Origin of the sequence: Sphingomonas sp. SORGH_AS_0950 (genome assembly GCF_030818415.1) — a bacterium.
In the GTDB taxonomy this organism is placed as follows: Bacteria; Pseudomonadota; Alphaproteobacteria; order Sphingomonadales; family Sphingomonadaceae; genus Sphingomonas.
In genome coordinates this window covers 290,858-348,528 of the sequence record NZ_JAUTAE010000001.1, presented here as the reverse complement: position 1 = coordinate 348,528, position 57,671 = coordinate 290,858, and the positions used below count along the sequence as shown (strand labels likewise).

Annotated in this window: 43 protein-coding genes (2 of these 43 running past the window's edge); 11 read left to right on the top strand and 32 right to left on the bottom strand. The window is 66.2% G+C overall.

The annotated features are described in order from the left end of the window. A protein-coding gene (locus QE385_RS01410) for an ABC transporter ATP-binding protein (protein ID WP_307098337.1) crosses the window boundary here: on the top strand, nucleotides 1-650 show its end. The gene continues 1,141 nt to the left of window position 1, outside the view; 650 of the gene's 1,791 nt are visible here — the last part of the coding sequence; its start codon lies beyond the left edge, outside the window; its stop codon occupies nucleotides 648-650. A gap of 47 nt (nucleotides 651-697) precedes the next feature. Here QE385_RS01410 and QE385_RS01405 read toward each other — a convergent pair whose 3' ends face one another. Both QE385_RS01405 and QE385_RS01400 read right to left on the bottom strand, forming a co-directional pair. Next, nucleotides 698-1,396, bottom strand: a complete 699-nt coding sequence (locus QE385_RS01405) for a cupin domain-containing protein (protein WP_307098335.1) — start codon at nucleotides 1,394-1,396, stop codon at nucleotides 698-700. 2 nt (nucleotides 1,397-1,398) lie between these two features. Further along, nucleotides 1,399-2,061 carry a haloacid dehalogenase type II gene (locus QE385_RS01400; RefSeq protein WP_307098333.1) on the bottom strand — a complete coding sequence of 221 codons (663 nt, stop codon included), beginning with the start codon at nucleotides 2,059-2,061 and terminating at the stop codon, nucleotides 1,399-1,401. Between the two features lie 336 nt (nucleotides 2,062-2,397). Here QE385_RS01400 and QE385_RS01395 point away from each other — a divergent pair, with 336 nt between their 5' ends. The 4 genes from QE385_RS01395 to QE385_RS01380 are packed head-to-tail and all read left to right on the top strand — an operon-like array spanning nucleotide 2,398 to nucleotide 6,589. Next, complete coding sequence (locus tag QE385_RS01395) at nucleotides 2,398-3,825, top strand: aldehyde dehydrogenase family protein (protein WP_307098331.1); 1,428 nt, start codon at nucleotides 2,398-2,400, stop codon at nucleotides 3,823-3,825. Nucleotides 3,826-3,832: 7 nt separating this feature from the next. Then, nucleotides 3,833-3,976 (top strand): hypothetical protein, encoded by a 144-nt coding sequence (locus QE385_RS01390; protein WP_307098329.1) that lies wholly within the window; start codon nucleotides 3,833-3,835, stop codon nucleotides 3,974-3,976. A gap of 41 nt (nucleotides 3,977-4,017) precedes the next feature. After that, nucleotides 4,018-5,226: a DUF1624 domain-containing protein gene (locus QE385_RS01385; RefSeq protein ID WP_307098327.1), complete on the top strand. Its 1,209-nt coding sequence runs from the start codon at nucleotides 4,018-4,020 to the stop codon at nucleotides 5,224-5,226. Between the two features lie 37 nt (nucleotides 5,227-5,263). Further along, the gene (locus QE385_RS01380) at nucleotides 5,264-6,589 is read left to right on the top strand and encodes an FAD-binding oxidoreductase (protein WP_307098325.1); all 1,326 of its coding nucleotides are present in this window, start codon (nucleotides 5,264-5,266) and stop codon (nucleotides 6,587-6,589) included. 261 nt (nucleotides 6,590-6,850) lie between these two features. On the opposite strand, the gene QE385_RS01375 is transcribed toward QE385_RS01380, so the two are convergent. The 23 genes from QE385_RS01375 to QE385_RS01265 all read right to left on the bottom strand — a co-directional run bounded on the left by QE385_RS01375 (nucleotide 6,851) and on the right by QE385_RS01265 (nucleotide 41,213). Next, complete coding sequence (locus QE385_RS01375; protein ID WP_307098323.1) at nucleotides 6,851-8,482, bottom strand: glycoside hydrolase family 32 protein; 1,632 nt, start codon at nucleotides 8,480-8,482, stop codon at nucleotides 6,851-6,853. Nucleotides 8,483-8,608: 126 nt separating this feature from the next. Continuing rightward, a complete protein-coding gene (locus QE385_RS01370) occupies nucleotides 8,609-11,413 on the bottom strand; it encodes a TonB-dependent receptor (RefSeq protein WP_307098321.1) in 2,805 nt (934 codons plus the stop codon). Nucleotides 11,414-11,518: 105 nt separating this feature from the next. Further along, a complete protein-coding gene (locus QE385_RS01365) occupies nucleotides 11,519-13,018 on the bottom strand; it encodes a glycoside hydrolase family 32 protein (protein ID WP_307098319.1) in 1,500 nt (499 codons plus the stop codon). Further along, nucleotides 13,015-14,391 (bottom strand): sugar porter family MFS transporter, encoded by a 1,377-nt coding sequence (locus tag QE385_RS01360; RefSeq protein ID WP_307098318.1) that lies wholly within the window; start codon nucleotides 14,389-14,391, stop codon nucleotides 13,015-13,017. Before QE385_RS01360 ends, QE385_RS01365 begins: the two co-directional genes overlap by 4 nt. After that, entirely contained in the window at nucleotides 14,384-15,346 is a 963-nt protein-coding gene (locus QE385_RS01355; RefSeq protein WP_307098316.1) for an ROK family protein, read from the bottom strand. Before QE385_RS01355 ends, QE385_RS01360 begins: the two co-directional genes overlap by 8 nt. A gap of 213 nt (nucleotides 15,347-15,559) precedes the next feature. Further along, complete coding sequence (locus QE385_RS01350; protein WP_307098314.1) at nucleotides 15,560-16,645, bottom strand: ROK family transcriptional regulator; 1,086 nt, start codon at nucleotides 16,643-16,645, stop codon at nucleotides 15,560-15,562. Between the two features lie 167 nt (nucleotides 16,646-16,812). Further along, complete coding sequence (locus QE385_RS01345; RefSeq protein ID WP_307104506.1) at nucleotides 16,813-17,271, bottom strand: LacI family DNA-binding transcriptional regulator; 459 nt, start codon at nucleotides 17,269-17,271, stop codon at nucleotides 16,813-16,815. Nucleotides 17,272-17,721: 450 nt separating this feature from the next. Continuing rightward, complete coding sequence (locus tag QE385_RS01340) at nucleotides 17,722-18,807, bottom strand: YdcF family protein (protein ID WP_307104504.1); 1,086 nt, start codon at nucleotides 18,805-18,807, stop codon at nucleotides 17,722-17,724. 5 nt (nucleotides 18,808-18,812) lie between these two features. Next, nucleotides 18,813-21,332 carry a TonB-dependent receptor gene (locus QE385_RS01335; protein WP_307098312.1) on the bottom strand — a complete coding sequence of 840 codons (2,520 nt, stop codon included), beginning with the start codon at nucleotides 21,330-21,332 and terminating at the stop codon, nucleotides 18,813-18,815. Nucleotides 21,333-21,423: 91 nt separating this feature from the next. Further along, the gene (locus tag QE385_RS01330) at nucleotides 21,424-23,448 is read right to left on the bottom strand and encodes a glycoside hydrolase domain-containing protein (RefSeq protein ID WP_307098310.1); all 2,025 of its coding nucleotides are present in this window, start codon (nucleotides 23,446-23,448) and stop codon (nucleotides 21,424-21,426) included. A 275-nt stretch (nucleotides 23,449-23,723) separates the two neighbouring features. Continuing rightward, nucleotides 23,724-24,218, bottom strand: coding sequence for a hypothetical protein (locus QE385_RS01325; protein ID WP_307098308.1), 495 nt, complete (start codon nucleotides 24,216-24,218; stop codon nucleotides 23,724-23,726). Between the two features lie 110 nt (nucleotides 24,219-24,328). After that, nucleotides 24,329-24,676: a co-chaperone YbbN gene (locus QE385_RS01320; RefSeq protein ID WP_307098306.1), complete on the bottom strand. Its 348-nt coding sequence runs from the start codon at nucleotides 24,674-24,676 to the stop codon at nucleotides 24,329-24,331. Nucleotides 24,677-24,728: 52 nt separating this feature from the next. After that, nucleotides 24,729-26,144 (bottom strand): metallopeptidase TldD-related protein, encoded by a 1,416-nt coding sequence (locus QE385_RS01315; RefSeq protein WP_307098304.1) that lies wholly within the window; start codon nucleotides 26,142-26,144, stop codon nucleotides 24,729-24,731. A 26-nt stretch (nucleotides 26,145-26,170) separates the two neighbouring features. Continuing rightward, nucleotides 26,171-27,523, bottom strand: coding sequence for a TldD/PmbA family protein (locus tag QE385_RS01310; RefSeq protein ID WP_307098302.1), 1,353 nt, complete (start codon nucleotides 27,521-27,523; stop codon nucleotides 26,171-26,173). Next, on the bottom strand, nucleotides 27,520-29,304 hold the full coding sequence (locus QE385_RS01305) for an ABC transporter ATP-binding protein/permease (protein WP_307098300.1): 1,785 nt from the start codon (nucleotides 29,302-29,304) through the stop codon (nucleotides 27,520-27,522). Before QE385_RS01305 ends, QE385_RS01310 begins: the two co-directional genes overlap by 4 nt. Nucleotides 29,305-29,321: 17 nt before the next feature. Further along, the gene (locus QE385_RS01300; RefSeq protein ID WP_307098297.1) at nucleotides 29,322-31,640 is read right to left on the bottom strand and encodes a TonB-dependent siderophore receptor; all 2,319 of its coding nucleotides are present in this window, start codon (nucleotides 31,638-31,640) and stop codon (nucleotides 29,322-29,324) included. Between the two features lie 278 nt (nucleotides 31,641-31,918). Further along, a complete protein-coding gene (locus QE385_RS01295; RefSeq protein ID WP_307098295.1) occupies nucleotides 31,919-32,884 on the bottom strand; it encodes a LysR family transcriptional regulator in 966 nt (321 codons plus the stop codon). 211 nt (nucleotides 32,885-33,095) lie between these two features. Then, nucleotides 33,096-33,824, bottom strand: a complete 729-nt coding sequence (locus tag QE385_RS01290) for a GntR family transcriptional regulator (RefSeq protein ID WP_307098293.1) — start codon at nucleotides 33,822-33,824, stop codon at nucleotides 33,096-33,098. Between the two features lie 2 nt (nucleotides 33,825-33,826). Then, entirely contained in the window at nucleotides 33,827-34,720 is an 894-nt protein-coding gene (locus QE385_RS01285; RefSeq protein ID WP_307104503.1) for an N-acetylmuramic acid 6-phosphate etherase, read from the bottom strand. Then, the gene (locus QE385_RS01280) at nucleotides 34,720-36,282 is read right to left on the bottom strand and encodes a sodium:solute symporter (protein ID WP_307098291.1); all 1,563 of its coding nucleotides are present in this window, start codon (nucleotides 36,280-36,282) and stop codon (nucleotides 34,720-34,722) included. The genes QE385_RS01285 and QE385_RS01280 overlap by 1 nt, the downstream gene beginning before the upstream one ends. A gap of 117 nt (nucleotides 36,283-36,399) precedes the next feature. After that, nucleotides 36,400-39,066 (bottom strand): TonB-dependent siderophore receptor, encoded by a 2,667-nt coding sequence (locus QE385_RS01275; protein WP_307098290.1) that lies wholly within the window; start codon nucleotides 39,064-39,066, stop codon nucleotides 36,400-36,402. Between the two features lie 189 nt (nucleotides 39,067-39,255). Further along, nucleotides 39,256-40,374: an anhydro-N-acetylmuramic acid kinase gene (locus QE385_RS01270; protein ID WP_307098288.1), complete on the bottom strand. Its 1,119-nt coding sequence runs from the start codon at nucleotides 40,372-40,374 to the stop codon at nucleotides 39,256-39,258. After that, nucleotides 40,356-41,213 (bottom strand): protein phosphatase 2C domain-containing protein, encoded by an 858-nt coding sequence (locus QE385_RS01265; RefSeq protein ID WP_307098286.1) that lies wholly within the window; start codon nucleotides 41,211-41,213, stop codon nucleotides 40,356-40,358. Before QE385_RS01265 ends, QE385_RS01270 begins: the two co-directional genes overlap by 19 nt. Nucleotides 41,214-41,329: 116 nt before the next feature. Between QE385_RS01265 and dld the strand changes: the two genes are divergently transcribed. The 5 genes from dld to QE385_RS01240 all read left to right on the top strand — a co-directional run bounded on the left by dld (nucleotide 41,330) and on the right by QE385_RS01240 (nucleotide 46,609). Next, nucleotides 41,330-43,090 carry a D-lactate dehydrogenase gene (gene dld, locus QE385_RS01260; RefSeq protein ID WP_307098284.1) on the top strand — a complete coding sequence of 587 codons (1,761 nt, stop codon included), beginning with the start codon at nucleotides 41,330-41,332 and terminating at the stop codon, nucleotides 43,088-43,090. 241 nt (nucleotides 43,091-43,331) lie between these two features. Beyond that, nucleotides 43,332-44,510 (top strand): serine hydrolase, encoded by a 1,179-nt coding sequence (locus tag QE385_RS01255; RefSeq protein WP_307098283.1) that lies wholly within the window; start codon nucleotides 43,332-43,334, stop codon nucleotides 44,508-44,510. Next, entirely contained in the window at nucleotides 44,501-45,565 is a 1,065-nt protein-coding gene (locus QE385_RS01250) for a beta-N-acetylglucosaminidase domain-containing protein (RefSeq protein ID WP_307098281.1), read from the top strand. Before QE385_RS01255 ends, QE385_RS01250 begins: the two co-directional genes overlap by 10 nt. A 19-nt stretch (nucleotides 45,566-45,584) precedes the next feature. Continuing rightward, nucleotides 45,585-46,469, top strand: a complete 885-nt coding sequence (locus QE385_RS01245; protein WP_307098279.1) for a BadF/BadG/BcrA/BcrD ATPase family protein — start codon at nucleotides 45,585-45,587, stop codon at nucleotides 46,467-46,469. After that, nucleotides 46,466-46,609, top strand: coding sequence for a hypothetical protein (locus QE385_RS01240; protein WP_307098276.1), 144 nt, complete (start codon nucleotides 46,466-46,468; stop codon nucleotides 46,607-46,609). Before QE385_RS01245 ends, QE385_RS01240 begins: the two co-directional genes overlap by 4 nt. Before the next feature lie 11 nt (nucleotides 46,610-46,620). Here the strand turns inward: QE385_RS01240 and dacB are convergent, their stop codons facing one another. The 7 genes from dacB to QE385_RS01205 all read right to left on the bottom strand — a co-directional run bounded on the left by dacB (nucleotide 46,621) and on the right by QE385_RS01205 (nucleotide 56,188). Beyond that, nucleotides 46,621-48,042: a D-alanyl-D-alanine carboxypeptidase/D-alanyl-D-alanine-endopeptidase gene (dacB, locus tag QE385_RS01235; protein ID WP_373424705.1), complete on the bottom strand. Its 1,422-nt coding sequence runs from the start codon at nucleotides 48,040-48,042 to the stop codon at nucleotides 46,621-46,623. Then, nucleotides 48,042-48,926 (bottom strand): LysR family transcriptional regulator, encoded by an 885-nt coding sequence (locus tag QE385_RS01230; protein WP_307098271.1) that lies wholly within the window; start codon nucleotides 48,924-48,926, stop codon nucleotides 48,042-48,044. Before QE385_RS01230 ends, dacB begins: the two co-directional genes overlap by 1 nt. Nucleotides 48,927-48,935: 9 nt before the next feature. After that, nucleotides 48,936-50,204: a dicarboxylate/amino acid:cation symporter gene (locus tag QE385_RS01225; protein WP_307098269.1), complete on the bottom strand. Its 1,269-nt coding sequence runs from the start codon at nucleotides 50,202-50,204 to the stop codon at nucleotides 48,936-48,938. Then, nucleotides 50,195-51,193: an N-acetyl-D-Glu racemase DgcA gene (dgcA, locus tag QE385_RS01220; RefSeq protein ID WP_307098266.1), complete on the bottom strand. Its 999-nt coding sequence runs from the start codon at nucleotides 51,191-51,193 to the stop codon at nucleotides 50,195-50,197. Before dgcA ends, QE385_RS01225 begins: the two co-directional genes overlap by 10 nt. After that, nucleotides 51,151-52,197: an N-acetyltransferase DgcN gene (gene dgcN, locus QE385_RS01215; RefSeq protein WP_307098263.1), complete on the bottom strand. Its 1,047-nt coding sequence runs from the start codon at nucleotides 52,195-52,197 to the stop codon at nucleotides 51,151-51,153. Before dgcN ends, dgcA begins: the two co-directional genes overlap by 43 nt. A gap of 71 nt (nucleotides 52,198-52,268) precedes the next feature. Then, nucleotides 52,269-53,855 carry an amidohydrolase family protein gene (locus tag QE385_RS01210; RefSeq protein WP_307098261.1) on the bottom strand — a complete coding sequence of 529 codons (1,587 nt, stop codon included), beginning with the start codon at nucleotides 53,853-53,855 and terminating at the stop codon, nucleotides 52,269-52,271. Then, entirely contained in the window at nucleotides 53,852-56,188 is a 2,337-nt protein-coding gene (locus QE385_RS01205; protein ID WP_307098259.1) for a penicillin acylase family protein, read from the bottom strand. Before QE385_RS01205 ends, QE385_RS01210 begins: the two co-directional genes overlap by 4 nt. 293 nt (nucleotides 56,189-56,481) lie before the next feature. Between QE385_RS01205 and QE385_RS01200 the strand changes: the two genes are divergently transcribed. Continuing rightward, nucleotides 56,482-57,671: the beginning of a TonB-dependent siderophore receptor gene (locus tag QE385_RS01200; RefSeq protein WP_307098258.1), read on the top strand. Its footprint extends 1,762 nt past the window's final position; only the first 1,190 of its 2,952 coding nucleotides appear in the window; its start codon is at nucleotides 56,482-56,484; its stop codon lies beyond the right edge, outside the window.

The following is a 57,671-nucleotide window of genomic DNA, read 5'->3' as shown; positions in this document are numbered from 1 at the left end:
TCGGTGCTGCCATTGCCCGGCCGCTCGCCTTCTATCACGGGCTGGACCGACGATCGGCCAAGGCGGAGGTGGCGCGACTGCTCGACCTTGTCCGCCTGCCCGCATCGCTCGCCGACCGGTTGCCCGGCGAACTGTCGGGTGGGCAGAAGCAGCGGGCCAATCTCGCCCGCGCGCTGGCGGCACGCCCCGACCTGCTGCTGTGCGACGAAGTCACCTCGGCGCTCGATCCGGTCATCGCGGAGGCCGTGCTCGACCTGCTTGTCGAGCTGCGCTGCGAACTCGGGCTCGCCTATATGTTCATCACCCACGACCTCGAAATCGTGCGGGCGATCGCCGATGACGTGCTGGTCCTCTATGCCGGTCGTGTCGCCGAGCAGGTGACGCGCGATGGCCTGGGTCACGGGGCCCACCATCCCTATACGCGGTTGCTGACCGCTTCGGTCCCCGAATTGCGGCCGGGCTGGCTGGAGGAGACACCGGCCCGACAAGCCGGGGCGGCGGGCGCGCGGATGTCGGCAACCGGATGCAGCTTCCACCCGCGCTGCATCCGCGCGAACACCTCCTGCGTCGATACGATGCCGCCGCGCCTGCTGGAGGGGGATCGGCAGATATTCTGCCATCAGTCGCTCGACTTTCTCGCGACGCCCTGAGCGGGCAAGCGGGGCGATACCGACTTCGGCATCGCCCCGGAAAGTGATCAGGCGACCATCGGCCGCCAGATTGCATAGACCTTTTTCACATGCTCCCGGCTGTCCCACAGACATTGCGCAGCATGTTCCAGCAGGAAGATGTCGCCCTTGGCGAAGGTGCGGCTGGCCCCCGTCTCGTCCTCGAACGTCACGCTCCCCTCGAGCAGGTGCATCAGCTCGTGATGGCGATAGCGCATCGCGGTGCGGTGATAGGGCGTCGAGTCCCAGGTGCCGCAGATGAATACGCCATCGCTCGACCGATAATCGGTATGGTTGCGGCACGACGGCGTCGGCCCGACCAGCAGCTCGGCGAGCGGTGGATCGGAAGGCGTCAGCTCGGCGCTTTCGTCGATCGGCACGATGCGGTCGGCGGCGGGCGTGTCGGTCGCATAGCGCATAGCGAGTACGCGCGTGCCGGGCGACGCCGCCCAGTCAAAGGCCACGCCGCTGGGGATGACCGCACAGCCATCCGCCTCCAGCACCACTTGCCCCAACCGGATCGAACCCGCCAGCACGATGACGAACTCGTCGCCGGGGAGGCCCGCCTCCGACCCCGCCCCGCCATCGAGCGCGAGCAGGTCGAGCTGGCACGGCCCCTCGACCAGCGGCAACGCGGTGCGGGCGGTGCGATAGTCCCCCGTGGCGGGCGCTTCGGCCGATGCGGCAAAGGCGCGCAGATCTATGAACGACCGGACATCGGTCGCCACGCTCACAGCCCCACCAGTCCCGGCAGGCCCGCGATGCTCGGAATCTCGTGCACCTGATAATAGCTGTTCAGCGGTTCGTGCCCGCGATTGACGAAGGCCTTGTTCGTAATACCCATGTCATAGGCGGTCATCAGGTCGTACCGGAAGCTGGACGAGACGTGCAGCACATCCTCCGGCCCGCAGCCCAGCTGATCGAACATATACTCGAACGCCTGCATCCGGGGTTTGTAGGCCTGGGCCTCCTCGGCGGTGTAGACCGCGTGGAACGGCGCCTCGAGGTTGCGGACGTTCTGCGGGATGAGATCGACCATCGAGTTGGACAGGATGACCAGCGGATATTCCGCCGCGACGCGCTTCAGCGGCTCTACCACGTCCGGGTGCGGCCCCCAGGTCGGGACGGCGGCATAGACGTCGGCCGTGTCGCTATCGCGATATTCGATGCCCCACTTCGCGCAGGTGCGGCGCAGCGATCCTTCCACGACGTCGCGATAGGGCTTCCACGCACCCAGCACCTCGTCGAGGCGATAGGCGGAAAAGTCGTCGCAGAACCGGCCCATATCGACCGCCGCGATCCGATCAGCGTAGAGACGCCGCGCGATCGGCGCCATCTCGAAATAGATCAGCGTGCCATAACAATCGAAGGTGATATATTTTGGACGAAGCATGGTCGGCCCCCTTTGCTGATGTGAATTGCCGAACACGGTGATAGCGGCCGGCGTGCGGCAGAATCGCTCGTTGCAGCCGCGCCGATGCGGCACGACAAGCAACCTTGATAACGTCACAGCATAATATGCTGCGCATTTCCGGTGGCGGATAGCCTGCTGGCGTGCATGCCACGGGGTAAATCGCTGCTCGTGGCGGCCGGACACTGCGGGAATGCCGTTTGCCCCCCGATTTTCGGAAGCGTCTGCCGACCGGTCGCCGCTACACTCCGGTCAGACCTTATCGCGTCGGGAGCGCCTGCGCTCAGGGGAACGCGGTGGGGCCGGGACGGGTGGGACATGACGAACGACAGAGCGGGACAATTCTATGTCGATGGCGCGTGGTGTGAGCCGGCGACGCCCGCACCCGCAATTCCCGTCACCAACCCGGCGACCGAGAGCCTGATCGGCACCATCGCAGCAGGGTCTGCCGCCGATGTCGACCGGGCGGTCGCCGCCGCCGCCCGCGCCTTTCCTGCTTTTGCGGTCAGTCCGGTCGCGGAACGCATCGCCCTGCTCGGCCGGATCGCCGCTCTGCTGGAAGAACGCGCCGAGGCCTTTGCCCAGGCGATTGCGACCGAAATGGGGGCCGCCATCGGATTTGCCCGCGCGTCGCATGTGCCCTTCGCCATCGCGCATGTCCGCGCTCAGATGGAGGTACTGGCGGACTATCGCTTCGAGCGGCCGGCGGCGGGCTTCACCTTGTGCAAGGAAGCGATCGGCGTCTGCGCGCTCATCACGCCGTGGAACTGGCCGCTCTACCAGATCACGGCCAAGGTCGCGCCCGCTATCGCCGCGGGATGTACGGTCGTCCTGAAGCCCAGCGAATTATCACCCTATAGCGCGCTGTTGTTTGCAGACGTGATGCACGATGCGGGTACGCCCGCGGGCGTTTTCAATCTGATCGGTGGAACCGGCGAGGCCGTCGGCGCGGCACTGGCGGCGCATCCCGACGTCGCGATGATCTCGATCACCGGCTCGACCCGCGCAGGGGTGCTGGTCGCACAGGCGGCGGCGGTAAGCGTGAAGCGCGTCGTGCAGGAATTGGGTGGAAAGTCACCCAATATCCTGCTGCCCGACGCCGACTTCGCGCAGGCCGTTCCGCGTGGCGTGATGGCCGGAATGCGCAATGTCGGCCAGTCGTGCAGCGCGCCGACCAGGATGTTGGTCCCCGCCGCGCGGCTGGCCGAGGTCGAGCTTCTGGCGGTAAGCGCGGCCGCCGAATGGCGCGTAGGCCCGCCCGATGACATAGCGACGACCATGGGCCCTATCGCCAATGCCGCGCAATACGCCCGCGTGCTGGACATGATCGCGGCCGGCCAGGCGGACGGCGCGCGGTTGATCGCGGGTGGCCCCGGCCGTCCCGCCGGGCTCGACCGGGGTTTCTACGTGCAGCCGACGATCTTCTCGGGCGTCACCCGCGACATGCGCATCGCCCGCGAGGAGATTTTCGGACCAGTGCTGTGCATCATGCCTTATGAAAGCGAGGATGAGGCGGTGGCGATCGCCAACGACACGGTCTACGGCTTGGGAGCGCATGTCCAGTCGACCGACCCGGTCCGCGCCAAGGCCATCGCTCGGCGCATCCGATCCGGACAGGTTCATATCAACTACCCCGCCTGGACCGCGCATGCGCCCTTTGGCGGCTACAAACAGTCGGGCAACGGCCGCGAATATGGGGTGCATGGCTTCGAGGAATATCTCGAAACCAAGGCGATCCTGGCCTGAGCGCGCCATGGAAACCAAGATCATCCTAGCCGACGCGTCCAGACCGGTTCCGCCACCGATCACCGAGACGCTGGCCACTGTGCAGACGCCGTACCCGTTTCCGAACTGCACCACGGCCATCTGGTCGAAATCGACGCCGTCGCGCTGCTGACGCGCGACTGAGTTTTCCCTTCTCCTGTGGAGAGCATCACCATGGCAAGCATCACGACAGCGGGCCTTGCACCCGATGGGACCGTGTCCCGGCCCCAGTCTTTCAACAGCGTAGCGCGGACGGGCGCGCGGTTGGTCGGCATCGACGCGCTGCGCGGCTTCGTCATGGTGCTGATGCTGCTCGACCATGTCCGCGAGGCGTTCCTGCTATGGGTGCCGATCGGCGACCCGGTCGACGCGCTGACCGTCGCGCCTGCATCCTTCTTCAGCCGGATGACCAGCACCCTGTGCGCGCCGATCTTCGTCGCGCTGACCGGACTGGGTGCCTATCTCTATGGCCGGAAGCACAGCCGTGCAGAGACGAGCGCATTCCTGTTCAAGCGCGGCGCGTTGCTCGTCCTGCTCGAACTGACCGTCGTCAATTTCGTTTGGCGTGCCGAATTTCCACCGACGATCCTCTATCTTCAGGTCATTTGGGCGATCGGGTTGAGCATGATCGTGCTCTCGCTGCTGATCCGCCTGCCGCACGCCGCCATCGTCGCGACCGGAGTGGCCATCGTCGCCGGGCATAATCTGCTGAGCCCGATCACCGTGCCCGAGGAGAGCATGTTCCACACCGTCTGGGCGTTTCTGCACGATCGCGGGACGGTAAGCTTCGGCGGCCTCCCGGTTCGGTTCAGCTATCCGCTGCTGCCGTGGATCGGCGTGATCTGCCTGGGCTGGGGGATCGGGCCGTGGTTCGTCGGTGCCGACGCCCTGGCACGGCAGCGGCGGCTGGCGCAGACCGGCGCGCTGATGCTGGTCGGGTTCGTCGCGTTGCGGGCGCTCAACATCTATGGCGACGCCCCCTGGTTCGTGGTGCCCGGCTCGCCGATCCGCACCGTCATGAGCTTCCTGGCGCTCACCAAATATCCGCCCTCGCTGCTGTACGTGATGGCGACGCTGGGCGTCGGGTCGCTTCTGCTGGCGCTGTTCGACCGGGTGGACGACACACGGGTGATCGGCTGGCTGGCGGTGTTCGGCGGTGCGCCCATGTTCTTCTATCTCCTCCACCTGTATGTCCTGCGCATGATGTACCTGGGCGCGGTCGCGATCTGGGGCACCAATCACGAAACGGTCTTCGGCTTTCCGTCTATCCCGTGGATCTGGCTGATGTGGATCGCGCTGATCGTGCCGCTCTACTTCCCGACGCGCTGGTTCTCGAACCTGAAGAAGCGCCGCAAGGACCTTGGCTGGCTGAAATATTTCTGAGCCAGTCCCCCTTCCCCGGACCCGTTGGAGCCCCGGAATGCCCGCACCGTTGACCCTTGTAGATTCAAGCCCCGCCCTGCCCGACATGGCCGATGTCGTCGTGATCGGCGGCGGTATCGTCGGCTGCTTCACCGCCTATTATCTGGCAAAGCGCGGATGGAAGGTCGCGCTGGTCGAAAAGGGCCGCGTCGGTGGCGAGCAGTCCAGCCGCAACTGGGGCTGGTGCCGCCAGCAGAACCGCGATGCGCGCGAACTGCCTATGGCAACCAAGTCGCTCGACCTGTGGGAACAATTTGCTGCCGACACCGGCGAGGCAACCGGGTTCAGCCGTTGTGGGCTGCTCTATCTCAGCGACAATGAAGCCGAGATCGAGGGCTGGGCACGCTGGCGCGATTTCGCCCGGACGGCGGGAGTCACCACCCACATGCTCTCGTCGGCCGAGGCCAGCGAGCGCGGGCGGTTCAGCAACAAGCCGTGGAAGGGTGGCGTCTTCTCCCCGACCGACGGCACCGCCGATCCGTCGCGGGCCGCGCCCGCCGCCGCCCGCGCGCTGATGGCGCTGGGTGGAACGGTGCATCAGAATTGCGCCGTGCGTGGGCTGGAAACCGAAGGCGGGCGCCTTTCCGCCGTGGTCACCGAACGGGGTACGATCCGCACCCGCATCGCGGTGCTGTCGGCGGGCGCCTGGGCTTCGTCCTTCTGCAATCAATATGGCATCCGCTTTCCGCAGGCCACGATCCGCCAGACGGTCATGGCGGTCGGGCCGGGCGAAGACATCTTCCCGGCCGCGATGCACAGCGAGTATATCTCCATGACCCGGCGCGGCGATGGCGGCTATACGCTGTCGATCAGTGGCAGCGGCAAGGTCGATCCCACCCCGCAATTCCTGCGCTTTTCGACCCAGTTCCTGCCGATGTTCCTGCGTCGCTGGCGCAAACTGTCGCCCGGCGGGCTGGAGGGGGTGCGGTCGGGCCATGAGCGGGTCGTGCGCTGGCGGCTCGACCGGCCGACACCGATGGAGGCGATGCGGATCCTCGATCCCAAGCCCGACCGCGCGGCCGTCGCGCGCACCCATGCCCGCGCGCTCGCGCTGATGCCGCGCCTGTCGGAACGCGTCGTGACCGGGGCCTGGGCGGGCTATGTCGACAGCACCCCAGACGGTGTGCCCGGCATCGGCGAAGTGGACGAACTGCCCGGCCTGATCCTGGCGGCCGGCTTTAGCGGGCATGGCTTCGGCATCGGGCCTGGGGCTGGCCATCTGATCGCCGATATCGTCAGCGGCGGCGCACCCATCGTCGACCCCAAACCCTATCATCCAAACCGCTTTCGCGACTCCGCCTGGGGCAAGGTCGCGGAATTCTAGTGCCGATCGGCATTCAGCGACGCCTTTCCGTCCCTCGCCCCTCGCGGAGGGGAGAGGGTTGCGCAGACTTGGTCTTTGCGAAAGCAAAGGCCTAGTCGGAGCTGGGTGAGGGGTAGGCGCTCGCTTGGCGAGCGCGCGAGCCTTTGGGCTCGCTCAACCCCTCACCCAAGCTGCGCTAGCCAGCAGGCTGGCAAGCTTCGCTAACCCTCTCCCCTGTCCAGGGGAGAGGGAAAAAGTAGCAATCCTGAATGTCGATCCGCCCTAGCCCCCCGCGAGAACCCGAACCTCCGATACTCGAACCGAACCACCGCTTGCGTTGAGGTTCAAGCCGGTCGCATCCCATGGCGCATTGATGAGTTCGGAAAGGACGCTGTCACCATCGTTGATGAACACCTCGATCGAACCGGCATCGAGGAAGATGCTGACCCTCACCTTTCCGTCAGCGGCTTCGCACCGTACGCTGCGAGTCTCGCGCCATGCACCATGGTCGGGCGGGTAAGGACCACTGGTGTCCCGTTTCACAAATACATGGCTTTTGTTCAGTTCGAAGCCGATCTGGGTGAAGTAACCTTGGCCGCCGCGCACCGACAGCCATGCCCCGCCCGGCCAGTCGGCACCGACGCGGGTGAGCGTCAGGTCGATCCGCCCGGCGATCATTCCGGCATCGGTGGGCCAGACATAGTCGCGTCCCTCGGCGATGGTCTGATCCGTTCCAAGCATCACGCTCTGGAACGCATTATTCTGGGCTGCGATCGGCGTCATGCGCAGGCTGGGCGTGCCGTCGGAGTTTCGCTGCAGGCGGATCTGGCGGACGATACTCAACTGTCCGCGATAGCCAGCGGTGGCGGGCAGTTGATTGGCATAGGCCCAATTGTTCATCCAGCCCATCGTCCACGCCGCGGCACGCGGATCGGCCGCTCGCGGGTCCTGCCACACCATAGCGGCATAATAATCGGCCCCGCCATCGAGCCAGCGGCCGGTCGCGCTGTCGGCGGTGAAGCCGGTCCCGTCGAAGCTGCCCACCCAATAGTAGCTGCCGCCGGTAAAGCCGCTGCCCGTCCCGTCGCCGCCGACCAGCAACACCCATTTGTCGACGCCCGTGGCCCCGTTCGCGTCGTAGAGGTGCAGCGGGAAAAGGTGCGAACATTCCATCACCCCGCCGACCAAGGTGGAGACAAAGCCGCTGGCATAGCTCCACTGTTTCAGGTCCGGAGAGGTGTAGAACCCGATCTTGCCCTCTTCAGACAAGGTCATCACCCAACGCGACGTGGGTGCGTGCCAGAACACGGTCGGGTCGCGGAACGGCTTGTTGCCCGGAAAATTGGGATGGACGATCGCGTGGAAGGCGAAGCTCGCCCCGCCGTCGCGCGAATACCACAGCGCGGTCGACTGGTTCTGTCCGGCGGCATTGTCGGCGGGCATGGTCGCCAGCGCGATCAGCGTACCCGCCCCGAAACCGGCGGTGTCGTCGGTGTCGATCACCGCGCTGCCGCTCCACACATCGCCGAACGCCGTCGTCCGACGTGGAATCGACACGCCGCGATCGGTCCAGTTGACGAGATCGGTCGAGGTCCAGCGGCGCCATTCGGTGCCGCCATTCGGCCATGTGGGATTGTAGAGCGCCCACATCGTCCAGCTGTCGCCGATCCGCACCGGACGCTGCGGATCGTTGATCCAGCCGCCATCGGGCGCGGCGATATGATAATGCGGACGGCCGCCGACCGCCGCCGGGGTCGGGCTTTGGGTCGGGCTGGGGGTCGGCGTCGGGGCCGGAGCGAGTCCGGTGGCCGAGGCGCTGCCCCCTCCCCCGTCGCCCGATCCGCCACAGGCGGACAGCATGGGCAGGGTCGTGATGAAGCCGAGCGTCTGACGACGCGAAAATATCGATGCCATCTGCTTCCTCTCCGCGTGCGACGAGCCGCCGCACGTCATCCTCCGCGCATCGCTTCTTCGAGCGATCGCGCGATATTCGCATCGGGACGGTCCGGCGGACGCGGCAAGGCACGTCCGCCGCCCGGATTACATCTTGAAGCGGACACCCAGGCTGAAATAGCGCCCCTCCACCCGCAGATCGCGGCCAAAGAACTGCGTTTCGTTGTAGAAGCGATAGTTCTTGAACGGCTGTGCCAGAATATTGCTGACGTTCGCGACCAAGGAGATATTGCGAAACGCGTCGTAGCTGGCCGAAAAATCGAGTCGGGAGACCGGCCGCACCAGCTCACCGGCATATTGGTCTTCGTTGATATTGCGGTTGTAGCTGGTGACGTAGCGCGATCGCCAGTTATAGGACAGCCGCGCGGAGATGCCGCTCTTCTCGTAAAAGGCCGTCAGGTTGTACGCCCATTTCGACAGGCCGGTAATCTCCACCTGTCGGTCGCCCTCGCCCAGCACGCGGGGCAACTGATTGGTGCCATCGAGATAGGTCACGTTGCCCTGGACGCCGAAGCCCGACAGCGCACCGGGCAGGAAGTCGAAAAAGGTCTGGAGCGACGCCTCGATCCCCTTGATCCGCCCGTCACCGGCATTTTCCGGCCGGTTGAGCTGAACGCGGCCATAGATGGGATCGGTCACGACCTGGGTATAATAGCCGATGAAGCCGTTCAGGTCGCGATAGAAGGCGGCGACCGACGCCGATCCGTTCTTCGAGAAATACCATTCGAGCGACGCATCGTAATTCTTCGACGTCAGCGGCCGCAGATCGGGATTGCCGCCCGAACCGCTGGCGTCGAACACCGGCGGCGTGCCGTCGGGACCGGGGCTGTTGCGGGTGATATTAATCGACGGATTGAGCTGGCCGAAGCCCGGCCGGGTCCGCGTCTGGGTATAGCCCAGCCGTATCTGCCATTCGTTCGAGAAGCGGATCCGCGCGATCGCGGAGGGCAGCACATCGACATAATTTTGGCGCGTGACGCTGGGGACGATGCCGACCGTGCCGTCGGCGGCCTGCACCCGGCTGAACCCGCGATAGGTGCCGTCGGTGTTGACGATGCGCGCGCCGACCGTGCCGTCGATCCGTACCCCGCCCAGGTCGTAGTCGAACTTCCCCTGGCCATAGGCCGCATAGCTTGCTTCGCTGGCGGTGAAGCCGCCCAGCGGATCGAACGGGATCTCGGCGGTGGCGAACTTGGTCACCGCCTCGCGAATGCCATTGTCCGAGGGGAATAATAGGGTCGCGCGCTGCACCGATTGCAGCGCCAGCAGGCGCAGGGCCTCGGCATTGTCGCGGATCGCATCGCGACTGGGGGCGAGCCAGTTCTTGAAGCGTTGCGGATCGTCGCGAAACCCGTCGGTGATAAGCCCGAGCGCCCCCGTCGGCAGGCTGTCGAGCGGGATGTTCAGCCCGGCGGTATAGGCATAGCGATTGTTGTTCTGCGAATAGGCGTTGCGATCGCTGGCGCGGAAACCGAATTGCAGCCGCGGCAGCCAGCCCCAGTCGGTTTCGAGATCCAGGTCGATGCGACCCTGGACGCCATCGCCCTTGGTCACCAAGTCGCGCTGATAATAGCCGCGCCAACGGCTATTGGCCGGATTGTCGATGGCATAGCCGCCCAGATCGAACACCGCCGATCCGCGCACGTCCCAATCGACATTGATGGTGGGCGCGCTGGCGAGCTGGGCGTCGAGGCTATATTCCGACGCCTGATATTTGCTGTTGGTATAGGCGAAGTCGCCCGACAGCGTCGCGCGGCCGGTGGTCCATTTGAAACCCGCCGCCGCCTGCCACGTATCGGTGCGGTCATTCTGGGTCGAACGATAGAATTCGGGGACATAGCCGCCGGTCTTGGTGAAGCTGGCCGCCTTGTCCGGCTCGCCCGGCACCAGCACGACATTGCTCAACGTCGGCGCGACGCCGTTCGCATCGCGGCGTTCGAAATTGACGTTGAACGCATCGCGCAGCACCTGGCCGCGATAGGCCTGCCACAGCCCCTCGGCGAAGACTTCGAGATCGGAGGTCGGACGCCACTGGATCGTGCCGTTGACTGCCGGGCGATGGCGCACGCCCTTTTCATAGAAATTGCCCGCATTGGCCGGAAAGCGGAAATCCATGCCCACGCCCGGCGTGGTCACGGTCAGGTCGTCGGCGGCATCGTTCGCCCCGAAGCCGCGCGGCGAGATGATCGCGGAGTCGGCATAGCGATCGGCGTTGCGATAGGTGGTGCGGACATAGCTGACGTTGATCAGCGCGCCGACCTCCCCGATCGGCGTGTCCCAGCGCTTGGTCAGCAGCAGATTGCCCGCCGGGTCGAACGCCCGTGCCTGATCGTTATAGGAAGCGCGCAATTCGCCCGCGATCTCGGTATCCTTGACGTCGAACGGGCGGCGGGATCGCAGATTGACCAGCCCGGCAAGCCCCGGTTCAATGAGGTCGGACGTGCCCGATTTATAGACCTCGATCCCCGCCGCGACGCCCGCCGGAAAATCCTGAAGGTGCAGCACCCGGTCCTCGGCCGAGAAGAATTCGCGGCCGTTGAAGGTGGTCGCGACATCGGGCAGGCCGCGTACCAGGATCACCCCGGCTTCGTCGTTATAGCGCTGGACGGTGACGCCCGTGACGCGCGCAATCGCTTCGGCGGCATTGTTGTCGGGCAGCTTGCCGATGTCGTTCGATACGATCGCATCGACGATCGATGCGGAGTTGCGCTTGATCTCCTGCGCCGATCCCAGTGCGGCGCGATAGCCGGTGACGACGATATCGGCGCTGGCATCGTTTTCGGGCGCGGCATCGGCCTGCGCCTGGGCGCTCCTGTCCTGTGCGGCGGCGGGACTGGCGGCAAGCGGCACCAGCGCACTGGATGTCAGCAGGGCGAGCAAGGTCTTCGGCATAAATCCTCCCAGATTTCCGTTATGTTTTTTTGATTTTCAAAAGATCGACGGGGTGGGCGTCAGCCCGGCGCGATCGCTTCCACCGTCATGACGAAGCCGTTCATGTCAGCGCGAGCCCCCGGTCATCGGCCATGCCTGCATCGTCAGTCGCGCCGATCCGCCCCTAGCGCTCGCGCTCCAGCGAAGCGGGCCGCTGCCGCGAAAGAAGCGGTCGGTAATGGTGCGCGTGCCGTCGCCGACGAACACCTCCAGGATCGACTGATCGGCCAGCACGCGCAGCCGCACCCGCTTTCCCTTCAGGTCGACCGGCGCGATATGGCGGGTGGCGAACCCGTCATGGAAATGCGGGCCCGAGCGGGTGCGGTCGACGAACACCTCGTCCACGGTCGGGTTGACGCCGATCAGCGTCTGGTAACCCTGTTCGTCGGTCAGGGCGATCGTCACCTGCTCGGCCGCACCGGTGTCGAGATCGAGCGTCAGGTCGGCCGAGCCGCCTGCGATCGGCAGTGCGACCGGCGTTTCGCCGAGCGTCGCGGCGAAATCCTGTCGCTCGCCGCGCAGGCTCGCCACCTCGCGCACCGGCGCCTGGGCGATGCGATAACCGGCGGGCGTCTTCTTCAGCGTCACCTCGCGCGGGACGGTCATCAGGCCGCGGGCGGGCCAGGTCGGTATGGCCTCGGCATAGCGCCAGTCATTCGCCCAGCCGATCCAGATGCGGCGCGGGTCATCCTTGGGCAGGTCGTTCCACGACACGGCGGCGTAAAAGTCCGCGCCATAGTCCATCCACTGCGCCTCGCCGGGCCAGCCCGGCACCGGGATGAAGCGCTTGCCGTCGAAATCGCCGACGAAATACTGCCCGCCCGAACCGCCGCCGACCGCATTGTCGCCGAGATTGATGCCCAGCACCCAGCGCTTCTCGCCCGGTGCGCCGCCTTCGACCGGCAGTTCGAACAGATCGGGGCATTCCCAGTTCTTGCCCCGCCCGCCGGCCGGCCCGAAGCTGCTGGCAAAGGTCCATTGCTTCAGGTCGGGGGAGGTGAACAGCACCGCGCGGTTCTCCAAAGCCATCACCGCCACCATCACCCAACGCTTCGTGGGGGCATGCCAGAACACCTTGGGATCGCGGAACTCGGGCGATCCGACGCTCAGCACTTCGCCATGCACGGTCCAGGTCCGGCCGTGATCGTTGCTATAGGCGACATATTGCGATTGCAGCTTCGCCTTGGGATTATGCCCCGTATAGATGGCGACCAGCGGCGGCTTGCCGTTCCGGCCGAAGCCGGTCGTGTTGTTCCAGTCGACCACCGCGCTGCCCGAAAAGGCCATGACATCGGCGGTCTCGGGGATGGCGATCGGCAGTTCCTGCCAATGGACCAGATCGCGGCTGACCGCATGGCCCCAACTCATATGGCCCCAGCGATCGCCATACGGGTTATACTGGAAGAACAGGTGATACTCGCCGTCATAATAGACGAGGCCGTTGGGGTCGTTCATCCAGTTGCGCTGCGGCGCGAAATGATAGGTCGGGCGCGGATCGGGACGCTGCGCCGACGCGGTGGAGGCCAGCGCGATCCCGGTCATCGCAAGGAGGGCGATGGTCTTCATGCCGCCTGCCCCTTCAGGTTCATGTCTTCGAGTGCGACGCCGTTGGTCTCCGGCATCACGCGCAGCGTCCAGAGCAGTTGCAGCAGCATCATCGCGCCGAAGAATGCGAAGACCCAGCCGCCGACCGCGCTCGCCACGATCGGGAAAAGCCAGGTGATCGCCGCCGCCGCGACCCAGTGGGTGGTGGACCCCAGCGCCTGTCCCTTGCCGCGCACCGCGCTGGGGAAGACTTCCGAGATGAACACCCAGATCACCGCCCCCTGGCTAATCGCGAAGGCGGCGATGAAGGCGAGCAGGCCGCCCAGGATCAGCGTACCGTTCGGAACGCTGCGTTCGAGCTGCCAACCGACCAGCAGCAGCGCGGCGGCGCATACGACCGACCCGACGATCAGCAGCGGCTTGCGCCCGAACCGATCGATGAAAAACAGGGCGGCGACGGTGAAGAGCAGGTTGGTGCCCCCGACCGCGATCGACTGGAGCAGCGCGCTGTCGGCCCCCGCCCCCGCCAGTTCGAAGATGCGCGGCGCGTAATAGAGCAGCGCGTTGATGCCCGACAGCTGGTTGAACAGCGCGATGGCGATGGCGCAGGCGACCGGGAAGCTGTGCGCGCTCTGGAACAGCCGGGCATCGCCCTGCCCCGCATCGCGGCGTTCTGCGGCCTCGATCCGCGTCAGCTCGGCCGCAGGGTCCAGGAAGCCGAGGCGCGCCATGACCTGCACCGACTTCGCCTGTTGTCCATGCACCGCCAGCCAGCGCGGGCTTTCGGGAAGCAGGAAGGTCACGGCCAGGAACAGCGCCGAGGGCACCGCGACGATGCCGAACATCCACCGCCACGCCGCTTCGGGCGGCAGCGCCTGCGCGATCAGATAGTTGCTCAGGAACGCGATCAGGATGCCCAGGACGATGTTGAGCTGGTTCATAGCCACGAGGCGCCCACGGAACTTCGCGGGCGACACTTCGGCGATATAGATCGGCGTCACGACCGATGCCGCGCCGATCGCAAGGCCGCCCAGAAACCGGAACGCGATCAGCATCGGCCAGCTCTGCGCAAGCCCGGCACCGAGCGAGGAAACGACATAGGCGATGGCGACCGACAGCATGATCGCCTTTCGCCCATATCGGTCCGCGGGCGCGCCGGTGACCAGCGATCCGATGACGGTCCCGATCAGCGCGGAGGCGACGGTGAACCCCAGCGACGCATCGGTAAGGGCGAAGCGTTCCTGCAACGCCTGCGTGGCCCCGGAAATGACGGCGGTATCGAAGCCGAACAGCAACCCGCCCAGCGCCGCCCCGGCCGCGCTCAGCACGATCGCGATCGTCGCCCGTGCATCGTCCACATTCTGCCGACCGTCCGGCGTGGTGATGCTATGCATCGACCGTCTCCTTGTTCGCGTGAAAGGGTTCGGCCATGCGCCAGTGCATCGGCCATTGACGTGTCGCGGTGCGATAGGCGAGCGCCAGCGCACCGGTCAGCCCGGCGGAGGCCCCGGCGGTCGGCGCGGCGACATATTGGTCCATATCGATCGCCCGCATGCTGGCATCATAGCCAGCGAGCTTCGCGACCAGCGCGGATCGCACCCTCGGGTACATTTGCGGCTGCATCACCCCGCCGCCGACGATGATCCGGTCCGGGCGAACGACATAGGTGAGCGTGGCGCACAGCGCGGCGATATAGTCCGCCTCCATATCCCATGCCGGATGGTCGGCGGGCAGGCGTTCGGCTGGCATGCCCCAGCGCGCGCGCATCGCCGGACCAGAGGCCAGTCCCTCCAGGCAATCGCCATGAAACGGACAAATGCCCTCGAACGCTTCATCGCCGGGGGCGCGCGGCACCATGATGTGCCCGGCCTCCGGGTGGTTCGCCCCGCCATGCGGCGCGCCACCGATCAGCAAGCCGACGCCGATCCCCGTACCGATCGTAACATAGCAGAAGCTGTCCAGCCCCTGTCCGCTGCCGAACAGCTGCTCGCCCACCGCCGCGCAGTTCACGTCGGTGTCGAGCGTCATCGGCGCGTCCGTCATCCGGCGCAGATGGCCGAGCAGGTCGACATTTTCCCAGCCGGGTTTCGGGGTCGAGGTGATGCTGCCGTAATCGGCCGACAGCGGATTGAGCGAAAGCGGACCGAAGCTGCCGACCGAAAAGGCCGACAGATCGCCATGGACGCGCTGTGCCTCGCGGAAAAAGGCGCTGGTCGCGCCCAGGGTCTCGGCCGGGGTCGTGGTCGCGATCCGGGTTTCGGCGAGGATCGTCCCATCACGATCGGCGACGGCACACAGGAACTTCGTGCCCCCGGCCTCGATCCCGCCCAGCAGCAGCGGTTCGGTCACCACGAGCAGCCCGCCCGCCTTGTACGCCGAGATACGGTCGCCATCGTCATCCTCCCATCACCTGCCGCTCTTGCGGTCGATACCATTAAATCTACTAGTGTGATTTAGTTGGTCAAGGGCAAATTTTGCGGCTTTTCAGGGGCTTGCCGAGCAATCGTTTGCAGTTAGCGATACCAGACATGCCTCAGGCGGGCGGGATTTCGCGAAAGCCGACTAGCTGCGCTTGAACAAGCTGCTGAGATCAGGCGAATACTGTGCGTGCAGCGGCAACAGTCCTGCGCCGATCGCTGCGGCCTGCCGCCCCAGCGTGCCGATGCGCAGTTCGGGCGCGAAGAAATCGGGCGGGGCATGTTCGGCCAGCTGCCGTTCCACCGCCGCCGCGATGTCGGCCAATTCCTCCGCGGCCAGCGATCCGTCGAGGATGACCGCCTCGAGATCGAGCAGGCTGTTCGCACCCGAGATCGCGAAGGCCAATGCTTCGGTACAGCGCCGTCGCCAGCCTTCCAGTTCGGCAGGAGTGGCCGCGAGATCCCGATCGTATAGCGAGGCATGATGGATCAGCGAATCGCGCCGACCATCGGCCATGACGGGCATCGACGCCAGCGCCCCGGCATTGCCATGCCGCCCCTGCACCACCTGCCCGCCAAGGACCAGGCCCCCGCCGACAAAGGTGCCGAGGTTGATCAGGAGATAACTCTGGAGGTCGGCCCCCGCCCCGCACAACAGATGCGCCAGCGCCGCCGCATTGCCGTCATTGTCGAAAAAGGTCGGCCAGTGCAGTCCGGCGCGCAGGCGGCTGGCGACATCGCCGCGCCGCCACTCCTCGGCCTGATCCTCGGAAATGCCGAGTTCGTCGCGCCATTCGCCCAGGAACCACGGCATCGCTATGCCAATGCCCAGAAAGGTGCTGGGATCGCGCAGCGACGCCGGCAGTTGCTCGTGCAGGAACCGGTCGATCCGTTCCACGACCAGGTCGATGGTCGGAAAGGCGCTGGCATCGCAATGCACCGCCTTTTGCTGCCCGTCGAAGTCGAGCAAGACCAGCGTCATGGCGTTCCGGCCGATTTCCACGCCGACCGTGTATCCGCGCGCCCCGTTGATACGATAGACCGTGGCGGGCTGCCCCATGCCGCCCGTGCGCTTCTCGGCCTGGAACAGCAATCCGTCGCTGTCGAGTTCGTCGATGATGCGGACCACGGCCTGGGGTGACAGTCCCGTCACCCGCGCCAGTTCGGCCTTGGATGCACCGTTTAATCGCCGGATCGCCGACAGGATCAGCCGCTCGTTATACCGCCGCATTCCGCTCGCGTTCGTGCCCTTTCGCACCCCATGCATATGGGCATCCGCTCCTATCGAACCATCGTTATCACCCTGTGATACACGGGATTCGGCAGAAAGTACCGCGTCACGCGCGCATTCATGGTACGGGCGAAGTCAGAGCGTGATGGGTGGCGGCACGCATATCGCTACGACGCCGGACGCTCCTTCCCCGCATTGGCCATCGTCGAGCGTCGCGGAATAAGGGTTGGCGCTGCCATCTGGATCGGCTCGCATGGCCGACTGCGGCCCGAGATGAGCAGGTCCAGCGCGGTCATGGCGATCTGATCGAAGGACACGCGGAGCGTCGTGAGCGGCGTGGGAAGGCAGCCCAGGATGGGAATGTCATTATATCCGACCAGCGATACGTCCTCGGGCACCCTGAGCCCCAGATTGAGCAGCGCCGACATGGCCCCGATCGCCGTCTTGTCGTTGACCGCAAAGATCGCCGTGGGTGGCGACGACAGGCGCATCAAGGTCAGTGCCGCATCGGTGCCGGCATCGATGCTGAAGGTCGAGTCCACGATGAGATCGGGGTCGGGGCCGATGCCCTGTTCGCCAAGCGCCCGAAGATATCCCTCCTGCCTCCCCCCTGGCACTGGAGGCATAGCCCGGCCCCAGGATAATGCCGATCCGCCGATGGCCAAGGTCGAATAGATGCCCTTCGCTCGCCCTCGACCCGCTCGTCAGCCGTCGCGACCAGCGCGATACGACCGGTTCGCCCGCATGCCTGGGCGATGCCTTCGTACAGCATCGCCATAACCGTGCCGGTCAGCCTGGGACGATGCCCCCGATCGTCATCGTCTGCCCCCGGCGCAGGCTGGCTGTCGGCACTTCGCGGTGCATAGCCAAACTGTTCGGCGATCTGGCGCACCTTGCGCGGTATCGTTGCCCGATGACAACACGGATGCGCGAGACCGTCGATTTCGAAACCCCAGCTGCGACCGCAACATTGAGGATCGACGGAGCCGCATTGTTGGGCATGCCCGCACAGCGATGACGGAGAAAGAACGGTGCGGTCCGCTCGAGGTCCTGGCCGGATAGGCGCCCCAGCCGGTTCAGGGATCGAGCGGGTCCGCGGGATCGACGCGCAGCGCCTCATGGGATGGCCTCATGGCGATGGCGGTGGGGGCGAGACGCCCATCGGCGATGGCGGGCTGATAGCCGAGTTCGCGGCGGTTGCGCTCGACAAAGGCCGGGCTGGCGACCGCATCGATATGGGAGGCGTTGCTGACCACGAGCATGTCCCGGCCGAGCGGCGCGCCCATCGCGATCAAGCGGCGCGTGGCGTTGCGGACATTGGTCGTGGTATGCCGCGCATAGGGTTCGACCACGATCGCCTCCGCAGGGATGCCATAGCGTTCGATCAGGGCGCGCCGCATCTCCAGCGCCTCGACATGCGGCGTATCGCGTGGATGCACGGCACTGCCGCTGACGATCAGAAACGGCGCCACGCCCTTGGCGAATTGCTCGGCGGCGACGCGCACATTGACCTTGCCCTTGGCGCTGAGCGGCGTTTCCAGGTCATCCGGCCCGACCCCGAGGACTAGGATCGCGGTATAGCGATAGCGACCCCAGGCCATAGTCCGGGCCCGCCGGACGGCGGCGGCATTATACCGCTGATCCAGAGGCTCGAAGGCGACGGCCGCATTCTTGTCATTGGCATCGAGCAGGGCGAGCGCCAGCGACAGGCTTATGTCGCCGCCGACCGCCGGATCGCCGCGCTGCGCCCCGGCCATGACGACCGCATCGGCCACCTTGGCCGCAAAGGCCTCGCTCCCGAACGGCGCGTCGGACCCGTCGATCAGCGGATAGCGTGGCAGTTTGCCGATGCCATACACGCGCAATATGTCGTTCAGCCCATCGACCTGCCGCCGCACGTCATCCCCATGATCCGGGGAGCGCGCCGCCAGGGCCTCCCGCTCCTCGTCACGCAGGATCGCCGCCGCGACGACGCAATCAGGCACTCCCGCGCAGGCGGCGACGCGCCGATCCCGTGCGTCCCCCGCCAGCGGCCCGTGCAGCGCCGGAAACAGCCGCGCCGCCATCGCCGCCAGCTGGGTATCCCGGACCGCTGGCACGGCGGCGGGCAGCGGCTGGGCGATGGAGATCGCCAGCGCCGCCGCCGCCATCAGCCGCCCCATGGGCCTCACCAGGCCTTGCTGACGACGAAGCGGACGCTACGCCCGAAGATCGGGCGGCCATAGATCGCATCGCGCGAAGTCTGTCCGTCGAGCTGGTCGGTGCGGGGATTGCCCTCGGTCAGCCCCTTGTTGTTGAAGATATTGTCCCCGACGACCTGGAACTGGAACCCGCCATGGGTCAGCGTCGCGCCGAGCCCGAAGGTGTTATAGGCGGGCAGGCCGGTATTGTTGAACAGGTCGACATAACGACGTCCGACGAACTCGTAACGGCCATAGACCTCCACCTGATCGCCGCCTGCGTCAAAGGCGAAGGTCGGACGGATATTGCCGAACACCTTGGGCTCGCGGATGATCTGCTTGCCGTTGACGGCCGAAGGGTCGGCGCCCGAGCTGTTCTGCAGATTCTTGTACTTGGGCTCCTGATAGGTGAACGATCCGGAGACGAAGAACCAAGGCGCCGGGGCCAGCGTGCCGTCGACCTCGACGCCCTTGACCTCGGCCTGGCCGATAAAGGGTACCGACTGGTCGTTGCGGCCGGTCGTGGGATTGAACGCCACGAACGAGGCGTTGAACGGATCGAACTTCGTATAGAAGCCCGTCATATAGAGGTAGTTGCGTCCGAAGGATGCCTTCAGCCCAGCCTCATATTGGTCGGCCTGCGTCTTCACCAGCACGGGGTTGATATTGTAATAGCTGGCGGACTGCGGCGGCACCTCCAGATGCGAGGCACGCACATAGCCGCCGAAATGGGTGCTGACGTCGTAATTGATGCCGATCGTCCAGTTGGTCGCGACCGGGCTGTCCTTGCGTGTCTGGCGCCCGCCATCGAAGCTGCGGACGCTGTTGTCGGCGAGCGTGGCGGGATCGCCCAGATTGACCGAGGTCGATGTCAGGCCATAGCCACTGATATTGTACCATTCATGGCGAATGCCGCCATCGATGCGCAGGCCCGGCGTCACTTCCCAGGTGTCGTTGGCATAGAGCGCATAGACAGTGGAATCGACATCGCCCTGGTTCAGCGTCGTGCCGTAGCGCAGTACGCCCTTGTCGGTCGCCGAGCCCAGCACGGCCCCGCTCGCCGAATAGGCGACGAGGTCCAGCGTCCGGGGCTGGCCGCGCACCTCCATCAGATAATCCTGATAGACCGCCTTGTTGGTCAGCCCATAGGCCGAGGCATAGCCGCCCAGCCGCACGTCATGCGTGCCGAAACCCGTCTCGAACTTGCGCGTGACGCTGACATCGCCCTGCCCCGAATAGAAGCTCGAGTCGACGCCGCGATACTGGCCCTGCACGACCAGGCCCGACGCGGCATAAGGGTCATAGGCCGTCGCGCCATTGGTCCCCGACAGCGCATAGCCCAGCCGCGCGACGGACCCGAACGCGGCGGTCGCCGCACTTTGGAAACCATTGGCAAAGCTGTTGGCGTCGACCGGGTTGGAGGTCGAATAGAGCGCGTCGAAGCGCAGCTTGCCCTGGGTGTAGCCGGTCTTGGCCGAGAACTGCCAGCCGCCGAATTCGGCGTCATATTGCAGGCCGATATTGCCATATTCCATATGACGGCCATCGGCCAGATCCCGCGTCTCGCTACGCACGACCCCGGCAGAGTCGCGGTACTTCAGCGTCACCCCGCGAAAGGCGGGCGAGTTCAGCGTGCCGTGGAAGAAATCGATATAGGGATTGAGCGACACCGACGGATTGCGCGGATCGGCGATCGGGATCGGCAGATAGAAGCTGTTATGGTCGTTCAGATAGTTGACGCTGATCTTGAGCGTGCCGTTGTCGAGGTCGCGCTTGATATTGGCGCGGATCTGGCCGCCGCGATCATTGGGGAAGCCATTGTCGCGCTGCCCCCCATCCTGCCGCAGATAGCCGCCGATCGCATAATAGGTCCGTTCGCCCAGCGGCCCGGCCTGCATCGCGTCCAGGCGATACAGGTCGGTGGTGCCCACCGTCACCTGGACCTTGCCGCGCGTCGTGTCGGTGCCGGTCGCCGTGATCGAGTTGACGATCGCCGCCGCCTGGCTGGCGAAGATCGGCGCCGGGCCGCCGCGAACCACCTCGACCCGCTCGGTCATCAAGTCATAGCGGTTGAGGCTGTCGCCGCGGAAGAAATTGCCGTTGATGTCGTGGAATAGCGGCAGGCCGTCCTGCTGGAACACGGCATAGCCGTCATCGGTCGGAATGCCGCGAATGCGCGTGACGTTCTGCACCTCGCCGCCCGTCGCCTCGACCTGAATACCGGGCAGCTTGCCGAGCAGATCGGCGAAGTTCAGCGGGGCAAGCCGCTTCACATCGTCCTGCCCCAGCGAGTTGACCGCATAGGACACGTCGAAGCGCCGCTGCCGCCGGGCCGAACCCGTGACGATCACCTCTTCGCCGGTCGCCGACTGCGCCGCCATGTCCGCCTGCGCGGCATCGGTCGTCGCCGTCTCATTGGCCGTCTGCGCACTCGCCAGTTGCGGGGTGAGGAGAAGGGCCGCGCTCAGGGCGGTCGCGCGCAGCAGCGCGGCTTTGGCAAAGGTCATGATTTCCCCCGTTTCGGATGAATTGGCGGCTCCGATGCCCGTTGTTCGCGACAGATTTGTGAAGCTTTTGAGGGAAATGCATCAACCTGGATCAACGCGGCCGCGTCGTGACGGTCAAAATGCCCCCTTCCAGCAACGCATGATGCCCGACCCGCCAGTCTGCCAGCGTCCGTCCGTTCCAGTCCGCGCGGACGACCACGCCATCGCGGGGGCCGATCCGCCGCACTGTCATCCGTCGCCCCTGCCCCAGATCGATGCTCGTGCGCGCAAATGCCGGCACCGTAACCACATACCAGGGCTCACCCGGCACCAGCGGATACAGCCCCAGCGAGGCGAAGACATACCAGGCGGTCATCGCCCCGGCATCGTCGTCCATCCCGTCGGCAAATCCCTGCGGTGCCAGCGCAAAGCTGTGGCCGACAAAGGGCTGCGGCAGCTTGCCCGCATTGGTATAGGGATGCGCCATCGGCTGCGTCAGGATCTTGCGGACGAGATCGGCGGTCGCCTGGGGCTGCCCCGCCGCCGCGAACAGCCAGGGGACCTGGATGTCCGGCTCATTGGTCATGTTGAACAGGCCCGCGTCGAAAAAGCGGTGCAACTGCGCCAGCCACTCGGACGGGCCGACCGTCGCCACCATCCAGTCGAGATCGAAGACCGGCGCCCAGCGATATTGCCACAACGTCCCCTGATACAGCCCCCTCGCCTTGACGATATCGCCGTCCGCGCCCGGCGTCTGAAAGACCGAACGCCACATCGGGCGATAGCCATAGGCCTGCGCGGAGAAACGGCGCGCCGTCGCCCCGTCCCCCAGATCCTGCGCCAGCTGCGCGGTCGCCCAGTCGTCATAGGCGGCCTCGATCTGCTGGTCGGGGGTTTCGCGCTGGAGCGTGGCGCTGTCCGCCACCATGCCCGCAAGGGCCGCCCTGGCGTCGAACCCGGCGATGCCTTTGCGCCGCATGTCGAGCAGCGCGATCCCGGCATGTTCGGTGCGAACCGTCAGGAACGGCTCGTTCATCGTCGCCCATTGCGCCTTGCCGCGCCTATAGAGATCGGCGAGCGAGCGGGCGATATCCTGGCTGCGTTCGGGTTGCAGCAGCGCAAGCAGGGGTAGCTGGGTCCGGTAATTGTCCCATAGAGACCAGCTCGCATAGCGGGTCTGGCCTGCGGCCGACCGGGCAATCGTGCCGTCATTCTCGCGATGGCGACGATCGGGATCGTCGATCGCGACCGGGGTCTGGAAGACCCGGAACAGCGAGGTGTAGAACAGCGCGCGTTCGGCACGAGACCCTTCCGGCCTTACCCGGCCGAGCACATTGTTCCAGGCCGCTCGCGTTTCGGCGGCGACCGCGTCGAACCGGCGATTTCCCAGCTCCCGCTTGCGGACTAGCGCGGCGCCATCGACGTCGACGCTCGACAGGCCCGTCGCCAGTTCCACGACGTCGCCGCGCCGCACATCGAGGTCCAGGGTCGCAAGGCCCTCCTTCACGGTCAGCGTGCGGTGAAGCGGGCGACCGTTCAATGTCACCTGGCTGGACGAAAAGAGACGATAGAGCCCTTTGTCGCACACCGTCCCCGCGACCATCTCGGCGCGCAGATCGTCGCTGTCCGCCGTTCGCCATGCGGCCGAGGCCCGCTTGGCATAGCTGTGCCCCGCATCGATCCGCAGCACGACCCGTCCCGGCCGGTTCACCCGAAAGCGCAGCAGCCCCGCCCCCCGGGTCGCGGTGGCCTGTACCGTGACACCATCGTCGGACGCGACCTGATAGAAGCCGGCACTCGCGCGCTCGCTGCGCTTGTCGATGACCGCCGGGCCGCTTGTCCCTGCGGGCCGTAACGATACCAGCAGGTCTCCACCCCCGCCACCACAACCCACCCCGACGCCGCGTGTCAACGAAAAGCCGTGCAGCCGATCCGCCGCAAAATCATAGCCCGCATGGTTGGCGGGATCGGTATCAGGCCCCAGCTGCACCATACCGAATGGCGCCACCGCAGCGGGCGTCAACTGCCCGAAATCGGCCAGCGTCCCAACGAACGGATCGACCAGATCGGCAGGAGCATCGCGCCCGAATGCGGGCGTCGCGATCATGACCAGCCCAGCCGCAATGATGAATTTCATTCCTTGCTTCCCCGTTCGTCGCTCCGCCGAGCGAAAGGGCCATTCCCTATGCGCCTTTTTTGACGCCGCTATGACCTGCCGATCGGCTATGAGCCCGTTTTAGCTGGGTAAAAGCCCTTTTGCGTTCATGTGGTACTATGGCAAACGTCAGAAGCGGCATGGAGCCCGTTTTGGCCGAACGGAATCCGCCTTGAGACGAAGGCTCGATGCTATCTTTTGGGCACACCCGGTCTACCACACCGGGCGCTTGCTGTCCTAACTGCGCTGCCAATCCGTTACCGGGTTGCGCCCGCGATCCAAGCCGCGACCTCCGCTTTAAAAGCGCTAAAGGCGGCGTTCGCGGCCGTCAGGTTCACGCAGAATCTTTTCTCCAGACCGGGGTTTGCGGCCATGAAAAGAGCGGGGATGTCCTCACGCCGGGGTTGCATCCTCCCGTCGCCCGCTTCGATCTCCATCAGGATGACATGGGCGGCCTGCTCGTCCTCCTCCGTCCACCCGGTCGCCCTCGCCATCTGCTGGGCGCGGAGCTGGCAGATCGCTTGCATCATTTCGACCAGCCCCGCCCGCGCGGTCGCGAGGGGCCAGGCTGCGGCTTCCGCGACATGCCCGAACGCCCGAACCTCGGCATCGCGGTCATCGCTCAGCGCAACGGCGGCGGCGCGCAGATTTCGCCATTCGGCGGAACCGGTCCGACCTTCGCGATGCGCCATGAGCAAAGCCTGCATGACGTTCCGTGCCGCCTCGGGCCATGGCCGGATGGCGTTCAGCATCCAGCAGGCCAGCCGCGTCGCATCATCGGCCCCGGCTGTCACGGGATCGGGCTCTTCCATCCCCAATGCCTGGCGGAGCGTCTCCATCGCGGGCACGGTCGTCGTGCCGTTCATTCCGCAGCGTCCCCGCGCTTCAAGGCGTCCTCGATCATGAGCGCAAGCCGTGTCCGTGTCATGCCACCGACATGGCGGTCGATGATCGTGCGCCCGCGGCACGTGATCACCGTGGGCACCCCGCGCACGTCGAATTCTTTCGCAAGGTCCGGCGATGTTTCGATATCGATCTTTACCACGATGAGCTCCCCGGCATAATCCTGGGCGATATCGTCGATTGCCGGCGCCATGGCCCTGCACGGCCCGCACCAGGTCGCGCTGAAGACCAAAAGTTGCAGCGCATCACTCGAGACGGGGTCGGCCGTTTCCGGACGATTTTCATGGCCGGGAAGAATCGTGGTCACGTTAGGCATCTCGCTTTCCTGGGAATTTCTGGTTGGGTGCAGGGCGCGATGATCACGACGCGCCGCCGACCATCATCGCATCGATCCGGATCGTCGGCTGGCCGACACCAACGTCGAGATGCTGGCCGTCCTTGCTGCAACTGGCGACCCCATCGTCGAGCGCAAGGTCGTGGCCGACCATCGAAATCTGCTTCAAGGCCTCATGCCCCACCCCGATCAGCGTCGCGCCCTCGACCGGGGCGGTGATCCGGCCATTCTCGATGAGCCAGGCCTGCGTCGTGGTGAAGTTGAACCGGCCGCTGACGATATCGACCTGCCCTCCCCCAAAGGCGGTGGCGTAAATGCCGTTCTTGACAGAGGCGATCACGTCGTCGGGCGCGTGGCGCCCGGCGAGCAGGAAGGTGTTGGTCATGCGCGGCATCGGCAGATGGGCATAAGACTGCCGACGCCCGTTTCCGCTCGGCCGAGCGTTCATCAGCCCGGCGTTGAGCCGATCCTGCATCAACCCCGTCAACACGCCATCCTCGATCAACGTCGTGCGCATCGCCACCGAGCCTTCGTCATCGACGCCAAGCGAGCCGATCAGGCCGGGCAGGCCGCCATCGTCGACTACCGTCACGCCCGGCGCCGCGATCCGCTCGCCGATCCGCCCGGTAAAGGCCGACTGATTCTTGCGATGGTGATCGCCCTCCAGACCATGGCCGATCGCCTCGTGGAACAGGACACCGGGGTAGCCGGGCCCGAGCACGACCGGCATCATGCCCGATGGCGCGGGCCGGGCATCGAGATTGATACACGCCATCTCCACCGCCTGTGCGACGAGCCCGTCGATCCGGGCGTCGCCCACACCCTCGACCCCGTGACGTCCGCCCAGCCCTGCCTGTCCCTGCGCGCGGCGACCTTCTTTTTCCGCGACGATGGTGACGAACACTTGCATCGTCGGCCGAACGTCACCCGCGACGCGCCCGTCGAGATCGGCGACGAATATGCTCTGGTCGACGATCCGCAGAAAGGCATCCACCCTGGAGACTCGCGGGTCCGCCGCGCGGGCGACCATGTCGATCCGCTCCAGCAAGGCGATCCACGGGCCAGCACTGCCCGGCGCGTTCAGCGTGATCGGCGGATAGAGATTATGAACCTGCGGCGTGCCGATCATCGGCACCGCGACCTCACCGCCCTCCCCCCCGTCCAGCGCCCGCACCGCCGCCGCCAGCGTCGCGAGCGCCTCCGCCCCCATGTCCGCCGAATGGGCAAAGGCAACCTGGCCGCCCCGCGCCGCGCGCGCCCCAACACCCTGTCCGATCTGGTACGATCCGCCCGCGACGCGACCGTCCTCCAGCCAGAAGGTCCGCGTGCGTTTCGTCTCGAAGAACAGGTCGGCAAGGTCGGTGCCCGCACTCGCAAACCGGCCCAACGCTCGGGACAGGTCACCCATGTCCAACCCGGCGGGCGCCAGAATGCGCGCCATGGCGCTATCTATCGCGGGGCCGGGGGTCATGGCGCTCCTCCAATCTGCATGACATCGATCAGGATGGATCCGGTGGAAAAGGCACCGTGCCGCTCCACATCGTCACCGACCGCGACGATGCCGGTCAGCATATCGCGCAGATTGCCGCCGACCGTGACGTCGGTGACGGCGTGGACCGGCGAGCCGCCCTCCACCCACGCGCCCGCGACGGCATAGGTCCAGTTGCCGGTCACGGGATCGGCCGCGCCCCCGTTCAGTCGGCGCACGATCAGCCCCCGCCCCATCCGTCGGCACAGGTCCGCAAACGATCCACGCTCGGCCCGACTGGTCAGTGCGAGGTTCCACGGGCCATCGGCATTGCCGGTCGATGCCATGCCCAGCCGCCGCGCCGACCGCGTGCCGAGAAACAGCCCCTCGACCGTTCCGGCCCGGATGATGGTGCGGCACCGACCCGCAATCCCTTCGCGATCGAAGCCGCCGCTTGCCGGACCGAAGGGCTCATAGGGGTTCTCGTACATGTCGAGATGGGGCGCTGCGGCGGCCTTGCCCAGCGCATCGGGCAAGAAGGTCGCGCCGCGTAGCTGCGGATTGCCGGACAGAGCGTTGACCAGGCTGCCGATCACCGCGATCGCGGCGCGCGGCTCGAACAGCACGGGTGCCCTCTGCCCCGGCACCGCGCGCGCTCCCAATTGGCCCGCCGCCCGTGCTACCGCGCGGTCGGCCAATAGCTGGGTCGGGATCAGCCGGTCGAAGCGTCGATCGGAGCTGTCGGCACTGTCGTTGACCGCACCGTCCGCATCGCGGGCCAGCGCCACCAGCCACCGGCCATGGTTGGAATATGTCTGCCCGCGACAGAAACCCGCGCTCGTCGCCAGCGCATGGACGCCCTCGCTGGACGAGACACCTGACGACACGGTTTCCAGCGTCATGCCCGGCCCCGACGCGGCGCGGATCAGCGCATCGCCCTCCAGCGCCATCGTTCGCAGCCGGGCGATATCGACCCCCGACGGCGCATCGAGCGGCGGCAGCGGCGTATCGACGGCCATGTCGGCCAGGAAAGGCGGCAGCGCGTCGGGGTCCTCGCCGACCAAAGCCGCCATCGCATAGGCCTCGTCCACCGCCTCGGCGATCGCGTGCCGGTCCAGCGCCGCCGTACTTGCCGTTCCGCCCCGCGTCCCCCGATAGACGGTGACGGTGAGCCCCTGCCCCGCATCGCGCAGTGCCGTGTCCGTGGCCCCCGCGCGGGCCGTCACCCGCACGCCCGCCCCGGCGCTCGCCGAGGCGACGGCATGATCCGCCCCGATCCGCCGCGCGATGGCGACCGCCTGTCCGGCAATGTCCTCCATGTCCGCGACATCCGCAGCAAGCAGTCTGGTCATGATCGTGACTCCAGAGGTCCTGCCACCGCGCGACCGTCGGCAATGATCAGCGCATGGTCGTGATAGCGGTGGAGCCGCTCGTCATGGACGACGCTGATGATCGTGACGTCGGTCAGGCGCTGGCCGAGCAGATCGTGGAAATGCTGCGTGTTCGCCGGATCGAGCGCGCTCGTCGCCTCGTCCAGGATCAGCAGGTCGGGCTTCTGGAGCAGGATCCGCATCAGCGCGATCCGCTGCTGCTCGCCAGGGGACAGTTCCTCGGACCACATGCGCAGGGCGTGCAGATCATCGGCGAGATGCGACAGATGGACCGTGTCGAGCATCGCGGCAATCTCGGCATCGGCATGATCTTCCGGCGCATCGGGAAAGCAGATCGCTGCCTTCAGCGTGCCGAGCGGCAGATAGAGGCGCTGCGGCACGAACATGGCCGTGCTGCGATCTGCCAATGCGACCCGCCCCACGCCATCAGGCCACAGCCCGGCGAGCGCGCGCAACAACGTGCTCTTGCCCGCGCCCGACGGCCCACGGATCACCCAGCGTTCGCCCGCGCGCACCTGCCAGTCACCGACATCGACCAGCGGCTCGCCATGCGGGCGGCGGATGACGAGGCCAGCGGTTTCCACCGCGACCGCCGCCGCGGTGCCGACGGTCGCCGTGATGCCCGCCGGACGTTCGTAGTCGATCGCATCGTCCAGGGCCTTCAAGCGGTTAATGTACGAGATCTGCGTCGCCATCCGGGGGTAGAGGTGGACGAAGAACCCCAGTTGCGGCACCAGTGCCTGAAAGGCGTCCCGGCCGCCCATGACCTGACCGAAACTGATCGCACCGGCGAAATAGCGCGGGACGAGGATGAACAGCGGGATGATGGATCCGATCCGATCATACAGGCTGTTGGCGGCGTTGAGGCCGATCAGCGACCGGATGACGGACCGCGAGGTCAGATAGATGTTCTGCAGGGCGGTACGAAGCGAGAGCCGCTCGGCTCCGATGGCATTGGCAAGCCCGATCTGAGGAGCGTTACGGCGGACATGGATCAGGTTCGACCGGAAATCCGCCTCGCGGTGCTGCCACCTCATCATCGCCCGGATATACGGCCTGCCCAGCAGCACCATCACCACGCTGCTCGCCAGCACGTACAGAACCGCATAGACCACCGTGCTTCCCGGTATCGCCACATGCCGACCGAACAGCGCGAAACGGATCGGTGCGGCGGTTTCGAGCAGGATCATGATCGATGAGGCAGCCGACACGACCGCGCTGACCAGGCTCAGCAGGATCGACAAGGTGCCGACCTCGGGATCGGAGACGAATTTCACGTCGTCGGCGATGCGCTGGTCAGGATTGTCGATCATCCGCAGCCGTTCGATTTCGGCATAGCGGTTGCGCGCCAGCCAGCGGTCCAGATAGGTCCGGGTCAGATGGACGCGCCAGCGCAGGCACAATATGCGGCGGACATAGGGTTCGATGGTCTCGAAGGCGACCTGCAACGCCAGGATGCCGATGAACGCGGTGAGCAGCGAGGCAAAGCCCGCAACGTCACGATTTTCGACGCCGTCGAAGAAACGCTGTTGCCAACGGTTCATCAGCACGAAGAGCCATGCGCCCGCGAACTGGAATGCCAGCAGGACGATCAAGGCGCTCCACGCGAATTTCCAGTCCTTCGACGTCCAGTAATCGCGCAACAGGCCAAAGGCATGCCGCCACCGCTCGCCCGCCGGTTGCGGCCGGGCGAGCCCCGTTTCACGACGGGATTCACCGGATGGAACGGGTTGTGGCAACATCGATCAGCCAGCCTTCATCAACGGAAACGATAACCGACGGTCAGCCGCCATGTGCGCGGTTCGCCGAGTGGGACATAGCTTGTGGTGATCGTCGGACCGTAATTCCGACGGTCGAACAGATTGCGGACGCCCAGGTTAAGGTCCAGCTTGCCGATCGTAAGGAAGCCGTTGAGATCGGTCTGCACCGACGGGCCGACCCAATATTGCCCGGCCCTGTCGATGGCGGCACTCGATCGCCCATAGACGCCGGCGCCGAGACCCGCCGTCACGTCATCGGCCACGCGATGGCGATAGGAGGCATAGGCGCTATACTGGTCGCGCGGCTGAAGCACCACCGTGCTCCCGACGTCCGCATTGCTGGGCGTCAGCATGGAATATTGGGTGCGGGTGAACGCGCCGCTGACCATCAGTCCTTTGAGGGGTTCGCCCGAGACGCTGACATCGACACCCTCCGCCAGTTGCGCGGGCAGATTGATGTAATAGAGCCGGTCGAGCGGATCGGGGACCTTGTAGTTGCTCTGGCTCAATCGGAACCAGGACGCATTGAGCAACACGCGCTTGTCGAGCAGATCGAGCTTGATCCCCGTCTCGGCATTGCGCGTCCGCGTGTCGGGCAACAGGTTCCGGCGTCGATCGTACTGAAAGCTGGCGATGAAACCAAAGGCGAGCTGGCCATAGACCGACACATTGTCCGTCACCGCAACCACCGCGCCATAGCTGGGAGTGACGGCGCCATTGGACGTATAGCGAGCCGTGGGGCCATCGCGGAAACTCGATATGGCGTCGGACGATGTCTTGCGCACGCTGGCGAGCAAGGCGAGCTTCCAGTATTTCACCAGATACTGGGCATAATAGGAGGTCTGCTTGCCGGTGCCGCTGCTCGTCGTGAAGTAATCCCTCGGCAGGGGCGGCAGGGGTGGATCGCCCGCGACGTAATCATAGGGGAACATGTCGCCCGAACCGGTATCGTCCGCGGACGTCTTGAAATTCGTTGCCATGGCGCCGGCGATCAGCTTGTGCTCGACCGGCCCGGTCTTGACCGCAATGCGGGCATAGCCGTCGACCGCGTTGTTGGTGGCGTGCTGCTTCACGCCGCTCGTGCTGACGAGCACCAGGTTCGGGGCGAGCACGACGAAGGGCGAATATTGGCTGATGAACAGGTCGGTATTCTGATGCTGCCAGTGGCCCACGATCGTCAGCCAGCTTCCGACCGCCTGAGTGACCTGCGCATCGTAGATGGTACTCTTGATCTGCGAATACTGGTTCTGCCCACCGATCAGGGGCACCCCGGCCCGGATCGGCACGGGCCGCTTCGTCGTCGTATCGTATAGCGTATAGGGCACCATGCCGAAAATCTGGTTCCCGGTCGTGATGCTGGCGATGATGTCGGTCCCGCCCTTCTTGTAGCGGATCGAAGGGGCGAACAGATAATCCTCGTTGCCGCGATAGCCGCCGAAATTATGGTCCGCGGTGGCCGCCGTCGCGATGATACGGGCGCTGACGCTGTCGTCGCCGGAGATGGACCGGTTCGCATCGACCGTTCCGCGCACCGAGCCGAAGGAGCCGACCTCGCTCGATACGTACAGCCGCTCGTCGGCGCTCGGTTTCTTGGTGACGATGTTCACCGTCCCGCCCAGGCTGTCCCCGCCGAGCAGGATGGCATCGGGCCCCTTCAGGACTTCCAGTCGCTCGACATTCGCGATCGGCTGGGTGCTACCCGCCGCGAAGCTGCTGTTGGACGGCGTCGGCAGACCGTTGACCGCCCCGCCCGACGAAAGACCGCGCACGGTATAGCCGACGCCGCCCTGCACGGTCGCGGCGTTGACGGTCACACCCCCCGCGTTGCGCAGCGCGTCGGGCAGGTTCTGCGCCTGCTGCTCGGCCAGGAGTTTGGCGGAAAGGACCTGAACGTTGCGCGGCTGATCGCGCAAGGTTTCCCCGGTTCGCGTCGAACTGGTCGCCCCCCGCACCGTCACATTGGTTTCCGCTTCATCGCGATGCGCGATGACGATGATGTCATTGACGACCAGAATGCTGCCGTCACGCTCATGGCTGACGGCCAGGCGCAGGCCCCGCGTCGCCTGCCTGACCGCCGCCATCGCGTCGCGCGCGCCCTTCACCGACCGGGCGCTCAGCCCACGCACCGCATCGGGATCGGCGTTGATCGTCACCCCCGTCTGCTGATGAATACGCGCCAGGGTGTCCTCCAGCGGCATCGCCGGCACCGTGATGCGCTGGCCTTGCGCCGAGGCGGGTCCCGGCATCCCCCAGGCGGTCATCGGCACCATCGCGATGGCCGCAACCCGAATTTGCAATCTCGCACGACGACTCAGCATGAAAGCCCCCTTCCCCGCGTCGCGGCCACACGTCTCCATGCCCTGTCGGACACCCATTTGAAGCGTTGGCCACGCCACGCTTTACAGCGATGACAGCGAGCCCCACCCTAGGGCGGGACGGTCGATCGTCGACGTCGTCCAAGACCATCGACGGTTCACTCTGCAGTCGCGAAGTCGGCCGCCGATTGTCACGGAGCTTGCCCGGTGCGATCCTGTCCTTCGTCGGGAAGAAACTGCGCGCAACCACAGGCGTCATCAAATCGTATTTGGTTATGCCCCTATAATTCCAGATCGAGCGGCTTGCCGAGCCCCGCCGCCGCGCGTTCCAGCTCGGCGACCAGCCAGCGAATGACAGGCTCCTTGTCGCGATAGGGTTGCCACTGGACGACGAGATCGGTCGATGTGACGGGGAAATCCAGTTCGAGAATGGTGACGGGCAGGAATGCGGCCTGATGCTGCGCGAACCAGTTGCTTGTCGTGACGATCAGATCGGACCCGATCGCCAGCACCGGCAACATCGAATGGAGGCCCGTCCGTATCGCGACGTTACGCCGTGCAAGCGGACTGTCATTCGCGAAGTCGCCGAATATGGCACGTTCCATGTCCGCGTGCACGCCCGCATGAGACGCTTCGAGATAGGTCTTTTCGCCGACGCGACGGCCCGCCAGGGGATGCGACGCACGTACCAGCGCACTCGGCGCGTGATCGATCAGGCGCGCGGCACACAGATCCTTGTCGACCATTGCCTGCGGAACGACGGCAACATCCACGCCCGCATCGAACAGACGCCGGACGGAGCCATGAACGAAAGGCGTCATTTTCAGTTCGATGCCGGGTGCCACCGCACGCAGTCGCGGCACGACGCGACTGAAGAACATCAGTTCCACGACCTCGGGTGCCGTCATGGTGATCGTCCGCCGCGCCGTTGCCGGATCGAAATCCAACGTCAAGTGGAACGTATCATCGACCTCGCGCAGCAGGCGACCGACCCGTTGGCGCAGCGCCTCGCCCAAGGCCGTCAACTGACGACGCTCGCCGAACACGACCAACTCGTCTTTGAATTGATCGCGCAACTGGCGCAGCTTGACGCTCATCGCGGGCTGGCTGATCGCGATGGACTGCGCCGCGGCGGTCAAGGATGGTGAATGGAGCAACGCGTCGAGCGCGTAGAGCAGGTTTATGTTCAGGCGACGCAACCGGGTTCGCCCTTCAGCCAGCGGTGTTGGATCGCCCGAATCCTGCAACTAATGCCCCTATCGCCTGCTCTCCGATGCTACCAGATGACCGCCTCCCAGCGCATTTGGCAAGATTTCTCCTGTCTGCTCGCCAGTTGTCGCAAACAGGATCATCCGGAATAGCCGCAAAGGTGCCGACCTGTGAGACATCATGGTCGTTCCCAGCATGACATTTGCCGGGGCCGAACGGCACATCAAGGTTTCGCAAGGCACCGGCTGATCAGACGACATTCAAATCCGTTACGAATTCGTATCGATCCCCACGATAGACCGAACGTGTGAATTCCACGATGCGGCCATCAGGAATGCGGGTGCAGCGCTCGATCCGCAAAACCTCGGAATTGTGTCGTACATTCAGGATTCCAGCTTCAGTTTGCGTGGCGAGCGAGGCGCGGACGCGCTGCGTGCCGGATGTCGGGCGAAAGCCATGGGCCTCCAACGCCTGATAGAGGGAGTCGCCCAGCGCATCGAGATCGGGCATGAAGATCGCAGGGATCACCGCATGCTCGATCGCCAGCGGCTCGTCGCCGACCAGACGGACGCGACCCAGCCGGGCGACGCGGACATTGGGGGCCACCCCCACCGCCGCAGCTTCCTCCTCGGTGGGCAGCGCGTAGGATTTGTAGATCCATACAACGCCGGGATCCTGCCCTCGCGACCGGGTGTCATCGGTGAAGCTGTTCAGCTTCGCGCCCGATGCTTCGATCCGCCGCGCGACGAACGTGCCCGATCCCTGGCGGCTGACCAGCACGCCTTCGTCGATGAGCTGCCTAATGCCCTTGCGAACGGTGACGCGCGACAGGCCCACCATTTCGCTGAGTTCCCGTTCCGAGGGCAGCGCGCTGCCCGGATCGATCCCCCCGCCGTCGATATGCGCGCGCAGGCTCTGGGCGAGTTGGAGATACAGGGGCGTCGCTTCGTCGCTTCGCGTCCAGGCGATGTCGCGCATCGTCACGCCTCCCGCGCATCCAGCGCCTGCAGCGCCTCGCGCAGGCTGCCAAGATGCGCATCGAGCAGCGCGTCGGCTTCGCCCAGGGAGACCCCCATAGCGACGAGGACGCCGCGCCTTATATCGTTGTCTGCCACGTCGAGCGCACGGATCGCCACCTCTGCCTCCACACCGGCCAGTTCCTGGATCATGCGGCGACCGCGTTGCAAGAGTTTCGCGTTGGAAACGCGCATGGCCACCATTCGCCCGCGATAGACAAACCCCAGGCGCAGCATCAGTGCGGTGGACAACAGGTTCAACACCGCCTTTTGCGCGGTGCCCGCCTTCATCCGGGTCGACCCCGCCAGAACTTCGCTGCCCGTATCGGCCAGCACATGATGCTCGGCATGTGCGATCAGCGGAGTCCCCGCGTTGTTCGAAATCCCGATCGTCAGCGCACCGAGCGTTCTGGCATGCTCGATTGCCGCGACGGTGTAGGGCGTTGAGCCGCTGGCCGCCACGCCGATGACGACATCGGACGGGGTGATTGCGCAGCCATCGATATCGGCGCGTGCCGCCTCGGTATTGTCCTCCGCCCCTTCATATGCCTGTGTCAGCGCCCCGTAACCGCCCGCCATCAGGAAGATCAGGCGTTTCATAGGCCAGTTGAACGTGGGGTTCAGCTCCGTCCCGTCCTGCACGGCGAGCCGGCCGGACGTACCTGCCCCGACATAGATCAGGCGCCCCTCTTGGCCGAGCCGTGCCGCCGCCGCTTCGGCGGCCCGCGCGATCGCAGCGGTCTGCGACTGGATGGCGGCGATGGCCGCCATCTGGCCTTCCAGCATCGCCTGGACAGCCGATTCCGTCGGCCACTTATCGAGTTCGAGATAGCGTGCGTCGAGCGTTTCGGTTTTCATCATAGCGTCGATCCCGATGGGAGCTTCGATGCGGAGCGGCCTGCGCCCGATGGCGCAGCGCAGACCAGGAACGCCAGGGCGGTTCCTATGCAAAGCTGAAAAGGAAAGGAGAGCCCGCTCAGTTGGAGAGGCAGGCCGATGGCGCGTGCGATGGCAGGTTGCAGGAGGATGATCGTCAGGAAACCAATCAACATCGCGGCGATGGCCGAACCGGTCGTCCCGCGCGTGGTGAACAAGGCGGTGAAATAGACACCCAGCAGTCCCGCATAGCTGAACACCATCACCTGCAGCGCGAACTCCAGCAGGCCCATCGAGCTGTGGCGCTGCCAATAGAAGGAGAGGACGGCCATCAGGAACATCGCGAAGCCGATGATGCCCATGCCGGCACGCCCGGCCTGGACGAAGTGATGCTCCTCGACCGGCCCGCGCCGTTCTCGCCAGGGGCGATAGAAGTCCTGCACCAGCACCGACGACATCGCATTCAGCGCGGAATTGGTGGTCGCCACCGCCGCCGCGCAGATGCCGATCGTCACCAGGCCGCGCAGGCCGCCGGGCAATTGCGTCAGGATATAGTGCATGAAAATGCTGATCTTCTGCCCCTCAAACTCGCTGGCGGCGGCGGCGCCGGAACCAACCATCAGGTCGGGGCGGTCATAGAACACGTACAGCAACAGGCCGATGACAATGAACATGCCGACGGTCGGCACCGTCGCCAACACCGACAGATAGAGGCTACGCGCGCCCGTCTTTGCATCCCTGCACGAAAGCAGGCGCTGCGTGGTGTCCTGGTCCATGCCTGCATTGGCGATATAGAGCAGTGCAAGCCCGGTAACGATCGCCAGCATCGAGAAGGGCCGCGAGAGGTCCAGCGAGAAATCGAACAGCCGCAGCTTGTCGACGCCCTGCGGGGTATGGGCCAGCGCCTGCAGGATCTGGGCATTGGAGGCCGGGATCGACAGGCGCAGGAACACCAGCACCGCGACCGCCGAGCCGACATAGACGACGAATTGGATCAGGTCGTTCCACAGAACCGACTTCAGACCGCCGACGAAGGTGAACGCGACACTCGCTACGACCAGCGCGGCGGCGGCGATCACGATGCCCTGCACGCCGACGCCGCCCGTGACGACCATCGCCAACGCGATGGCGGCGAGATATACGCGCGCGCCACCGGCAAAGACCCTCCCGACCAGGAACATGCCACCCGCCCAGCGGGTCGCTCGCTCGCTGAACCGCAGGGTCAGCAACTCATAGGCGGTATTCGCGCGGATCGCGTAGAAGCGTGGGATCAGGACATGGGCCACGAAGATCGCCCCGATCAGGCCGCCGCCGATATTGGCGCTAAGATAGGTCAGGTCGCCGTGATAGCCATAGTCCGGCCCACCGAGGAAGGTCGCCGCCGACTGGGTGGCGGACAGGACCGAAAGCGCCGCGAGCCAGGCGGGAACGGTGCCGCCCGCCAGGAAATATTCGCGAGCCGACGCCGTCTGGCGCGGCGTCAATAGCCACCCGCCCGCGACCAGCAGCAGCAGATAGCCAGCGATCACGAGCCAGTCGGCCATGGAGAAGGGCAGCATCATCGAAGCATACTCCGATCGCCCCGGACCAAAGGCCCGCAGGCATGAGGCGATGGCGTCCGGCCCACGGATCGGGCCGGACGCCGTGGCAAGGCTATCCGGTCAGAGATGCGCGGTCAGCGAGAAGCCGATCGTCCGCCCCAGAATGTCGTAGGTGTCGGGGAAGGTGTTGAACACACCGCCCGTCGACACACGGGGCGGCGCCTTGTCGAACAGGTTGTAGACGCCCGCGCTCATCGTGACGACATCGGTGAAGTCGTAGGAGGCCGACAGGTCGAAGACATCCTGCGCCTTCAGCGTCTCGGTCGATCCGACCGTGCTCGACCGGACCTTACCGATGCGCTGCCAGTCGAACTGGATCACGCCCCTGTCCAACAGCCAGCCGAGCCCGGCCGTGTGGCGATAATCCGGCTGGACGAGCGTCGTACCATCGCTGGAGCAGGTGGCACCGAACGTCCCCTTGCACTGAACCGCGGACACGGTCGGGTTCGCCTGGATCAGATAGGATGTGACGATATTGCCCTGATAGCTCGCGCGAAGGCCCTTGCCCGGCAGCCAGTCCGGTCGCAGGGTATAGGCCGCCGAGATGTCGAAGCCGCGCTGCAGCAGGCGACCCAGATTCTGATTGTTGACGAAGGCATCGGCGAAGGTGCCGTTCGAGTTGCGCGTGACCAGCGCGCATAGCGGATTGTTCGCGGTCGGATTGGTGATGTAACAGCTCGTGATCGCCGCGATCGGCTGGATCACGCCGACCGCCCCACGCAGGTCGAGATTGTAATAGTCGACCGTCACGTTCAGGCCCGGCAGGAAGGTCGGCGTGAACACCGCGCCCGCCGTCGTCGTATAGCCGGTTTCCGGTTTGATGTCGGGATTGCCGCCATAATAATAGTTGCCGGTCAGGTAGCCGGGGGCGGTGGAATTGGCCGATCCCACCGACGGAGCGCCGAACCGCGCGCATTGCGCCGCATTGCCGGTGCCGATCACGCAAGGATCGCCGCCATAGCGCGGCTTCAGGCGATCGACGGTGACCAGGCTGTTGAGCGGCAGCGACGAGGTACTGGCGGCGAATTCCCCGAAATTGGGCGTCCGCAACACGCGCTGATAGGTGCCCCGCAGCCGCAGGTTGCGGTCGACTTCCCAGTTACCCTCGACCTTCCACGTACCGTGCGTGCCGAACCGATTATAATCCGACAGGCGATAGGCGCCGCCGACGTCGAGCTTTCGGATCAGCGGAGTGTCGTGGATCAGCGGGACAAGGACTTCGCCATAGAGTTCGATGACATCGAACGCGCCGCGATAGGCGGCCTGCACGCCCTGGCGATAGGTGTTGCCGGTCAGCAGCGCACTATCCTGATTGATGCTCGCCGTTTCCCGCCGATATTCGACGCCGCCGGCAAAGCCGATCGGCCCGGCAGGCAGGGAGAACAGGTCGGCCAGCGTGCCGCTCACCGTCCCTGCCGTGACGAACTGGTCACGCTTGCGGTTGAAGCCGTCGATCGTACTGCCCAGCGCGGCGGCCAGCCCGGGCCGGTTGGGCCCGAAGATGTTGACCGTATTGACGATCGACGCGAAATTGTTCGCGCCCGCCGGGCTGGTGACAAGGCCATCGCCCGAGATCAGCGACGATTCCGTCGAACGGCCATATTGCGCATAGACGTTCCATCGCACCGCATCGGTCAATGGTCCGCGCAGGCCCGACTGGACCTGCAATGTATTACGCTCGGTGGCATAGCGGATCAGCCCCAGTTCGCTGAGCGACCGGGACACGTTTACCTGGGCGGTGCCGTTCACGAACGTCAGCTGGTTGCGGATCGCGTCCGTCAAAAACGGATTGGTCGCGCTGATCCCAACGGTGCGGTTGACCGATGCGGGCGCCGCCCCGGGGGTGCCCGTCTCCTCGGTACGGGCATTGGTATACATGGCCCGGCCATAGACCTCGATCTGCGGCGTGATCTCATATTTGTACAGCGCGGCCACGTTGATCCGCTTGAGCGGCGAGATCAGGGGATAGGTGGCGGAGATGTTGGAGGTGGCGGAAGGAGTGGTCGTGAACGTGCCATCGTCCGTAAAGCCGAAGCGTCGACCGCTCGCGACGTCGGTGAAGACGCCGCCGATGCTCGGAATGGTCTGGTTGGGCGTCGCGGCCCAGCTGCGCTGTCCCGCCCGCACACCGTCGCGCTGGGTATAGTCCGCCGCGATCACCAGATTGCCACGATCACCAATGCCGGTGCCCAGCATCAGCGAGCCGCCATATTGCGCACCGCCATGGACCGACAACCGGCTGGTCGCGGTGCCGCGGATGCCCTCATATTCGTCGTTGAGGATGAAGTTCACGACGCCAGCGACGGCATCCGCGCCATAGACCGCCGCCGCACCACCGGTCAGCACATCGACGCGCTTGATGAGCGATGCGGGAATGGCGTTGACGTCGACCGAGTTCCGGAAACTGAAGGGTGCCGCACGGGTGCCGTCGATAAGCACCAGCGAGCGGCTTTGACCGAAATTGCGTAGCTCGAGAACCTGCGCGCCGAACGCATCGCTGCCCTGCGAGCCCTGGCGCACACCGCCCGAAAGCTGCGGGATGGTGGTGGAGAAATCCTCGATCGTCAGCGCGGACCGCAATCTGATCTGCGCCTCGTTCGTCGAGGCGACCGGGCTGCTGGAGGTCAGGCCGGTGGCGGGAATGCGCGTCCCCGTGACCACGACCTCGTCGCCGGACGTCGAACCGTCCTGGGTCGCGGGCGTCGCAGAGGCGGTCTGGGCGTGCACAGCTGCGGGTGCCTGCACAAGGGCTACCGCCAGTGCGGCTGCGGCTACGCTATGTCGGTACGACGTCATCATTGCAGTCCCTCCCTGATATGCCCGAACCCAGTCCGCCGATCATGGATCATGACCTATGGCAGGCCTGGACCCCACCGCGATCATGTATACCTCTCCTCAATATGTAAACATGTGGTATTATATTTTGGTATTATTGCGTGGCCGCCAAAGGCGACCGCCGGTCAAGGGTTCGACGACACCGGTCGTGCCCGGAAAGGTCAAAGGCAGACCATGCAGGCTACGTGCAGCGAGGAAGGCCATCGCCTCGGCCTCGATGAAATCGCTGCGCAGGCCGATTTCGTCCGCCGTCCGGCAGACTCCGAGGCGATCGCGCAACGCCGCCATCAATACCGGATTATGTCCCCCGCCCCCGCACACGATCCACAATTCGGGCAGGGCGGGCAGTGTCCGCGCCGCCAGGGCCACCGCCTCCGCCGTGAACGCAGTCAGTGTGGCGGCGGCATCCTCGATCGAACAGGCCGCCACCCAGTCGAGCGGAAAGTCATAGCGATCGAGCGATCTCGCTCCCTCTCCCTGAAAATAGTCGTGCGTCAGCAGACGGGCCAGAATGTCCGTGTCGACACAGCCCGCAGCGGCAAAACGGCCCCCATCGTCATAACGGCCCGCCCCGCGCGACTGGACGAGCTGGTCGATCAAGCCGTTGCCCGGTCCCGTATCGAACGCGATCAAGCTCCTGTCCGCCCCGATCCAGGTCAGGTTCGCAACGCCCCCGATATTGAGGAACGCGACCGGCCGCGCGAAGCCAAGATACTCGGCAAGCGCGGCGTGATAGACAGGCACCAGCGGGGCACCCTGCCCGCCAGCCTGCAGATCATCCTGCCGCATTTGCGCGACTACCGGCACGCGCAGGACATCCGCCAGCATCTGGGGATCGCCGATCTGGACCGACAGGCCGCGCTCGGGCCGATGGAGCAACGTCTGGCCATGAAAGCCGATCAGATCCGGGCGCCGCCCGGCCTCCGCCATCAGCCGCTCGCCAGCCTCGATATGCAGCCGCTCTATGACCGTTGACGCCGTATCGAACGATGACGGCATCGCACCATAGCCGTTCCACGCCAGCGCATCGCGCGTCGCCTGTTCGATGCTCACGCGTTGGGCGTCGGTAAAGGGGATCATCGTCGTGGAACCGAACGCCTCGATCCGCTCGCCATCCGTCTCGATCAGTGCGACGTCGACGCCGTCCAGCGACGTCCCGCTCATATAGCCCATCACCAGCATCAGCAGGACGGGTCCCAAGTGCAGACGATCAGACTGGCATCGTCGTGCCGCTTCACCCGGATATGACGCCGCAGCGAATCCGGCTCGCTTTCGATATCGCGCAACCGCGCCAGCCAGGCGGCACCGTCCTCCGGCGTGGCGATCGCCAGCAGATCGTCGGGCGTCGCCACATCGAACAGTTCCACGAGTCGCAGGAAGCCGTCGCTGGCGATCGCGAAGCGCTGGCCGGGATGGAGCGGAACCGTCGCCTGCCAGAGATGGTCGGCAGCGGCAGGCTCCGTCCCGAGCACCCAATAGCCGCCGTCGCGGTTCTTGAGATGGCGATTGGCGCTCAGTCCCGGCAACAGCAGATTCTTCAAAGCCTCGGAGTCGATCGAGGGGTTTTCCTCGCGAATCGCCTTGACCGCAGCCAGCGTCCGCGCCTCGACGACATCAAGCGCATAGGTGCCGAACAATCGCGCAACCCCGGCTTCGTCCACTGCCGCTACGCGGCAGTCGGCCAGCGCGGTGATCTCGGCAGCATCACCACGCAACCGGATCATGGCAAAAGCCGCCGAGGGCAGTTCGTGGGTGCCGTCGAAAGCGCGAACCTGCGCATCCGCAAGCGCTACCGCGCAGCGCGTCATGACATCGCGCAATATCTCGATCGTGGAACAGTCCGGATCTTCGGCAAGGGCGTCGGCGATCAGCCGGTTGGCGGTCTGAGCCAGCCATGCCGCGTCGCTGGGTGCGTCCAGCAGGGATGGACCGATCCCCGTGGCTCCGTCGATCACCCAGGCCGCATCGCCGAAATGGCCGATCGCATCCTCGTTCACCATGCTCCCGGCATCGGAGAGCGCGACGTCGATCCTCAGCATCCCATGCTCCTCGAGCCGATCCTCATGCGATGCGAAATGCTATCCCGATCCTCCCCGGCATGCAAACCAATAGCATGCCACTTGCACCGCTGTGCATAGTGGTATTTACTCAGGTTATGACACGCCCCACGGCTCCGAAAGACGCTGCTACGCTGCTCGCCTGCCTGCGCAACGCGGTCGGCCGTCGTCATGTCCTGACCGCGCCACGCGCCACGGCACGGTTTCGCAAGGGCTATCGCACCGGCGAGGGAGCGGCGATCGCCGTGGTGCGGCCGGGAAGCCTGGTCGAGATGTGGCGCGTAGCCCAGGCCTGCGTCGCCGCCGATGTCTCGATCCTGCTTCAGGCGTCGAATACCGGGCTCACCGGCGGCTCCACCCCCGATGGCGACGATTATCCCGGCGGCCTCGTCATCATCAGCACCACGCGCTTGTCGCGGCTGAGCGTGATCCGGGGCGGCAAGCAGGTGCTCTGCCTGCCGGGCACGACCCTATACGCGCTCGAACAGGCCCTGCGGCCTTATGGGCGTGAGCCGCATTCGGTCATCGGATCATCCTGTTTCGGCGCGTCGGTGGTCGGCGGCATCTGCAACAATTCGGGTGGATCACTGATCCGGCGCGGGCCCGCCTATACCCAGCTGGCCCTGTTCGCGGCCGTCCAGCCCGATGGCCGACTGCACCTGGTCAATCACCTGGGCATGGCGTTGGGCGAGGAGCCGGAGACGATCCTGTCGCGCCTCGATCGCGGCGACTTCAGTGATGCCGACATCGAAGACGTGGATGATCGATGGGCGCACGACCATCGCTATGCCGAACATGTCCGGGGGATCGATAGCCCTGTCCCCGCCCGTTTCAACGCCGACCCGCGCTGCCTGTTCGAGGCGGCGGGAAGTGCGGGCAAGCTGATCGTCTTCGCGGTGCGCCTCGACACCTTCCCGCGCGAAGAGGGCACCGCCACCTTCTATATCGGCGCGAACGAGGCCGATCGTCTCACCGATCTACGGCGCACGATGCTGCGCGATTACGACAGGCTGCCGATTGCGGCCGAGTATATGCACCGGACCGCCTTCGACGTGGCGGATCGTTATGGGCGTGACACCTTCTTCGCGATTGAGCGGCTCGGCACCGAACGGCTGCCCGCCCTTTTCGCTGCCAAGGCACGGTTCGACGCGCTCGCCGATCGCCTGTCCAGGGGCCTGAGTGATCGTCTGCTCCAGGCGGCGGGACGTTTCATCCCGGATCCGCTGCCCGGCTGGATGCGGGGCTACCGTGATCGCTTCGCCCATCACCTGATGCTGAAAGTGTCGATCGATCAGATCGACGAAACCCGTGCCCTGCTCACCCGGCTTCTCCCCGGCGACGACGCGGGCGACTATGTCGAATGCAGCGCCGCGGACAGCGCCAAGGCGTTTCTTCACCGGTTCGTCGCGGCGGGAGCGGCGGTCCGTTATCGGGCTATCAATGCCGACGACGTCGCCGACATCGTCGCGCTCGACGTCGCGCTGCCCCGCAACGCCGGGATATGGACCGAGACATTGCCGTCGGCGCTGGATACCCAGGTCATCCACGCGCTCTATTACGGCCATTTCTTCTGCCACGTCTTCCATCAGGACTATATCGTGCGCAAAGGCACCGATCCCGTGGCGTTCGAACATGCGCTATGGGCCTTGCTCGACGCGCGGGGCGCGCAATATCCGGCCGAGCACAATGTCGGCCACCTCTATGTCGCGCCGCCCGCACTGGCCCAATTCTATCGCCACATCGATCCGCGCAATCAGCTCAATCCGGGGATCGGCCACACGCCGCGTGCACGCCACTGGACCTGCGAGAACCCGGAAAGCGCCGAACGGCCCCAGTCACTATCGGAGAATCGGGTTTGAGAACCGGTCACCGTCCCCAAGGGCATGGCCGGCCGTTATGGCGGTCCGCCATGGTGGAATGGGTGACCATTGGCCGCCATGCTATGACGGAACGATGAAGCGCATGACGATTCGAGCCGCGCGAACCCGCCGCGCCCGCATCGCCCCGCTTTTCATGTGCCTCGGCCTATGCGCCGCACCGGGCCTCGCGGCTTCCCCCGTCTGTCCGATCCTGAACACCACATCCGCTCGCGCCGACGACATGCGTTTCGCACCGATAGATGCGGCGGTTCGCGATGGCGTCGGCACACTCTATCCCGGCGCGGTACTGATCGTCACCGATCGGGGGCGGATCGTTCATCAGGCGGCCTTCGGCGATGCCCAGACGCTGACCAGCGCGCCCGACGGCACGCTGCGGACGCTCGCCACGCCGCGCGCAATGGCGGTCGACACGCTTTTCGATATGGCCTCGATCACCAAGATCGAGGCGACCACCGCGGCGATCCTCCATCTCGTCGGTACCGGCCGCCTGTCGCTCGACGACCGGCTGGGTACGTTGCTGCCCGCGTTTCGGGGCACCGACAAGGCGGACATCACCGTCCGTCAGTTGCTGACCCACCGGGCAGGGCTTTGGGAATGGCAGCCGACCTGGCTGCACCGCGACGCCTCGGGCCAGGTGCTGCCCTATCTGGCGGCGCTGCCGCTCCGTTATCCGAGGGGCTCACGATTTGCCTATTCTGACATCGGTTTCATGCTGCTGGGTGCCGTCGTGGAGCGGGTCACGGGCACACCGCTGGACCGTTATGTCCGCAGCCGAGTCTATCGCCCGCTCGGCATGACCGACACCGGCTTCCTGCCGTCACCGTCCTTGCGTCGGCGCGCGGCCGCGACATCGCAGGGCGACGCCTATCAGCGGCGCATGACGGAGACCGGCAAGCCCTACCCCGCCGCGCCTTTCCCATCGGCCCAGCCCTTCGACGGATATCGGAACCGGATGCTAGTCGGCGAGGCGAATGATGCTAATGCCGCGCTCGGCTGGCGGGGGGTGGCTGGCCATGCCGGGCTGTTCTCGACCGCGACCGATCTAGCCCGCTATGCCCAGCTGCTCCTCAACGGCGGCTGCTACGGCGGCTGGCGGCTCGCGCCCGCCCGGACGATCGCAGCGTTCGAGGACACGCCCTTCGATGCCGATCAGGCACTGGGTTTCCACAAGACGCAGCTCGCCGGGATCGCGGCCCCCTTCTACGGGCATTCGGGTTTCACCGGCACCTGGTTCGCCTTCTCGCCCCAGCTGGACATGACCGTCGTCCTCCTCACCAACCGGGTCCACCGGCCGGACGGCGAACCCTATCCCACGCTCGACGCCCTGCGGGAGACTGTGCTGCGGCAAGCGGTGACGACAGTGCTCGAAAACCGGAAAAAGGAGAAGACATGGCGCTGAACCTGGGCGTGATCGAAGGCTTTTTCGGCAAGCCATGGAGCTGGGCCGATCGAACGACCGTGCTACGGACGCTGGCAGGGGCAGGCTATCGCTTCTATCATTACGGGCCCAAGGCCGACCCGTTCCTGCGCCGCCGCTGGCGCGAACCGCATCCGCCCGAACACTTCGCCGCCCTCGCGGCCTTCGCCGCCGAGTGCAAAAGGCTGGGCGTGCGCTTTGGTGTCGCGCTGACCCCGGTCGGCAGCACCCATCCCTTCAGCGCGGAATCGCGCGCCGCTCTGAAGCGGAAGCTGGGGCAGCTCGACGCGCTGGGCATCCAGGACCTCGCCATCCTGTTCGACGACCTGCCCGCCGAACTGCCCGATTTGGCGCGCGGCCAGGCCGAACTCGTCGATTTCTGCGCCAGCAACAGCCGCGCGACCCAGGTCTTCTTCTGCCCCAGCTTCTATTCCGACGATCCCATTCTCGAGCGCGCCTGGGGGAAGCGGCCACCCGCCTATCTGCCCCAGCTCGGGCGCTATCTGGATCGCAACGTGCGCGTCTATTGGACCGGCGAGGAGGTGGTGTCCCGCGAGATCGGTGTGGCCCATCTGGAACGGGTACAGCACGAACTCGGCCGCAAAGTGTGCCTTTGGGACAATTATCCCGTCAATGACGGTGTCCGCATGTCGCAATATCTGCATCTGCGCGCGTTCACCGGTCGCCCGGCCGCGATCCGCCATCATGTCGCGGGTCATGCGATCAACCCCGCATCGCAACCGCTCCTCTCCTGCATTCCCGCGCTGACGCTCGCGGCCAGCTATCGGGAGGGAGAGCGCTACGCTTATGGCCAGGCATTTCTGGCGGCAGCGAAGCAGCTGCTGGGCGCCGACTTCGCCACCCTATTGCACCGCGACATCCTGCCGCTCCAGGATACCGGGCTCGACAATCTCGGTCCGCGTTTCGCTGAACTGCGCGAACGCTATGGGGCGATCGATCATCCCGCCGCCCGTGAAATCACCGACTGGCTGGACGGACGCTTCCGCACCACGCTGGACGAGGTGCAGACGCAATAACGAAAGGGCAGAACAGGACATGACGCAGTTCTTTCTCGGCGTGGATGCGGGCGGCAGCACCTGTCGCTGCCGCCTGGTCGACGGCGCGGGTCGGATGCTGGCCACCGAACAGGCCGGTCCCGCCAATGCCGGACTGGGGCTGGACGCGCTCTATACGACGCTGCGCCAAGTGACCGAGAATACGGTGCGCGCAGCCGGACTCGACGCGGAGCAGGTCGCGAGCGTCCGGGCGGCGATGGGTATCGCAGGCATCTCGCGCCCCGGCGTTCGGGCGGCGCTGGAGGGCTTCGTCTTTCCCTTCGCCTCGACGGTGTTCGACACCGATGCCGTCATCGCCAATCTGGGAGCGCATGGCGGCGGCGACGGGGCCGTGCTGATCATCGGCACCGGCAGCATCGCGCAAGTGCGGGTAGACGGGCGGAGCTTCCGGATCGGCGGCTATGGCTTTCCCATTTCCGACGAGGGCAGCGGCGCGGCCCTGGGCCTCAGCGCGATGCGCCACGCACTGCGCGCGCTGGACGGACGGACGCGCGCGACGCCGCTCAGTACGGCAGTCACGGAGCGGTTTGGCCATGACACGGCGCGCGCCATCGCCTGGATGGATCAGGCGACCCCGCGCGACTATGGCAGCTTCGCCCCGCTGGTGATGGACTATGCCGAAGCGGACGATACGATCGCTCGCTCGATCGTCGAGGACGCGGCAGGCCATATCGAGCGGTTCATCGAGACGATCTACGAACGCGGCGCACCTCGATGCGCGCTGCTCGGCGGCCTGTCGGCGAAGATGCGCCCCTGGTTGCGCGCCCGGACCGTCGCCCGGCTCAGCGAACCGATGGGCGATGCATTGAGCGGCGCGCTCTATCTTGCGGGTCTGCCCGCCCGCGCAACGGAGACTTTGATATGATCGAGCGTCGCCGCTTCCTCGCCGCCACGGGGCTCGCCGCACTAGGCCGGGTCACCGCGCCGTTGCCCAAGGCGTTGGCGGCCCAGCCGCCCGCCCCGACGCTGCTCGCCTCCAACGTCCTCGCGCTCATGCGGGGCTGATCAACGGGCGCTCAATTCGCTCCGGCGATCGCCACCAGCGCCGCGTCGATCGCCAGGGTCGCGCTCATGTCGCCCGGCATGTCGTTGGCATAGGCCGCGAAGGTCAGCATCCGACCGCTCGCCGCGATCATCGTGCCAGCCAGCGCATTGGCGGCGTTGAGCGTGCCGGTCTTCGCCCTCAGCCGACCCGCCAGCGGCGTGCCGACGAACCGTCGCGCGAGCGTCCCGTCGGTGGCCGCGACCGGAAAGGTCGCGCGCCAGTGCGCGCCCCAGGGCTGGGCCTCTGCCCAGCGCAGCAGCGCCACCGTCGTGCGGGGGGTGACCCGGTCATAATTGGACATGCCCGCGCCATCGGCAAAGTCGTAGGTCACGCGGGCAATGCCAGCACGTGCCAGAACCGCATCGACGACGGCAAGACCATCGGCGACCGAGCCGCTAGCCCCAAGTCGGCGTAGCAGCAGTTCGGCATGGAGATTCTGGCTCGTCTTGTTGGTCTGGTATAGATCCTCGGCCAGCGGTGGCGGCGTCAGGGCCGCCAGTACCGGAACGGGTGCGGCCACCGCACCAGGAGCGCGGCCACGGTGCGCGGGATCATCCGCGTCCGTCAACGACCGGTGACGCACGGTGATACGCCCCTTCACCATCACACCCGCCGCGCGCAAGAGTTGCGCGAACCGCCAGGCCGCCCGGTGAGCCGGATCGTCAACGCCCAGCTTCAGAACCACCGGCGTCGCCCCGGCCGCGAGACTGCCGGTCACGCGCAGCAGATTGCTGCCCGGCATGCGTTCGACCGACAGCGCGTTCCCACTACCGGCCTCACCGGTCGTCGCGGCATTTTCGATCCGGTAATAGCCGTCCCCGACGACCTGGAGCGGTTCGCCCGGTGCCGTGGGGGACACGGTCAATATCGTGACATTGTCGTCCAGGGTCAGCGCCGAGATGCCGGTGCCATAGACGCTGTCCATGTTGTTCCAGCTCATCCCCTGCGGCCAGCGCTCGTCTGGGAATGCCGTGTCGTCGCCGACCACATCGCCCACGACACGCGTCCGTCGGGCGACCGCAGCCGCCAATTCGCCCAGGCAGTCGACACGACAACCGGGGGCGGAGGACAGGCGGGCGTCGCCATGCCCGGCCAGGATCACCGTCGGCGTCCCCTGCCCCTCCAGCCGCACCGTCGCCCCGCTCCGTATATCCGGGCTCGCCACGTCCAGCGTCGCGAAGGCGGCGGCGGTGGTGAACAGCTTGGTGTTGGACGCCGGGATGAAGCGCTCGTCGGGGCGCAGCGCGACGATCTCGCGCCCCTCGGCATCGACCACCACCAGCCCGATCCGCGTGCCCGGCGGCGCCTTGGCCAGCGCTTCGATGGCGGCGGGCGGCAGCGGCGCCCCGACCGGCGCGCCCGCCAGCAACAGCGGCAGCAACAGGCTACCCATCATCGGCGTTCGATCTCTTCGCTCAGCAGGGTCAGGAACTCGGCGGCCAGCATCGAAGGTGGCCGATCGAGCAGGTGGATGGCGTGGACGTCGAAGGTGATCGAGGGGCGAAGCGGCCGCATCGCGAGCCCCGGCGCCATCGACGCCGCCGCCGTGAAATTGTCGACGATCGCCAGCCCCACCCCTGCACGGACCAGGGCTGCGGCGATATAGAAGGTCCGCGCCACCACGATCTCGTCGAGGACCAGATCGTGCCGGTCGATCTCTTCGGACAGCAGCTTGCCGATCGGGCCGCTGCCCTTGAGCGAGATCAGCGGACGCCCGACCAGCTGCGACAGTTCCAGCCTTGGCGGGGCGTCGGGCATGTCACGTTCGCGGTAGAGGACGACCATCTCGCCCTCGCCCAGCCAGTCATGGGTCAGGGCCACACCGCGCGGCGGCTCGCTGGCGATGGCGATGTCGCTTTCGCGTTCGTAGAGTTTGCGCAGCAGGTCGTCGTGATGCACCGTCTGCAAGTCGAAGCGGACATCAGGACGCCGCGCGAGGAACCGCGAGACCGCATCGGGCAGTACCCCCAGCCCCAGGCTGGGCAACGCGGAAATGCGCAACGTCGTGCCCGCGCCCATGCGCAGGTTGCGCCCCGCCTCACGCAGCGCACGCACCCGCTCCTGAATATCGGCCACGTCGGCGAACAGCGCATGCGCATCCTCGGTCGGCAGCAACCGCCCGTTCGAGCGCTGGAACAACTCGAACCCCAACAGGGTCTCGGCATGGCGGAGCGTCTTGGACACCGACGGCTGCGACACGTTGAGCGCCCGGGCTGCGGCGGATACCGAGCCGTTGACATAAACGGCGTGGAAAATCTCGATATGGCGAAGGTTCATGGGTGCAGCCTAGGCCCTGTCCTGTGCCTGTTCCACCATCGACCCGCGAAAACGCGCCGCGTCCAGCTCCCCCTCGCCGCGCGCGACCAGCGTGGCCACCGCCAGATTGGCCGACGCGGATGGCACGGTACGCGTCATGTCGAGCAGTCGGTCGAACGGCAGGACCAACCCTACGACGAGGGCGGTCTGCTCCGCCCCCACGCCCACCGCAGACAACATCGCCGCCAGCATGAAGAGCGAAGCCGAAGGGACGGGTGCCGTACCGAAGGCCGCCAGCGCGCCGGTCACCAGCATGACGACGAGCATGGTCGCGTCCGGGACGATCCCCAGCGCCTGCAACGCGAACTGGCCGAGCAGCCCGACATACATGGCCGTGCCGTCCTTGCCGATCGATGCGCCCAGCGGCAGCACCGTCGAGGCGACGCCGCGCGACACGCCCAGATTGTCCTGCGCCACCCGCAGCGCGACGGGCAGCGTCGCCGAGGACGAGGCGGTCGAAAAGGCGACGATCAGTGCATCGACGATCCCCCGGAAGAATCGCACCACCGGCAACTGTGCGACGAGCCCGACCAGTGCGGCATGAACGACCAGCATCTGCACCAGCGACGCGATTATGACCGCCAGCGCGAGCCAGCCGACATGGACGAACAGCGCCGCGCCGTTCACCGCCACCGCCTGGGCGATCAGCGCAAGCACGCCGAATGGCGTCACCTCCATGACCACGCGGACGATATGCAGCAGTACCGCCGACAGCCCCTGGAGCAGCGCAACGACCGGCCGCCCCGCCTCGCCCGCCATCACGCTGCCGGTGCCGAGCAGCACGGCGACAAAGATGATCGCCAGCATGTCGCCGCGCCCCAAAGCCTCGACGATGTTGATCGGCACGATCGACAGCAGTTGGTCAGCCGGCGTCACCGGCGCCCCGAGCGGATGGGGAACCACGTCCGCCAGCTGCATAGCCGCGCCGGGTCGTAGGATGAGACCCATCGCCATGCCGATCGATACCGCCACCAGAGTGGTCGCCGCGAATAGTCCTACCGTACGCAGCCCGATCGACCCCAGCCGCCGGGGATCGCCCAGCGTCGCGATCCCGCCTGCGATGGTGACCAGCACCACCGGCACCACCAGCATCTTGATGAGGCGGACGAATAGCTCACCGACCAACCGGATCGCCCCGGCCCCTTCGGGCCAGAACAGACCGAGCGCGACGCCCAGCAGCAACCCGCCCATCACCCGCTGCCACAGCGGGATGCCGAACCACCCCCGGATCAGGCGCAAGCCGGCGCTCCCCAGAAGCCGGGCGCGGGCGCCGTCAGAATGCCGCCCTCATCCCGCGCGCCGCCGGGACGGTCCGCCGCCAGCCACAGCGGGCCGTCCAGATCGACGAAGTCCGCGTCGCCCGCCACCAGCATCGCGGGCGCGATCCCCAGCGACGAACACACCATGCACCCCACCATCACGCCGAACCCCCGCTCCCTTGCCTCTGCCGCCAGCGCCAATGCTTCGGTCAACCCGCCGGTCTTGTCGAGCTTGACGTTGACATGGCTATAGCGCCCGGCCAGCCGATCGAGATCGGCGCGGGTGTGCAATGCCTCGTCTGCGCAAATCGGAATCGTCCCTGCCAGCTCGGCCAGCCCCTCATCCTCTCCGGCAGGCACCGGCTGTTCCAGCAGGTCGACGCGCTGGGCGAGCAGCATCGGCAACCGATCGGCGATGTCGGCCACCCGCCAACTTTCATTCGGGTCGACGATCAGCCGGGGCGTGAGCGCGACGGCACGGACCGCCGCGATCTGTTCGGCCGCGCCCTCGCGATCCACCTTGATCTTGAGCAGCGGCACCCGCGCCACCGTTCGGGCGAACTCCGCCATGGCCTGCGGCGTGTCGATACCGATGGTGATCGCCGAGGCGAGCGCCGCCACCGGCGGGAGACCCGCGAGCGCCGCGACGCTGGTTCCGGTCAGTCGCGCCTCCAAGTCCCAGAGCGCGCAATCCACCGCGTTGCGGGCGGCCCCCGCTGGCATCGCCCGGGCGATGTCCGCTCGCGTCGCGCCGCCCTCGATCAGGTCGCGGACCGCTTCGATGGCCGCGATCGCCGCCTCGATCGTCTCGCCATAACGGGGATAGGGCACGCCCTCACCCCATCCTTGGGCGTCGCCTTCGCGGATCGTCACCGTCACCACATCGGCGGCCGTCTTCACCCCGCGCGCGATGCGGAACGGCGCCCTTAGCGGGAAAGGGTCGTGACGAACGGTGAGGATGCGGCGCATGACGTTTCCAGCAGGAGGTCGATGATCGCCTCGGCCCCAAAGCGATAGGTATCGGTGCAGGGCAGGCCCAGCGCATCCTCGGTCTCGGAACACAGACGCTGAGCGGCCGCTTCGTCGAGCTTGACGGTGTTCAGCGCCACGCCGACCGCGCGAACGTCCGGGCTGGTCAGCCGGGCAACGCGCAGATTGGCATCCAGGCACTCGGCTAGCCCCGGCATCGGGAAATGCGGCAGGCCGCGCATATGCGGGCGCAGTGGATCGTGGCACATCACCAGCGCGGTCGGCTGTGCGCCATGGAGAAGGCCGGTCGAAACCCCTGCAAAGGCGGGGTGGAACAGCGACCCCTGCCCCTCGATCAGATCCCAGCCCTGATCCGTGCGGGCCGGGGCCAGCGTCTCGATCGCGCCCGCGATGAAATCGGCGACCACCGCGTCGAGCGGCACGCCCTTCCCTGCGATCAGGATGCCCGTCTGGCCGGTCGCGCGGAAATCAGCCACGACACCCCGTGCACGCAGCGCATCGCGCAGGCAGAGCGTGGCGTACATCTTGCCGACCGAACAATCCGTGCCGACGGTCAGCAGCCGGTGGCCCGTGCGCCTCCGCCCGCTGCCGACCGGCAGCGTCTCGGGCGCGTCGCGTACGTCGAACAGGGTAACGCCCGCCTCCGCTGCCGCCGCGACCAGCACGGGCACGTCGCGCAGCCGCTGATGAAGCCCGCAGGCGATGTTGAGCCCGGCGCGGATCGCTGACAGTGCGTCGCCTATCATCCAATCGGGGAAACGCCCCCCCGGATTGGCGATGCCCAGCACCAGCGTCCTTGCCCCTGCGGCGCGTGCCGCAGCGGCATCCATCCGGGGCAGGCCGAGCGTGAACGGGCAATCGTCGTGCCGCCATTCGCCCACACAGTCTTCGCTGCGGAAGGCGGCGAGACCGCGCGATGTCTTGAGGCCGATCTCGTCATCGGAATGGCCGAGATAGAGGAGGTAGGGGGCGGGAATGGTCATGATGCGAACATGATAGGAGCAACGTCCTAGGTGCCGCCAATCGCGCTCGCATCGCCGCCTATAACGTGCGGCTATTGGCCGCAGCCGCCGGGCCGGGCCCGCAGCAGCGCACGTCCCGCCGCCACGCCGGTCGCCGCCCCATCCGACACCGCCCGTCGCCCGTTGATGAACAGCGCGGTAACGCCGACGCCAGGCACGCGCGGATGCATATAATCGGCGCGGGGGGCATAAGTTCTGGGATCGAGCACCACGACATCGGCAAAATAACCTCGCCGCAGATAACCGCGCTGCGCGATGCGGTACATGTCGGCCGTCGCGCCGGTCGACCGGCGGATGAACTGTGGCAGGGTGATCACCTTCCGCGCGACGACATAGGTGCGATAGAGCTGGGGAAAGGTCGCATATTGACGGGGATGGCCGTCCGATCCGTCCGATGACGTCACCACCCAGGGCTGCTTCATGATCAGGTCGACGTCACGATCAGCCATGTTGAAGCTCGCCACGCTGCTGCCCGCCGGGCCGGTGCCCGTGGCATTGGGCGTGCGCAGGATGCGGATCGCCGCGTCGATCGGTGAGAGCCCCCATTGCGTCGCCATCGTTTCGAGCGTCTTGCCGCTCCAGGGCTGGCCCTGCGCGGTCAGCAACAGCGAATCCGCCCCACCCCGCCGACGCAGATTCTCCGCCATCTCGATCTTCAACCGCGCGAGCGTCGCCAGATCGTCGAACCGGGCGAGCAGCTTGGGATAGCCGCCGTCCATCGCCCAGCCCGGCACCAGCGCGGCATCGACGCTCGACCCCGAGGCCAGCCAGGGATATTGGTCCGCGGTGACGGCCTGCCCCTTGCTGCGCGCCGCCTTGATCGTGGCGATCAGCGCGGGCGCCTGGCCCTGCACATCGACGCCCAAGGCCTTCAGGTGAGCGAAATGGACCGGCGTGCCAGCGATGCGCCCGATCTCGATCGCCTCTCGGGTCGAGGCAAGAAGGCCGATCGAATAATGCGCCTCGTCGCGCTGGTGCGTGTCGTACATACCACCGCGCTTGCCCGCTTCACGGGCGACCGCCGCCACCTCGGCCGTCTTGGCAAAGCTTTGCGGCGGATAGAACAGGCCGGTGGACAGGCCATAGGCGCCCTCGCACATCGCACGGGCTGCAAGGCGCTTCTCTTCCGCCAGTTCCGCGGCCGTGGGCGCGCGGGCATCCTGTCCCAGCACGCGCTCGCGGATCGCCCCGAAGCCGACGAAAGGCACGACATTGGTGCCGATCCCGCTGGCCTCCAGCGCGCGCGCATCCTTCGCCACCTCGAACGTACCATAGCCGTCGACGCCGATCACCACGGTCGAGACGCCTTGCGCCAGCCAGGGAAGATTGAGCCGCGCCTCGGCATCGGCCGAGCGGATATAGCTGTCCGGATGGGTATGCGCATCGATCAGGCCGGGCGCGACGATCAGCCCCCGCGCATCGATCTCGTCAACCGCCGCCGTGCCGCGGGCGCGGCCGACATAGACGATGCGATCGCCCGCCAACTCGACATCGCCGACAAAGGGCGGCGTCTCGGCACCCGTATAGATGGTGCCGCCCCGGATCACGACATCGACGCGCGGCGTACTCGACGCCGTGGCGACGCACCAAACCAGTGCGGTCAGGACAAGACGCTTCATCTCGGGCTCCTCTCGGGTTGCAGGTGGGTGACGGTCGTGGCGACCGCGTCGACCGCGGCGCGGCTGAACGGCATGGGTAGCATCTGGCCCGCACTCCACGGGCCACCCTGGTCCTGCCGGTGCGGGGAGCGCGGATCGTTCGACTGGCCCGGCAGGTTGAGCATCAGCGAACGATCCCAGTCACCGACATCGATCACCTCGAGATAGCTCGCGCCGCCGCCGACCCGCCAGTCCGGTCCGTTGCCCAGCCAGCGGGCCATCACCGTAAAGCCATCGCCGCCTGAGCCGCCCACCTCGATCGCGGGGAAAGCCGCCGCGATCGCCGGAAGCCGCGCAAGCGGATGCGTGATCCGGACCCGGTGCAGCATATCCCACCGCCAGGCCGTGGGATCGGGCCCCAGCAGCTTGCCCGCTTCCGTCCAGCCGACGGCGAGCGACTCGTCGACCAGGTCGGGCCGACCAGCGGCTACACGGAGCAGTTCGGGCGGCTCGATCGAGGAAATCAGGCTGCGTGCGTTTTCCGGGACCTGTGCGCCGAGCATCCGTACATTCAGCGCGCGCAGCACGACCTCGTACAGTGCCGCCGCCCCGCTCGCACCGTCGATCCGCGTATCCCAGCGCGCCAGCATCGCGACCGCCGCCGCCGCTCCGGGCGAAGGCTGGCGCGGTAACATCGCCTGGAAGCGCCGGGCGAGCGACGACGATGTGTCGTGCTGCAGCGCCACGCTGTCGGCCAGGCTGTGCCGGGTCTGCTTCGACAGCACGTCGGCAATGCGATCATAGCGTGCGGGATCGCGGAACGAGAAGGCCGGGCTCCTTTCGATCGGCCAGCCTGGCGGCAGGTTGTTCTGGTTCGCGGAGGCGAACCAGCCCGCAGCGGGATCGAACACACCGGGCAAGGCGCGGAAATCGCGCATCCCCACCCAGTCGTAACGTCCATCGCCCGGTACCGGCAGCAGGCCATGGCCGCGCTTGCGCTCCGGCCAGAAGCCGATGGCCTGCCACGCATGATGCCCGCGCACATCGGCATAATGGAAATTGGTGGGCGACGGGTGGAACTTGAACGCCTCGCGCAACCCCGCCCAGTCCTCCGCCAGGTTGATGGCCACCATCGAAAACGCACCCGATCCGCCCGGCTGCATTCCCACCGAGGCGATCGCAGTCGCGCGCGAACGGGCCGAATCGTGCGACACCACCGGCCCCTGCACCGCGTAACGGAGCACCGCCCGGTGCGGCGGCGCGTCCTTCACGGGAATGTCGATCACCTCCCGCTCGAACCGCTTCCAGCCGCCGTCATGGCGGTAACGCTCCGGGTCGTCCGGATGGAGCTCCAGCACGAACAGGTCTTCCTGGTCGATATGGAAATTGGTGCGACCGAAGGCGAAGCGGTCGGTATGGCCCTGCATGATGCCCGCCAGCCCCGGCGCCCCGCCGCCGATTACGTCCAGGCCGGGCGCGCTGAGATGGGCGACGTGGCGCGGCCCGAACCCGCCAATGCCCAGATGCGGGTCATTGGCCAGGATCGGACGCCCCGTCGCGGTGCGGCTTCCCGCCACCGTCCAGGCGTTCGACCCGGCATTGGTGGCGCTCAACATCTCGTCCCGCTCCCGGGTCGGCGTCTCTCGTCCGAACGGCAGCGGCCCAAGCTGCAACACCCCCATGTCCGCCTCGCTGACCTGTGCCGGGTCCAGTCCCTCCGGCACGGTCATCGCGATCGCGGGGCGCAGCGGGGCCACCAGCCGGTCGAGGTCGAGCCGCCCCATTGCCGCCAGCATGGCGCGGCGAATCTCGTCGTCGACATTGCCGACCGAGCCGCCCCGCGCCACCACCAGATCGCGCAATTCCCAACGCATCGGCATCACGCCCAGAATGCGATATTCCAGCGGCAGCAATGTCGGATCGCGCTCCACTTCGGCGATCCGGGCATTGATCCCAGCGACATAGCCCCGCACGCAGTCCAGGACCGGCGACGGGATGCGGGCCAGCTCCGCATCGAGATCGCCGCGATAATGGAACAGCTGCGCCTTGGCGTCATATGTCGCGAACGCCGCGCCGAACGCCTCGGCCATCCGCCCCATTTCCCGGCGATGGGCGAAGTCGATCTGGAACAGCCGGTCACGCGCAACGACATAGCCCTGACCGAAAAAGGCGTCCGCCTTGGTCTGCGCGCGGATATGCGGGATGCCCCAGCCATCGTCCACGATCTCGATCGGTCGCGACAGGCCGGGCACCGTCGCATAGGCGGTCGAGCCGACCGGTCGGGCGATCCCTCGCCAGGGCGCAAGCGCACCCAACGCGGTGGCGCCGAGCAGGAATGTACGGCGAGAGACCATGGCTTCCCCCTTCTCGAACCATGCGGTGTGTCGGATCATCCCGTGGCGCACCCCCGCAAAGTCGGTGATGCCCCCTGTCGACAGGACGGCCGGTGCCAGACCATAGGGCGGCCCGACGCGCGTGCAATGCCGCCATAATCCAAGGCTATGGCCCACCCAACGATCGGTAGTCGGACGACCCTTGACCTGGGTTGCGTCTCGCCTGCACCATTCCGGAAGCACGGATCAGCGAAAAGATCATGACCGGCCGCAGGGAGATCACGCTCCAAAGATCGTGAATAGGGGGATTGCATATGACCGACGGATCTCGGCGCCGTCTGATGAGCGCCGGCACGGGCCTGACAGCCTTGTCGATGGCGCTTGCCTCCCCCGCCTTTGCCCAGACGACGCCGTCACCCGGCGCGCCCCCGTCCCCGCCGGACATCAACGGAACGCAAATCGACCCGGACGACATCACCGTCACCGGCACGCGGATCATCCGCAACGGGTTCCAGTCGCCGACGCCGCTGACCGTGGCGACGCAAGAGGATATCCTCAACACCTCACCGACGAACAACATTGCCGATTTCGTCAACCAGCTGCCCGCGCTGGCAGGTTCCACCCGCCCCTCCAATTCGCGGCTGGCGATCAGTTCGGGCCTGGCGGGCATCAATGCGCTCAACCTGCGCGGTCTGGGCGAGATCCGCACGCTGGTGCTGCTCGACGGGCGGCGGACGGTGTCGTCCAGCGTCACCGGTCTGGTCGACGTCAACACCTTCCCCCAGGCCTTGGTAAAGAGCGTCGAGATCGTCACGGGTGGCGCATCGGCGGCCTATGGATCGGACGCGGTCGCCGGGGTCGTCAACTTCGTGCTGGACAAGAAGTATCAGGGCATCAAGGTCCTGGCCGACAGCGGGATCACCGAACGGGGCGATGGTGCAAATTACTCATTCAGCGCCGCCGTCGGGACGGCCTTTGGCCGCGATGATCGCGGTCATCTGCTGCTGAGCGGCGAATGGGCGCATCGCGACGGCATCTTCCGGGTCGACCGCGCATGGAACGCGCGCGGCGTGGTCCGGATCACCAATCCCAATTACACCAACACCAATGGCCAGCCGCAATATCTGATCCGCCAGCCGGTCGGCGTCTCCAACACGACCCCCGGTGGCATCATCCTGAATTCCAGCGGCGGCGTGGCGAACCGGCTACGCGGTCTCTATTTCGGGCAAGGCGGCGCAGCGAGCCAGTATCAATATGGCGCGCTCAGCTTCCCGGCGCCGGGCGGCGCCACCGCCCCTTCGCTGACCCAGGGCGGGGACTGGCGCGTCAACGATCAGGGCCGCAATATCGGCCTGGATGCGGACGACGACCGCCGGGGCGCATTCGGCCGGTTGAGCTACGAAGTCGCCAATGGCGTGACGCTGTTCGCCGAGGCATCGTACAACTGGCAAAAGACGCTGTTCAACGCCGGGCCGCAATCGACGACCGGCATCACCCTCACGGC

Coding starts and splice junctions, on each gene's coding strand:
- QE385_RS01300 (WP_307098297.1), bottom strand. CDS start 31,640: ATGCTGAGTCGTCGTGCGAGATTGCAAATTCGGGTTGCGGCCATCGCG.
- QE385_RS01285 (WP_307104503.1), bottom strand. CDS start 34,720: ATGAAAACCGAAACGCTCGACGCACGCTATCTCGAACTCGATAAGTGG.
- QE385_RS01210 (WP_307098261.1), bottom strand. CDS start 53,855: ATGAAGCGTCTTGTCCTGACCGCACTGGTTTGGTGCGTCGCCACGGCG.
- QE385_RS01315 (WP_307098304.1), bottom strand. CDS start 26,144: ATGGCGCGCATTCTGGCGCCCGCCGGGTTGGACATGGGTGACCTGTCC.
- QE385_RS01240 (WP_307098276.1), top strand. CDS start 46,466: ATGATCGAGCGTCGCCGCTTCCTCGCCGCCACGGGGCTCGCCGCACTA.
- QE385_RS01350 (WP_307098314.1), bottom strand. CDS start 16,645: ATGCGGCGGTATAACGAGCGGCTGATCCTGTCGGCGATCCGGCGATTA.
- QE385_RS01390 (WP_307098329.1), top strand. CDS start 3,833: ATGGAAACCAAGATCATCCTAGCCGACGCGTCCAGACCGGTTCCGCCA.
- dld (WP_307098284.1), top strand. CDS start 41,330: ATGACACGCCCCACGGCTCCGAAAGACGCTGCTACGCTGCTCGCCTGC.
- dgcA (WP_307098266.1), bottom strand. CDS start 51,193: ATGCGCCGCATCCTCACCGTTCGTCACGACCCTTTCCCGCTAAGGGCG.
- QE385_RS01290 (WP_307098293.1), bottom strand. CDS start 33,824: ATGCGCGACATCGCCTGGACGCGAAGCGACGAAGCGACGCCCCTGTAT.
- dacB (WP_373424705.1), bottom strand. CDS start 48,042: ATGGGTAGCCTGTTGCTGCCGCTGTTGCTGGCGGGCGCGCCGGTCGGG.
- QE385_RS01280 (WP_307098291.1), bottom strand. CDS start 36,282: ATGGCCGACTGGCTCGTGATCGCTGGCTATCTGCTGCTGCTGGTCGCG.
- QE385_RS01340 (WP_307104504.1), bottom strand. CDS start 18,807: ATGGGGCGGCTGATGGCGGCGGCGGCGCTGGCGATCTCCATCGCCCAG.
- QE385_RS01325 (WP_307098308.1), bottom strand. CDS start 24,218: ATGCTGAACGCCATCCGGCCATGGCCCGAGGCGGCACGGAACGTCATG.
- QE385_RS01330 (WP_307098310.1), bottom strand. CDS start 23,448: ATGAAATTCATCATTGCGGCTGGGCTGGTCATGATCGCGACGCCCGCA.
- QE385_RS01380 (WP_307098325.1), top strand. CDS start 5,264: ATGCCCGCACCGTTGACCCTTGTAGATTCAAGCCCCGCCCTGCCCGAC.
- QE385_RS01230 (WP_307098271.1), bottom strand. CDS start 48,926: ATGAACCTTCGCCATATCGAGATTTTCCACGCCGTTTATGTCAACGGC.
- QE385_RS01265 (WP_307098286.1), bottom strand. CDS start 41,213: ATGCTGAGGATCGACGTCGCGCTCTCCGATGCCGGGAGCATGGTGAAC.
- QE385_RS01305 (WP_307098300.1), bottom strand. CDS start 29,304: ATGTTGCCACAACCCGTTCCATCCGGTGAATCCCGTCGTGAAACGGGG.
- QE385_RS01395 (WP_307098331.1), top strand. CDS start 2,398: ATGACGAACGACAGAGCGGGACAATTCTATGTCGATGGCGCGTGGTGT.
- QE385_RS01345 (WP_307104506.1), bottom strand. CDS start 17,271: ATGCCTCCAGTGCCAGGGGGGAGGCAGGAGGGATATCTTCGGGCGCTT.
- dgcN (WP_307098263.1), bottom strand. CDS start 52,197: ATGACCATTCCCGCCCCCTACCTCCTCTATCTCGGCCATTCCGATGAC.
- QE385_RS01385 (WP_307098327.1), top strand. CDS start 4,018: ATGGCAAGCATCACGACAGCGGGCCTTGCACCCGATGGGACCGTGTCC.
- QE385_RS01245 (WP_307098279.1), top strand. CDS start 45,585: ATGACGCAGTTCTTTCTCGGCGTGGATGCGGGCGGCAGCACCTGTCGC.
- QE385_RS01400 (WP_307098333.1), bottom strand. CDS start 2,061: ATGCTTCGTCCAAAATATATCACCTTCGATTGTTATGGCACGCTGATC.
- QE385_RS01370 (WP_307098321.1), bottom strand. CDS start 11,413: ATGCCGAAGACCTTGCTCGCCCTGCTGACATCCAGTGCGCTGGTGCCG.
- QE385_RS01365 (WP_307098319.1), bottom strand. CDS start 13,018: ATGAAGACCATCGCCCTCCTTGCGATGACCGGGATCGCGCTGGCCTCC.
- QE385_RS01375 (WP_307098323.1), bottom strand. CDS start 8,482: ATGGCATCGATATTTTCGCGTCGTCAGACGCTCGGCTTCATCACGACC.
- QE385_RS01360 (WP_307098318.1), bottom strand. CDS start 14,391: ATGCATAGCATCACCACGCCGGACGGTCGGCAGAATGTGGACGATGCA.
- QE385_RS01310 (WP_307098302.1), bottom strand. CDS start 27,523: ATGACCAGACTGCTTGCTGCGGATGTCGCGGACATGGAGGACATTGCC.
- QE385_RS01335 (WP_307098312.1), bottom strand. CDS start 21,332: ATGACCTTTGCCAAAGCCGCGCTGCTGCGCGCGACCGCCCTGAGCGCG.
- QE385_RS01205 (WP_307098259.1), bottom strand. CDS start 56,188: ATGGTCTCTCGCCGTACATTCCTGCTCGGCGCCACCGCGTTGGGTGCG.
- QE385_RS01250 (WP_307098281.1), top strand. CDS start 44,501: ATGGCGCTGAACCTGGGCGTGATCGAAGGCTTTTTCGGCAAGCCATGG.
- QE385_RS01255 (WP_307098283.1), top strand. CDS start 43,332: ATGCGTTTCGCACCGATAGATGCGGCGGTTCGCGATGGCGTCGGCACA.